Below are 55492 nucleotides of genomic sequence, written 5' to 3' on the forward strand. Positions count from 1 at the left end.
CGGCGGGGTCGGCTGGTCCGCTCAGTGGCGCTTCACCCTGCCGTGCCGACTCCTCGCTCCCTCTCGCTGACGTCACGGAACGGACCCATGCCTGCGGAAGCCAAGGCGGACTCGAAGAACGCGCGACCGGCGCCGGGGGCCAGCACGCCCGCCGCGCCTTCCACCGCCGCGCCCTCCAGGCCGCACCCCATGTCGCAGCCCGCCTCTCCCCCGCTCACCGAGCGGCAGGAGGCGCGCCGTCGCCGGATCCTGCACGCGAGCGCGCAGCTGGCCAGCCGGGGCGGCTTCGACGCCGTGCAGATGCGCGAGGTCGCGGAGTCGTCGCAGGTGGCTCTCGGCACGCTGTACCGGTACTTCCCCTCGAAGGTGCATCTGCTGGTCGCCACGATGCAGGACCAGCTGGAGCACATGCACGGCACGCTGCGCAAGAAGCCGCCGGCCGGGGACACGGCCGCGGAGCGGGTGGCGGAGACCCTGATGCGGGCGTTCCGTGCCCTCCAGCGCGAGCCGCACCTGGCCGACGCCATGGTCCGCGCGCTCACCTTCGCGGACCGCAGTGTCAGCCCCGAGGTCGACCAGGTCTCGCGGCAGACCACGGTGATCATCCTGGACGCGATGGGCCTGGACGACCCGACACCGGCCCAGCTCTCCGCCGTACGGGTCATCGAGCACACCTGGCACTCCGCCCTGATCACCTGGCTCTCCGGCCGCGCGTCCATCGCCCAGGTCAAGATAGACATCGAAACGGTCTGCCACCTGATCGACCTGACCGACCCGAGGGGCCGGTAGGTCACGGACGGCCGGAAACGAACGGGCCGAGCGCGAGAACCGGGCCGGGTGTCGCCGCACGGGGAACAGACCTCCGGCCCCGGCCCGGAGCGTCTATTCCTCCGGTGGGAACACCGGCTCGCCGCCGGTCAGCATGGTGATCATGACGGCCTCGACCGGGCAGCCCTCGGCCGCTGCGAGGATCTTCTCGTTGGCGTCGGTCTCCGGCTCGACCGGATGGGACTGCATCCCGGTGTCGAGGCGGAAGGCGTCCGGGGCGTGGTGGACGCACTGGGCCGAGCCGATGCAGACGGAGCGGTCGACCTCGACCCGCCAGCGGTCGCCCATCCTCAGGCCTCCCAGCCGGCCGGCAGATGGATCATCTTGTGCTCCAGGAACTCGCCGTATCCCTCGGGCCCGAACTCCCGCCCAAGGCCTGAGTTCTTGTAGCCGCCGAAGGGGCCCAGCATGTCGAGGCTGAAGGTGTTGACCGAGTAGGTGCCGGTACGGACCTGGCGGGCGATGTCGATGCCGTGGGCGACGTCCGCCGTCCAGACGCTGCCGCTCAGCCCGTAGTCGGAGTCGTTGGCTATCTTCACGGCCTCGGTCTCGTCGCCGTACGGGAGCAGGCAGATCACCGGGCCGAAGATCTCCTCCCGGGCGATGCGCATCGAGTTGTCGACGTCACCGAAGAGGGTCGGCTCGACGTACCAGCCGCGGTCGAGTCCGTGCGGACGCCCGCCGCCGGCCAGGATCTTGGCGCCCTCCTCCTGGCCGATGCGGATGTAGTCGAGGTTGCGCCGCCGCTGCCGCTCGGCGACCAGCGGGCCGACCTGGGTGGCCGGGTCGAGCGGATCGCCGACGACCAGCGCGTTCGCCGCCGCGGCGAAGGCGTCCGCGAACTCGTCGTAGCGCGAGCGCGGTACGAGGATGCGGGTCTGGGCGACGCAGGCCTGGCCGTTGTTCATCCAGGCCGCCGAGACGATCCCGGGGACCGAGGTGTCGAGGTCCGCGTCCGGCAGCACCACGGCCGCCGACTTGCCGCCCAACTCCAGTGTCACGCGGGTGAGATGGCGTGCGGCGACCTCCATCACCCGTTTGCCCGCCGCGACCGAGCCGGTGAAGGAGACCTTGTCGATGCCGGGGTGGCCGACCAGGTACTCACTGACCTCGCGGTCCGCCGGGAGGATCGACAGCACGCCTTCGGGCAGCCCGGCCTCCTTCGCGATCTCGCCCAACAGGTAGGCGTCCAGCGGCGATTCGGGAGACGGCTTCAGTACGACGGTGCAGCCGGTCAGCAGCGCGGGCGCGAGCTTGGCGGCCGCCACGAACTGCGGGACGTTCCACGGCACCACGGCCGCCACCACGCCCACCGGCTCACGGCGGACGAGGAGCTTGCCGAGGACTCCGTCGCGCGCCTCCTCGTACGTGTAGCCGCGCGCGACCGTGATCGCGGCGTCCCAGACCATCATCGCGCCGAGAGCCTGCGCGAGGACGCTCCAGGAGTAGGGGGAGCCGTTCTCGGAGGAGATGACGCGGGCGATCTCCTCGTGGCGTACGGCGATGGCGTCCTTGATCCGCGTCACGACCGCGATCCGCTCGTCGAGGCTCATCCGCGGCCAGGGGCCCTCGTCGAACGCCCGGCGCGCGGCGGCGACGGCCCGGTCGACGTCCGCCGCCGAGGCGTGCGGCACCCGGCCGATGACCTGCTCGGTGTGCGGCGAGATCACCTCGATGACGTCCTTGCCGAGGGGGTCGGTCAACTCCCCGCCGATGTACAGCTGTCCGTGTTCCACGAGCTCGGTCATGGCCGACTGCCTCCCAAGGACGCTCTCCGCCACCTTGTCTGACGCTTCATCAGATACGAGAACTGATACCAGTTCCGGCGAGATGAGTCCACGGCCGGGACGCGGCCCTCGCGCGGACCCGACAGCCGGCTCGGTCCGTGAACGGTCGACTTGGGCTCCCATTGGAACTCGTTCTAGTTATAGTGGCGAGAACTCGGCGAATGGGTGGAAGCGCATGACGCAGGTGACCGATCACGGCGGGGGCGTACGGTCGATCAGGGTCCCCATCCCGGACAACCCGCTCGGCCATACGCTGGTGTATCTGGTCGACACCGATGCCGGGCCCGTGCTCATCGACACGGGCTGGGACGACCCCGCCTCCTGGGACACCCTCGTCGAGGGGATCACCGGCTGCGGAACCTCCGTCGCGGAGATCCACGGCGTGGTCATCACCCACCACCACCCCGATCACCACGGTCTGTCGGGCCGGGTCCGCGAGGCGTCCGGCGCCTGGATCGCGATGCACGCCGCCGACACGGCGATCGTCCGGCGCACCCGGGAGAACCGGCCCGAGCGCTGGTTCGCCTACATGGCCGCCAAGCTGGCCGCCTCCGGCGCTCCGGAGGAGCACGTCGCCCCGCTCCGCGAGGCGCAGACGTCCGTACGCCGCCCCAGCACCCTGCCCGGCTTCTCCCCCGCGCTGCCCGACCGCGAGATCGTCCCCGGCGAGTTCCTCGCCCTGCCCGGACGCCGGCTGCGCGCCGTCTGGACCCCCGGCCACACCCCCGGGCACGTCTGCCTCCACCTGGAGGAGGCCCACCCGGCTCAACTGCCCGGCAACGGACGTCTGTTCTCCGGCGACCATCTGCTGCCGAGGATCACCCCGCACATCGGCCTCTACGAGGACCCGGGCACCCTCGGGCGCCCTCCCTACCCGAACGGGATCGAGAGCCTCGGGGAGATCGCCGATCCGCTCGGCGACTACCTCGACTCGCTGGAGCGCGTAGGCCGTCTCGACCCCGCCGAGGTGCTTCCGGCCCACCAGCACGTGTTCACCGACGCCCCGTCCCGTGTCGCGGAGTTGCTCGCGCACCACGAGGAGCGGCTCACCGGCCTGCTCACCCTGCTCTCCGTCCCGCTCACACCCTGGCAGCTCGCCGAGCGCATGGAGTGGAACCGCCCCTGGACCGACATCCCCTACGGATCACGCAACATCGCGGTCTCCGAGGCCGAGGCCCATGTACGCCGACTGGTGAAACTGGGACGGGCGGAGGCGGTGACGGGCAGCGATCCGGTGACGTACGTGGCGGTGTGACGCCCACGCGCCCGACGGGGCGCGGGTCCCTGGTCGCGGTGGTCGCCGGACGGAGGCGCCGGTCTTCCTCGCTTCCGGCGGCCGTAAAGCGGGCCCCCGGCAGCCGGTGGACGCCGGGCCGGGGTCACCGGTCCCCGGCAGCCGTAAAGCAGGTCCCCCGGTCGCCAGCCGACGCCGGGCCGAGGTCGCCGGTCCCCGGCAGCCGTAAAGCAGGTCCCCCGGTCGCCAGCCGACGCCGGGCCGAGGTCGCCGGTCCCGGCAGCCGTAAAGCAGGTCCCCCGGTCGCCAGCCGACGCCGGGCCGAGGTCGCCGGTCCCGGCAGCCGTAAAGCAGGTCCCCCGGTCGCCAGCCGACGCCGGGCCGAGGTCGCCGGTCCCGGCAGCCGTAAAGCAGGTCGCCGGTGGACGACGGGCCGGGGTCGGCGGTCCCCGGCAGGTGTAAAGCGGGTCCCCGGTCGCCGGGCGCCGGTGGCGGGTGGGCGGTCGCGCCGGGGGCTCTCGGGCGATGTACGTCAGTGGCCGTGGACCGCGTAGTCCAGCCCCTCCTCGTACGGCATCGTGCGTCCCTCCTCGTACGCCTTCTCGTAGGCCGGGTCGCCGATCTCGCCGCGGACGCGCAGTTCGTGCGAGCGGCGGGTGGCCATCAGGTCGGGCGAGTCCATCTGGGCGCGCCCGGTGAGTCCCCACACGCGCTCGCCGATGCCGAGCAGCCGCGCCGCACGGTGACCGTCGCCCGCCGCGACGACCCCTGCCGCGAGCACGTCGAGGGCCATCGCGGCGCCCACGGTGTTGTGCAGCAACCCGTGCCCGGCCAGCGCGGTACGGGCGTTGCCCACGGCCGCGCCGATGTCCCCGCGGGCCAGGTCGGTCTGGGCCACCACGCCGTCGGCGAAGGCGCCCGCCCACGACTCCCCGCACGCCACGCTCTCCGCGCGCACCTCCTCGGCCACCGCACGCGCCCGCTCGTTGTCCCCGCTCAGCAGATACGCGAGGGCCAACGCCAGCCGGACCTGGAGTTGCGCCGCCCCGAACCAGTCCCCCCGGACGGGCAGCCGAGGTGCGTCGGCCAGTACCTGGATCGCCTCGGACAGGCGTCCGCTCAGCGCGAGTTGGCCGCCCCGGATGTACTTGGCGGCCACCACCGCCACCGGGTCGCCCTGTTCCCTCGCCGCGTCGGCGCAGCGCACCGCCCAGTTGGCCGCGACCTCCAGGTCGCCCTGGAGCAGCGCGACCGCGCCCCGTGTCCACACCGCGCGGATGTGGTCGGGGCCTGGCGGCGCGCCGTTCGCCAGTGCCTGGTCGAGACAGTGCCGGGCGTCGCGCAGATGACCGCAGTGCCGCCACAGGAAGCCGATGTCGGCCGCCATGGCGAGGGCGACCCGTCCGTCGGGCTCGGTGAGCGCGCAGTCCATGGCCGCGCGGAGATTGGCGTGTTCGGTGAGGGTGCGCTCGCACCAGGCCGCCTGGCGTCCGGTGTTCCACTCGGCGCAGCCCTCGCGGGCCAGCCGCCGGTAGTGGTCGCGGTGACGCAGCCGCAGGGTGCGCTCCTCGCCCAGCGCGCGCAGCCAGTCGGCGCCGAACTCCCTTACGGTGTCGAGGAGTCGGTAGCGGACGGGGTCGGCGTGGTGGCGGCGCACGATGGACTGCTCGACGAGCCGGTCGAGCAGGCCGGGAATCCGGCCGGCGGGCAGCGGACCGCCCGCGCAGACCTCTTCGGCGGCGCTCGCGCAGAACCCGCCCGCGAACACCGAGAGCCGGGCCCACAGCAGCCGTTCCAGCGGTGCGCACAGTTCGTGGCTCCAGCCGATGGCCGTGCGCAGGGTCTGGTGGCGGGGCGGTCCTTCTCCCTCGCGCGCGGCGAGCAGGTCGAGCCGGGACGGCAGCCGCTCGCCGAGCAGGCCGCTCAACTGGTCCAGGGTGAGTTCGCCGAGCCGGACGGCGGCGAGCTCGATGGCGAGCGGGATGCCGTCGAGGCGACGGCACACGGCCTCCGCGACGGGCCGGTCGGTTCCGGCCAGGGGGAATCCGCTGTCGGCGGCGCGGTCGGCGAACAGGTCCACCGCGTCGCCGGCGACCGGCATCGGGTCGAGGCGCAGGACGCGTTCGCCCGGCAGGCCGAGCGGTTCGCGGCTGGTGAGGAGGACGCGCAGGCCCGGCAGCAGGGGCAGCAGCGTCTCGACGAAGGCCACGCAGTCCGCGAGGACGTGCTCGCAGGAGTCGAGGACCAGCAGCAGCCTTTTGCCCTGGGCCCATTCGGCGACCACGTCGGTGACCGGCCGCGTCGACCGGTCGGAGAGCCGCAGCGCCTCCACGACGGCGAGGCCCACCAGTCCGGCGGTGTGCAGCGGGGAGAGCTCCACCAGCCAGACGCCGTCCGGGTACGCGCCCTCGATCCGGCCGGCGGCCTGGAGGGCGAGCCGGGTCTTGCCGACTCCGCCGACGCCGACCAGGCTCACCAGCCGGTGGACCCCGGTACCCGGGTCCAGTTCGCGCTCCAGCCGGCCGAGTTCGTCGAGCCGTCCGATGAAACTCCGCGTCGGCGAGGGCAGATTGCCGGGCCGTCCACCGGACGCGCTGCCGGGCCGTCCACCGGTCGTGTTGTCGGGCACGCGCACCAGTCTGACCGGATCGCACACGTGCGAGGCCCCGCTCCCCCGACTCGGACAAAAGACCCACCGGGCAAGGTCACTTCCGGGCACCTTCCGACGAGATGTGATCAACTCTCCGTCGGCGTGGGCGACGAGCGCCGTTTTCGGGGATTGTCGGGTGATGCGCGAAAGGAAGCAGCGGGGCGAGCGGACGACCGCCGACGACACAGGCGACGGCCAGGTCGGAGCCGGGTTCTCCTGGCCGGCGCTCGTGCCGCCGGCCGCATGTCTGGGGGCCGTCCTGCCGCATCTGGTGGACGACCGGGTGCCGCCCCTGGTCATACTGCTGCTGATCGGACCGCTGCTGGCGTGCGTGCGGTCCGGGGTGCGCCGGACCCTGCTGGTCTGCTGCTGGTCGGCGGCGCTCGGGCTGGCGACGGGCCTCGCCGACGGTGATGTGACCGGCTTCGACTTCGGCGTCCACTTCGTCGGGCTGCTGCTCGGCTGCGCGATCACGGTGTACGCGGCCGGCCGGCGCGAGCGCCTGAGCGACGCGCTGGCGCGGGCCCGCGAGGTCGCCCGGGTCACCCAGGAGGCGATCCTGCGGCCCATCTCCCGCACGCTGGGCGGCACTCAGGTGCACACCCGCTACCACTGCTCCGGCACCGAGTCGACGGTCGGCGGCGACCTGTACGACGTCGCGGTGACCCCGTACGGGCTACGGGTCCTGGTGGGAGACGTACGCGGTCATGGCCTCGACGCCCTCCGGCTGACCGCCGAGACGATCGCCGGTTTCCGTGAACTCGCCTACACCGCGCCCGATCTGCCGGCCCTCGCCGACGGGCTCGACACCCGCCTCGGACCGGAGCTGGGCCCGGAGGACTTCGTCACCGCCCTGCTCGCCGAGTTCGCTCCCGGCGAGGTGCGGCTGGTCAACTGCGGTCACCCCGCGCCCCTGCGCTCCGGCCGGAGCGTCGAGTTCCTCGAACCAAGGGTCCCCACACCGCCGTTGGGGCTGTGCCCCGATCCCCAGCAGTACCGTGTGCGACTCCAGCCCGGTGACCGCCTGCTCCTCTACACGGACGGTCTGACCGAGGGCCGCGACCGGGACGGCATCCCGTTCCCGCTGCTCGGTGAGGCCGCCCTCGCCCTGCGCGAACCCCTCCCCGAGGACGCCCTGAACACCTTGCACGCCAGCCTGCTGCGGCACACCGGCGCGCCGCTCGCGGACGATCTCGCACTGGTGCTGTGCCAGCCGGTGGAGGCGGCGGTCCCCGCGCGCGCCCTGTGACGGCCGGTCGGATCGGGTGCGGCGCCGACGGCTCGGACCACGGTTTCGCCACGCGTGCCGTGAGCCGCGCGGGCCGCCGTTCAGCCGCTCAGCTCAGCAGCGCCCGGATCAACTCGTCCGCTTCGCCCAGGAGTTCGACCTCGTCTCGGCTCATCGTCGGGTTGGCCGCCCGGCGCCGTCCCGCCTCCATGAGTCCTTCCTCGGTCACCCGGTCCTCGTTCCCGTCGAGCAGCGCGTCCAGTGTCTCCTCGGCCACGTCCCCGATCGCCTCGCCGCCGACGGCCACCTGGGCGAGGATCACGGCGGACATGGCCCAGTCGAGGCCGGGCGGCCCCTCCTCGGTGTTGGACCAGTCGATGACCTTCGGCCCGTCCGGGGTGAGCATCACATTGTCGGGGTGCAGATCCAGGTGCAGGACACGGACGGCGGGGTCGGTGGAGAGCCGGGCGGGCACGGCGTGCAGCTTGCGCAGCAGCCGGGCCAGGGTGAGCCCCGCCTCCTGGGCGGAGAGCAGCCCCTGGCCGAAGGCTTCGAGCATGGTCGGCCCGGACAGCCGCTCCATGACCAGATCGCCGCGGGTCGCCGCCCGTACACCCGGCACCGGATAGCCGTGCGAGCGCAGGTGCTGCATCACCGCCGCCTCGGCCGTCGCGTCGCCCCAGCCCGCGCGGTCCCGCCGCAGCACCCACGCCTCGTCGATCTCGTAGACGTCCGCCGAACGCCCTGAGCCGAGCAGTCTCCCCGTTCGCATGGCCCGAACCTAGCGGATGCCGTTGTGCCCGCCCGGACTTCGCAGCGATCCGAACGAGACCCGCATGCCGTTCGCACACCCGCTCCACAGGGGGCACTCGGGGAATTCCGGGCGGCCGGTAGAGTGAGCGCGTCGTCATCACGCCCGTACGAGGAGAAGCCGGTGCAAATCCGGCGCTGACCCGCAACCGTGAGCCGCTTCGGCGGTGAGCCGGATCGCCTCGCACGGGACGTGACCGGCTCGTGCCCTCGGCAGCCCGCCGACGGCCGGCACCGTCGAGGGATACGGAGCCGGAGCCGCCCGGATGCCTGAGCGTGCCCGGTGCTGCCCGGCTCCCCGCAGGGAGAGTCATGTTCGTACGCCGCACCGCCGCGGTACTGGCCGCCACCGCCGTCATCGGGGCGGTCGTCGCACCGGCCGCTTTCGCCGCCGACTCGTCCCCCTCGCCGTCGCCCTCGGCGGCGCTCCCCTCGGGCCTGTTCGGCTCCACCGACCCGACCTACGACGGCGTCTGGCGGCAGTCGCTCGCGCTGCTCGCCCAGCACACCGCCGGCGTGACCTCTGCCGTCAAGGCCGTGGACTGGCTGACCGGTCAGCAGTGCGCCAACGGGGCCTTCGCCGCGTACCGCGCCGAGGCGACCGCCGCGTGCGACGCCAAGACACAGATCGACACCAACAGCACCGCCGCCGCCGTCCAGGCCCTCGCGGCGCTCCCCGGGAACGACGACGCCACCGGCAGGGCCGTGACCTGGCTGAAGTCCGTGCAGAACACGGACGGCGGCTGGGGTTACATGGCCGGCGGAGCCAGCGACGCCAACTCGACGTCCGTCGTGATCGGCGCGCTGCAAGCGGTCGGCAAGAAGCCCCAGAACGTCTCCAAGGACGGCAAGTCCCCCTACGACGCCCTGGTGAAGCTGTCGATGCCGTGCAAGGGCGAGGGCGGCGGCGCCTTCGCCTATCAGCCCGACAAGAAGGGCAAGCTGGCGGCGAACGCGGACGCGACCGCCGCGGGCGTGCTCGGCGGCCTGGGCGAGGGCTTCGTGGCCGAGGCCGGCGGACTGCCGTACAGCCGCACGCGGTGCGCCACCGCCGACTCCCCCGGCCCCCTGGACGCGGCGGGGAACGGCGCCAACTATCTCGCCACGGCCCTGGCGAAGGCCCCGTACCTGAAGTCCGCGCTCCCCGGCGCGGCGGACCAGCCCGACTACGGCAACACGGCGGACGCGGTCGTGGCCCTCGCGGCGGACGGCGCGACGAAGCTCGCGCGAAAGCCGCTCGCCTGGCTGGAGAAGAACTCCGCGGGCTGGGCGGCCGAGTCGGGCCCCGCCGCGTACGCGCAGCTCATCTTCGCCGCGCACGCCACCGGCACCGACCCGCGCGACTTCGGCGGCAAGGACCTGGTCGCGCTGCTGGGCGCGACGGGCCCGACGCCGGGTGCGGCGGGTGCCTCGGCCACCCCGAGCGAGACGAAGAAGGACGAGAAGAAGGACAACGGCAACGGGCTCGGCGTCTGGTGGATCGTCGGCGTCGGCCTGGTCGCGGGCATCGGCATCGGCTTCCTGATCAGCGGTCGCAACAAGAAGCAGCAGCTGTGACCGGCCGTCGGACGACCGCGCCGGCCCTGGCACTCGCGCTGACCCTCCTGCTCCTCGTCCTCGGCGGCGCGGGGCAGGCCCGGGCCGTCGGCTACCGCTACTGGTCCTTCTGGGACCTGACCGGCGGGAAGTGGACGTACGCCCCCCAGGGCCCGTCGACCGCGCGGCCGTCCGACGGCGACGTCCAGGGTTTCCGCTTCGCGGTGAGCGAGGACTCCCAGCACGCCGTACAGCCGCGCGGGGAGCGGGAGTTCGCCGCGATATGCGCCAAGACGCCGGCCCGGCAGGGCACGAAGCGGGTGGCCCTGGTCATCGACCCGGGGACGGCCGCCGACGCGCCGTCCGGCGAGCGGCCGCCGTCCCCGCGCACCGCCTGCGCCCGTGTCGCCCCCGACGCGAGCACGGCGGAGGCCCTGGCCACGGTCGCCAAGCCGCTGCGCTACGACACCAACGCCCTGCTGTGCGCGATCGCGGGCTATCCGCGAACGGGCTGCGGCGACCCGGTCGCGGCCGGCGGACCGACCGCGACCGCCCGCCCGCACGCCTCCGAACCGGCCCGCTCCGGCCCCTCGGTGGGCCTGCTGACGGGAGCGGCGGCGGTGGCCGCGCTGGGCGCGGCGGCCGTCTGGCAGGCCCGCCGGCGCAAGGGCTGAGGCGCCGATCATGACCAAGGGCGATCCCGAACGCCCCACCGCCGCGGGCCGTCGCCCCGCGGTGCGGTGGGGGTCTCCCCTGTCCGGACAGGACCGGGAACCCGGGACGGTGGGACCCCAGCGCCCGGCACCGGACGCCGGCCCGACCGGGCGGGCGCCGAGCTCCGGCGCCCTGCCCCGCACACCGGGGGCGACCCGTGCGGACGCCCTGCATCCCGGCGCCTGGTGGATCTGGGCCCTGGGGCTCGGCACCGCGGCCTCCCGCACCACGAACCCCCTCCTCCTCGCGCTCCTCATCGCGGTGGCGGGCTTCGTGGTGGCCACCCACCGCACCGACGCCCCCTGGGCCCGCTCCTACACCGCCTTCGTGAAACTGGCCGCGGGCGTCCTCGTCATCCGCCTGGCCTTCGCCGTCCTCCTCGGGTCCCCCGTCCCCGGCACCCACGTGATCGTCACGCTCCCCGAAATCCCCCTCCCGCACTGGGCACAGGGGATCCGCATCGGCGGCCGGGTCACCGCCGAGGGCCTGCTCTTCGCGCTGTACGACGGCCTGAAGCTGGCCGCGCTCCTCGTCTGCGTCGGCGCGGCGAACGCCCTGGCGAACCCGGCACGGCTGCTCAAGTCCCTGCCGGGAGCGCTGTACGAGGCGGGCGTCGCGGTGGTCGTCGCGCTCACCTTCGCCCCGCATCTGATCGCCGACGTCCAGCGACTGCGTGCCGCGCGCCGGCTCCGTGGCCGCCCCGACCGGGGGCTGCGCGGCCTGCTGCACGTCGGACTCCCCGTCCTGGAAGGCGCGTTGGAGCGTTCGGTCGCGCTGGCTGCGGCGATGGACGCCCGCGGCTACGGGCGTACGGCACAGGTCCCGCGCGCCGTACGCCGGACCACCGGAGCCCTCACCCTGGGCGGTCTGCTCGGCGTCTGCGCGGGAACCTACGGGCTGTTGACCGCCGCGGGCGACACCTACGGCCTGCCGGTCCTGCTGGCCGGGCTCGGCGCGGCGCTCGGCGGCCTGTGGCTGGGCGGCCGCCGTTCGGCGCGGACCCGGTACCGGCCGGACACCTGGGGCGTCCGGGCCTGGCTGGTCGCCGGGTCGGGCGCGGCGGTCGCGGCCCTGATGATCGTGGCCGCGTCCTACGACCCCGACGCGCTGAGCCCCGGCGTCATCCCCCTGGTGACCCCCGCCCTCCCTCTGCGGCCGACGGCGGTGGTCATGCTCGGCCTGCTCCCCGCCTTCCTGGCCCCGGCCCCCCAGCGAACCCCGGCCCCCGAGGAGTTGTCGTGATCCGCTTCGAGGATGTCTCCGTGACATACGCCGGGGCGGCCGAACCCGCCGTCCGGGGCGTGGACTTCGAGGTCCCGGAGGGCGAACTGGTGCTGCTGGTCGGCCCGTCCGGCGTCGGCAAGTCGACGGTGCTCGGTGCGGTGAGCGGACTGGTCCCGCACTTCACGGGCGGAACCCTGCGCGGCCGGGTCACCGTCGCGGGACGGGACACCCGTACGCACAAGCCGCGTGAACTCGCGGACGTGGTCGGCACGGTCGGCCAGGACCCGCTGTCGCACTTCGTGACGGACACCGTGGAGGACGAACTCGCCTACGGCATGGAGTCGTTGGGCCTGGCACCGGCGGTGATGCGCCGCCGCGTGGAGGAGACCCTCGACCTCCTCTCGCTGGCCGACCTGCGCGACCGTCCGATCGCCACCCTGTCCGGCGGCCAGCAGCAGCGGGTCGCGATCGGCTCGGTGCTCACCCCACACCCCAAGGTCCTGGTCCTCGACGAACCCACCTCGGCCCTGGACCCCGGCGCCGCCGAGGAGGTCCTCGCCGTCCTGCAGCGCCTGGTCCACGACCTGGGCACGACGGTCCTGATGGCCGAGCACCGCCTGGAACGCGTCGTCCAGTACGCCGACCGGCTCGCCCTCCTCCCCGCGCCGGGAGCGCCCCTGACGCTCGGTACCCCGTCCGAGATCATGGCCGTCTCCCCGGTCTGCCCACCGGTGGTGGAACTGGGCCGCCTGGCCGGCTGGTCGCCGCTCCCCCTGACCGTGCGCGACGCGCGACGGCGGGCGGGAACCCTGCGCGAACGGCTTTCCGCGACATCCCAGGAATCCGCCGCAGCCCCCGCCCCGGCCGGACCCCCGGTTCCGGCCGGGCCCGCCGGAACCACCGCACCCGCCATACCCGCCACACGCGCCGAAGGCATCGAACGCGTCCAAAGCCCAGGAGCCACAGAGCCCGCCGCACCGACCGTGCCGCTCCCCCCGGGACCGCCTCGCCCCGGCTCCTCCTTCACCCGCCGCCTCTTTCCCCGCGGACGCGGCCCCGCCGCCGCTTCTCCCTCTCCTGCGGGCGAGGTGGCCGTCGTCGTGTCGCTGGCCGTCCGGCGCGGGCGGGTCGCGGCACTGCGCGGGGTCGACCTCACCGCGGGGCCCGGCGAGACCATCGCGCTGATGGGCCGCAACGGCGCCGGGAAGTCGACGCTGCTCGGCGCGCTCGTCGGACTGGTCGAGCCGACCGCCGGATCGGTCCGGGTCGGCGGGGCGGTACCGCATCGCACGGCGCCGCGTGATCTCGTACGCCGGGTCGGACTCGTACCGCAGGAGCCCCGGGATCTGCTGTACGCGGACACGGTGGCCGCCGAGTGCGCGGCGGCGGACGAGGACGCCGGGGCCGCCGCCGGGACCTGCCGGGCGCTGGTGTCCGAGCTGCTGCCGGACATCGCGGACGACACGCATCCCCGTGACCTGTCGGAGGGCCAGCGGCTGGCGCTGGCGCTGGCCGTCGTCCTGACGGCCCGCCCCCCGCTGCTGCTCCTCGACGAGCCGACCCGCGGCCTCGACTACGCGGCGAAGGCCCGGCTCGTCACCGTGTTGCGCGGGCTGGCCGCCGAGGGGCACGCCATCGTGCTGGCCACCCACGACGTGGAACTCGCCGCCGAGCTCGCCCATCGTGTGGTGATCCTCGCGGACGGTGAGGTCGTCGCCGACGGACCCACGGCCGAGGTGGTCGTCGCGTCCCCGTCGTTCGCCCCGCAGGTCGCCAAGATCCTGGCCCCCGAGCCATGGCTCACCGTCGCCCAGGTCAGGAAGGCCCTCGCGTGAGCGCCGCCGACACCTCCGTCCGCCCCGACCCGCCGCAACCGCAGCTCCAGCCGCAGCGCCAGGCCAGGGCCGTCCGCCTCGGGCCGCGGTCCGTCGCCGCGCTGGTCCTGGTCAGTGCCATCGGGGCCGCCGGCTTCGGCTGGCCGCTCTTCGCGGGGCCGGGCTCGCAGATCAGCGCGCACGCCCAGGACGCTCCGTGGCTGTTCGCGGGGCTGCTCGTCCTGCTGGTCGCGGTGGTCGCGGCGACGATCTCCGAGTCGGGGCTCGGCCCGAAGGCCGTCGCCATGCTCGGCGTCCTGGCCGCGACCGGCGCCGCGCTGCGCCCGATCGGGGCCGGGACCGCGGGCATCGAGCCGATGTTCTTCCTGATGGTGCTGAGCGGGCGGGTGCTCGGGCCGGGCTTCGGGTACGTGCTCGGGTCCGTGACCATGTTCGCGTCGGCGCTGCTCACCGGCGGGGTGGGGCCCTGGATGCCCTTCCAGATGCTGGCCATGGGCTGGTTCACGATGGGCGCCGGGCTGCTGCCGGGCCCGGACCGGCTGCGCGGCCGGGGAGAGCTGCTGATGCTCGCCGGATACGGCTTCCTCGCCGCCTTCGCGTACGGCACGGTCATGAATCTGGCGGGCTGGCCCTTCATGGACGCGCTGGCCTCGAACATCGCCTTCGACCCGCACGCCGCCGTCCCCGCCAACCTCGCCCGCTTCCTCGCGTACTGCCTGGCCACCTCCCTCGGCTGGGACCTGGGCCGGGCCGTCGTCACCGTCGCCCTGACCCTGACGGTCGGCCCGACCCTCCTCAAGGCACTGCGCCGGGCCACGCGCCGGGCCGCTTTCGAGAGCCCGGTCACCTTCGCCCCCAGGTGAGCTGCGGCCCGGGTCACACCGCCCGGCGGCACTCCGTGGGCACCCCCGTACGGTCCGTCAGGTGCGGGGTGAAGCGGCCCACAGGACCCAGGTCACATACGAAGCGGCTTCGTAGTCCGGATGGCATGACATGGACGCGTCGCCATGCCCTCTGACCTGGGGATTGAGAGCCGCATCACAAGATGGACTTTCACCTCGGATGCGACCACGACTAGTAAAAGGGGTCATTGCGAACGGCCTCCGATCCTGTTTCTCTGGAGCAGTCGCCAGGCGCCACGAGCCCCCACGGGCCGCGGCGCCGACGTACGCCGCCCCTTCCACACACCGCGTGGTCACGGCGTACCAGCGACTCCATGTCCCCGAAGAAACAGGTTCTCCGTGTCCGTCTCTGTCATCCGCCGCATCGTCTCCTCCCCGAAGAAGGCCCTCGCCACTACCGCTGTGGCCGCCGCCACCGCCGGTATGGTCCTGGTCGCGGCGCCCGCCCAGGCCGCCACGCCGACCGCCGCCTCCTCCGCGAAGTCGATCGCCCACGCGATGATTCCGGACGCCTCGCAGTTCAACGCCTTCAGCAAGATCGTCGAGCACGAGAGCGGCTGGAACACCAGCGCCACGAACTCCTCGTCCGGCGCGTACGGCCTGGTCCAGGCTCTGCCCGGTTCCAAGATGGCCGCCGCCGGCTCCGACTGGAAGACCAACCCCAAGACGCAGATCAAGTGGGGTCTGGACTACATGAACTCCCGCTACGGCAGCCCGGCCGGCGCCTGGAACTTCTGGCAGGCCAACGGCTGGTACTGATCAGCCCCAGAGCCTCACAGCACACGCAAGGCGGCACCCCGATCCCCGGGGCTGCCGCCTTCGTCGTACCCGGACCCGTCCTTCCCGGGGACGGATTCGACCGCACCAGAGGCGGACTCGTCCGGACCAGGGACGGGACCGCGCCCCGGACCCCGCTCCCCGATCGACGGAGAGGCCGCGAGCGCGAGCGAACCCGTGGTGGACTGGCCTCCATGACCACGCAGACGGACGCACCGCACGACCCTGGGTCACGAGGCCTGCGGCTGACAGCCGCGCTGCTGTCGCTGACCGTGGTCAGCGGACTCATCGACGCGGTGAGCTACCTGGGCCTGGGCCACGTCTTCACGGCGAACATGACCGGCAACGTCGTGGTGCTCGGTTTCGCGGCGGCCGGGGCGCCCGGCTTCTCCGTACCGCACACACTCACCTCACTGTGCTGCTTCCTGGCGGGCGCGGTGACCGGCGGACGGATCGCCGTGCGGTTCGGCAACGGCTCACGCCGCACCTGGGCCCGCGGCACGTTCGCCGCCGAGGCCGTCCTGACGGGCGCCTGCGCGGCCGTCGCCTTCGCCGCCCCGGACGCCACCGCCACGGCGTACACGCTGATCGCCGTCACGGCCTTCGCGATGGGCGTGCGCAACGCGACGGTACGCAAGCTCGGCGTGGCCGACCTCACGACCACCGTCCTGACGATGACCCTCACGGGCCTGGCCTCCGACTCCCGCCTCGGCGGCGGCGCGGGCCACAACTCCCCGCGCCGCATCGGCTCCGTCTTCGCGATGCTGGCGGGCGCCCTGCTCGGCGCGTGGCTTGTCCTGCACCACGGCCTGGGCTTCCCGCTGCTGATCGCGGCGATCGTGCCGGCGGTCCTGGCGGCGACCGCCTCCGGCCGGGAGTGAAGCGTCCCCCGGAGGCACCGGACGCACCCCACCGGCACCCGCTTCAGCGGCGCCGACCGCGCTTCACCGGACTGCCGGTGGGCGCGATCCCGATCATCACCGCCTAAAGCCGCTGGATGATCGTCCCGGTCGCCAGCCCCCCGCCCGCGCACATCGTGATCAGCGCGAACTCCTTGTCCGCGCGCTCCAGTTCGTGCAGCGCCGTGGTGATGAGCCGGGCTCCCGTGGCCCCCACGGGATGCCCGAGCGCGATGGCGCCGCCGTTCACGTTCACCTTCTCCAGGTCCTGTTCGAAGACCTGCGCCCAGCTCAACACCACCGACGCGAAGGCCTCGTTGATCTCGACGAGGTCGATGTCCTTCAGGGACATCCCGGCCTTGCCGAGCACGGCCCGGGTGGCGTCGATCGGGCCGTCCAGGTGGAAGTGCGGATCGGAACCCACCAGCGCCTGGGCCACGATCCGGGCCCGCGGCCGCAGCTTCAGCGCCCGCGCCATCCGCTTGGAGGCCCACAGGATGGCGGACGCGCCGTCGGAGATCTGGGAGGAGTTGCCGGCGGTGTGAACGGCCGTCGGCATCACGGGCTTCAGCTTCGCCAGCGCCTCCATGGACGTGTCGCGCAGCCCCTCGTCCCGGTCGACGAGCCGCCACATGCCCTGCCCGGCCCGCTGCTCGTCCTCGGTGGTGGGCACCTGCACGGCGAACGTCTCACGCTTGAACCGTTCCTCGGACCAGGCGGTGGCGGCCCGTTCCTGTGAGATGAGCCCGAGGGAGTCGACGTTCTCGCGCGTCAGCCCACGGTGCCGCGCGATCCGTTCGGCCGCCTCGAACTGGTTCGGCAGGTCGACGTTCCACTCGTCGGGGAACGGCTTGCCCGGACCGTGCTTGGACCCCGACCCGAGCGGCACCCGCGACATCGCCTCGATGCCGCAGCTGATCCCGACGTCGATGACACCGGCCGCGATCATGTTCGCGGTCATGTGCGAGGCCTGCTGCGAGGAGCCGCACTGGCAGTCGACCGTCGTCGCCGCCGTCTCGTAGGGCAGCCCCATGGTCAGCCACGCCGTGCGCGCGGGGTTCATCGACTGCTCGCCGGCGTGGGTCACCGTGCCGCCGACGATCTGCTCGACGCAGTCGGCGGGGATGCCGGTGCGGCCGAGGAGCTCACGGTAGGTCTCGCCCAGGAGATAGGCGGGATGCAGATTGGCGAGCGCGCCGCCGCGCTTGCCGATGGGGGTCCGTACGGCTTCGACGATCACGGGTTCCGCGGCCATGGGGGCTCGTCCTCTCCTCAGGCCTGCCCGGCGGCCAGGCCCAGCTGACCCGCGCAGCGCGGGGCGTCCCGGCCCACCCACCGCGCAGAACTAGAACGCGTACCAGTTCTGCGTGCAGTTTGCTGAGCGAACCCCCCGGGCCGCAAGGGTCCTGCAGCTCCCGAAGTCGTGATCTGCACGAATCCCGCACGCAATTGGAGGGCTCACACCTCTTGCCTCTTGTAGAACCCGTTACTACCTTCACGGCGATTCCCTGTTCCTGATGGACCGTCAGACGCGTGCGCGGGGACGGCCGTCACCACCGCAGGCACCACCGTAGGCGCGAGACCTGGAGTTGCCGATGCCCTGTCCAGCGCTGCCCGACGGGTTCGATTTCACCGACCCCGATGTGCTGCACCACCGCGTGCCCCTCCCGGAGTTCGCCGAGCTGCGCCGGGCCGAGCCCGTCCACTGGATCGCGCAACAGCCGGGTGTCGCGGGCTTCGAGGACGACGGCTACTGGGCCGTCACCCGGCACACGGACGTCAAGTACGTCTCGACGCACCCCGAACTCTTCTCCTCGTTCCTCAACACCGCGGTCATCCGCTTCAACGAGCACATCCAGCGCGAGCAGATCGAGGTCCAGCGGCTCATCATGCTGAACATGGACCCGCCCGAGCACACCCGGGTCCGCCAGATCGTGCAGCGCGGCTTCACCCCGCGCGCCATCCGCTCCCTGGAGGACGCGCTGCGCGCCCGCGCCGGTTCGATCGTCGCGAACGCGCTCGCGCAGGCCGGTCCCGACGGCGCCTTCGACTTCGTCACCCAGGTCGCGTGCGAACTGCCGCTGCAGGCCATCGCCGAGCTCATCGGCGTCCCGCAGGAGGACCGCGTCAAGATCTTCGACTGGTCCAACAAGATGGTGGCGTACGACGATCCGGAGTACGCGATCACCGAGGAGATCGGCGCCGACTCGGCCACCGAACTCATCTCGTACGCGATGAACATGGCGGCGGACCGCAAGCGGTGCCCCGCCAAGGACATCGTGAGCACCCTGGTGGCCGCCGAGGACGAGGGGAACCTCGCCTCCGACGAATTCGGCTTCTTCGTCCTGCTGTTGGCGGTCGCCGGCAACGAGACGACCCGCAACGCCATCACGCACGGGATGCACGCCCTGCTCACCCATCCCGATCAGTGGGACCTCTACAAGAGGGAGCGGCCGAAGACCACCGCCGAGGAGATCGTCCGCTGGGCGACCCCCGTCGTCGCCTTCCAGCGCACCGCGACCCAGGACACCGAACTGGGCGGGCGGCGGATCAGCAAGGGCGACCGCGTCGGCATCTTCTACTCCTCCGCCAACAACGACCCCGAGGTGTTCGAGAGCCCCGAGGTCTTCGACATCACCCGTGACCCCAACCCGCACCTCGGCTTCGGCGGCGGAGGCCCGCACTTCTGCCTCGGCAAGTCCCTGGCCACCCTGGAGATCGACCTGATCTTCAACGCGATCGCCGACGCGATGCCGAACCTGCGGCTCGTCGGCGAACCGCGCCGCCTCCGCTCGGCCTGGCTGAACGGGGTCAAGGAACTCCAGGTCGGTCACGTGTAGCGGGCGCCCGCGCTCGGGCCGGCGGCCTCCCGGCACCGTCGGCCCGTCCCGAGGGAGGCAGGGGCATTCCCCCCGCCCGCCCCTGCCTCCCCCGAGAGATCACCGTCTCCCGGTCGGCGCCCGCCCGTTGTCCGGCGTTGCGAAAATCGCAACGCCGTGGCCAGGGCGTCCGTGTCCGGGACGGGTCAGCCCGGAGTACGGCCCATCGCCGGGACCGGTTCGCCCGCATCCGCCTCGACCGGTTTCGCCGGCGTCCGGGGCCGTGGGCCCTGGAGGAGATGGGTCAGACCGAAGCCCGCGGCCACCACGGCCGCGCCGCCGACCGCGTCCAGGACCCAGTGATTGCCGGTCGCCATGATCGCGGAGACCGTGAGGAGCGGGTGCAGCAGGCCCAGCGCCTTCATCCACCATCTGGGCGCCAGCGTCGCGACGACGACTCCGCACCACAGGGACCAGCCGAAGTGCAGCGAGGGCATCGCCGCGTACTGGTTGGTCATCGCGGTGAGTGCGCCGTAGTCGGGCTTGGAGAAGTCCTGCACGCCGTGCACGGTGTCGATGACGCCGAGACCCGGCATCAGGCGCGGCGGGGCGAGCGGGTAGAGCCAGAAGCCGACGAGGGCGAGCAGGGTGGCGAAGCCCAGGGCGGAGCGGGCCCAGCGGTAGTCGGCGGGGCGGCGGACGTAGAGCACGCCGAGGACGGTGAGCGGGACGCCGAAGTGGAACGACTCGTAGTAGAAGTCGAAGAAGTCCCGCAGAAAGGGGACCTTCACGACCGCGTGGTTGACCCCGCGCTCGATGTCGAGGCGCAGGAACCGCTCCACGGCGAGGATCTGGTCGCCGTGGCGCTCGGCGGTGGCCCGGCCGTCCGCGTTGGAGCCGCCGGTCACGGCGAGGCGTACGGAGGCGTAGGCGGAGTAGCCGACGCGGATCAGGAGCAGTTCGAGCAGCAGGCTCGGGCGGCCGAGGACCCGGCCGAGGGCCGGGAGCAGCGGCATCCGCTTCCACCGGACGGGGACGGGCGCCGCGTGGCGGGTGGGGACCGGGGCCCGGTAGAACTCCGAGGTGCGGGACAGGAACGGTACGAGGGTGGCGGCGGCCAGGGCGGCGATCAGCACCACGTTGTCGCGCAGCGGGTCGAGCGCCGGCATGTTCGGCAGCATCATGCCGGCGGGCAGGGTCATGACCAGGACGACGGCGACCGGCCAGACACAGCGGTCCGAGGCCCTCCGGCCGACCCGGCCGACGAGCGCGAGCAGTACCCACAGGAGCTGGTGCTGCCAGGTGGTGGGCGAGACGGCGACGGCGACGCAGCCGGTCATCGCCACGGCGAGCAGGAGCTGGCCGTCGTGTGCGGAGCGCACCGCGCGACGGAGTCCGACGGCGGCGACGGCCGCGCCGAGCACCAGGAAGAGGGCGATCTCCGGCGGCCCGGTGAGGCCGAGCCGCAGCAGCGCGCCGTGCAGGGACTGGTTGGCGAGGTCGTCGGCGTCCTTGCCGAGGCCGACGCCCGCCAGGTGGTGCACCCAGTAGGTGTTCGAGTCGCGCGGCATCGCGGCCCAGGCGAGCGCGGTGAGGGCGGCGAAGGTGGTCGCGGTGGAGGCGGCGGCGCGGCGGCGCCCGGTGAACCAGAGCAGCGGTGTGAAGAGCAGCAGGGTCGGCTGGAGGGCCGCCGCGAGCCCGATGAGGACCCCGCAGGCGCGCTCCCCGCGAACGGCGAAGCAGCCGAGCAGGACGAGCAGCACCGGGATGATGCTGGTCTGGCCGAGGTACAGGGCGTTGCGTACGGGGAGCGACAGCATCAGCAGGCTGATGGCGACGGGCGCGGCGAGCAGCGACGTACGCCTGCTCACGGGATGCGGCAGGGCGCGCGCGGCGACCAGCCCGAGCGCGACGACGAGCAGCAGGGTGCCGAAGGTCCAGCCCCAGCCGAGGGCCTGTTCGGCCGCCCGGGTGAGGGGTTTGAGGACGAGTCCGCCGAACGGGGTACCGGTGAAGCGGGTCGAGTCGTACAGCGAGCCCTTCACGTGCAGTACGCCGTTGGGGCCGACCCAGGTCTCCAGATCCGTCAGCCGGTCCGCCTTGGGCGTACCGAGAACGACGGCGACCTGTCGCACGGCCAGTATCGCGGCGATGGCCCAGAGCCCGACGCGCAGCGCGCGCAGCCGTGCCCGCGCCGTCTCCGCCGCCCCCGCGAAGGCATTGCCCCCTGGTCCGCCGCGCTCCGCGTTCGCCACGCCCTGTCGGCCCTCCCGCCCCATTGGTTGCTTTGCGTACCGGGTGTCCCGTGCATCCCCTATGTCAGTCCATATCAGGACCCTATGAGGCGCGACCGCCCCCGTCGAGGGACACAGGAAACCCCCGCTTCACCTGACGTCCGTCTCCCTTTTGTCCGAATGACGATAGTCGGGGAAGGGCCCGGTTCCCCTCCGGCCTCGCGACATAGATCACAAATGCCCCTCCGGAAGGACAGCCCCGGCCGCCTCGTCACGCCTGCGTACGCGGCCTTTACGTGCGCTGTGTCGCGGGTCGCCCACCCCACGTGACGTGGGCGAACGGTCCTAAGGTCGCCTCTTCGGTCCGCCCGGGGCGAGCCGCCGGTCCGCCTCCGGGCGAACCGCCGGTGCCTCCCCGGGCAGGCCGTCGGTCCGCCCCGAGCGGGCCACCGGTCCGCCCCCGGGCGGACCCGCCCCTGTCCCCGGCGAAAGGAAGGCCCTTGCCCACCGCGACCCCGACAACCCCCGCGACCCCGACAACCCCCGCGTCATCCGTCCCGGCCCCCGCACGACCGGCCTCCCCCGAGGTCACCGTCATCGACCCCGCGCTGGTCAGGCGCGCCGTGAAGGCGGCAGCGCTCGGCAACGCGATGGAATGGTTCGACTTCGGTGTCTACAGCTACATCGCGGTGACCCTGGGCAAGGTCTTCTTCCCCTCCGGCAACCCGACCGCCCAGTTGCTGTCGACGTTCGGCGCCTTCGCCGCGGCCTTTCTCGTCCGCCCGCTCGGCGGCATGGTCTTCGGCCCGCTCGGCGACCGGATCGGCCGTCAGAAGGTCCTCGCGATCACCATGATCATGATGGCGGCGGGCACGTTCGCGATCGGCCTGATCCCGTCGTACGCCACCATCGGCGTCGGCGCCCCGATCCTGCTGCTCGCGGCCCGTCTGGTGCAGGGCTTCTCCACGGGCGGCGAGTACGCGGGCGCCTCGACCTTCATCGCCGAGTACGCGCCCGACAAGCGGCGCGGCTTCTTCGGGAGCTGGCTGGAGTTCGGGACGCTGGCCGGATACATCGGCGGCGCGGGTCTGGTGACCCTCATGACCGCCCTGCTGTCCACCGACGACCTGCTGTCCTGGGGCTGGCGCGTCCCGTTCCTGATCGCGGGCCCGATGGGCATCGTCGGCCTCTACCTGCGGATGCGTCTGGAGGAGACCCCGGCCTTCGCCGCGGAGCTGGAGAAGGCGGAGGCCGACCGCCCCAAGGTGCCGCTGCGCGAGATGATCACCGGTCAGTGGCGCACGCTGCTGCTGTGCATGGGGCTCGTGCTGGTCTTCAACGTCACCGACTACATGCTGCTGTCCTACATGCCGAGCTATCTGACCAGCGAACTCAAGTACGACGAGACGCACGGGCTGCTCGTGGTCCTCGGCGTGATGGCGCTGATGATGGTCGTACAGCCCTTCGCGGGCGCCCTGACGGACCGGATCGGCCGCCGCCCGGTGATCGCCGCGGGCTGCGTGGGCTTCCTCGCCCTGTCCGTCCCCGCGCTGCTGCTGATCCGCCAGGGCAGCCTGCTCGCCGTCGCGCTCGGCATGGGCTCCCTCGGCCTGCTGCTGGTCTGCTTCACCGCCGCGATGCCGGCCGCGCTTCCGGCCCTCTTCCCGACCCTGGTCCGCTACGGCTCGCTCTCCATCGGCTTCAACATCTCCGTATCGCTCTTCGGCGGCACGACCCCGCTGGTGGTCACGGCCCTCATCGGAGCGACCGGGAACATGATGATGCCCGCGTACTACATGATGGCCGCGGCCGTGATCGGCGGTGTGGCCGTCTGGTTCATGACGGAATCGGCGGGCCGCCCGCTGCCGGGCTCCGCCCCCGCCGTGGAACCCCGCCCCGCCACCGCCACCCCCGCGTCGCCACCCGAGCACGGCTGAGGACACACCACCCTCGGCACCGGCGCCAGGCTGACGCCGCACGCCCCCGGCGCCCTCACCGGGCGCCGGGGGCCCGCGGGGCCGGAATCCCGCTGGCACGTGCGGGCGTCGACGGCTAGGTTCGTCTCCGGAAGTCCTTAGCGTATCTAAGTAGGCATATGAAAGGCCCGGTGTATGAGCGAGTCGCAGCTCTGGAACGACGTCGACGACCACTTCACGACCCTCCTCGCCCCCGACGACGAGATCCTGACCGCCGCGCTGCGCGACAGCGACGCGGCCGGACTGCCGCGCATCAATGTCGCGCCGAACCAGGGCAAGCTGCTCCAGCTGCTCGCCGAGATCCAGGGCGCCCGCCGCATCCTGGAGATCGGCACACTCGGCGGCTACAGCACGATCTGGCTGGGCCGCGCCCTGCCCGCCGACGGACGGCTGATCACCCTCGAGTACGACCCCCGGCACGCCGAGGTCGCGCGCGCCAACCTCGCACGGGCCGGCCTCGACAAGATCGCCGAGGTACGGGTGGGCCCCGCGCTGGAGTCCCTGCCGAAGCTGGCGGACGAGAACCCGGAGCCGTTCGACTTCGTCTTCATCGACGCGGACAAGGTGAACAACCCCCACTACATCGAGTGGGCGGCCCGGCTCACCCGGCCCGGCAGCGTGATCGTCCTCGACAACGTCGTCCGCGGCGGAGCGGTCGCCGACGGGACGAGCACCGACCCGAGCGTGCGGGGCACCCGGGCCGCGCTCGAACTGATCGCCTCCCACCCGAAGTTGGACGGCACGGCGGTGCAGACCGTGGGCAGCAAGGGGTACGACGGGTTCGCGCTGGCACGCGTACGCGCCTGATCGGTCACCCGGTTCGGCCCCCGCGCCGCCGCACGTGTCCTCGACCCGGCGGTCAGGCCTCGTGGTAGAAGCCCACGTTCACGGTGTGGGGGCCGGTGCGGTCCTGGATGACGAGTTCGCCGGAGCCGCCCGCCGGGAGTCTGGCCGTCCCGCCGTACGGAAGCGGCTGGGACGGCAGCCCCGTCAGGATCAGCCGGACCTCGGAGGACGGTTCCGCGTGGGAACCCTGGAGCCAGGTGACCTGCCAGACGCCGTCCGGGCCGCACAGGAACTCCAGGTGCACCCTGGACACGAACAGCCAGTCGTCGGGGGTCGCGAGACGGCACACGGCCCGGTCCCTGCCCACCCGCAGCATGGCCCCGGGGTCGCTCGGCGCGTCGGCCATCTGCATCCCGGCCGTCGCACCGGCGTCCGCTCCGGACACCGAGGCCATGGTGAGTTCGAGCACGCGCGCTCCTTCGTGAGGTGCTGGTCCAATGGTGCTGGCGCGGAACGTTGTTGCCCCGTCGCCGCCGCATGATAATTCGACCTTTCCCGTCGCCGTGTGACCTCCGGCACAATGGACTCATGACCGAACGCAAGCCACCCGGTGTCAGCTTCGAGTCCTGGGTCGACAAACAGATCCGCGAGGCGGAGGCCCGCGGCGAGTTCAGGGAGCTCCCGGGCGCGGGCAAGCCGCTGCCGGAAGTCACCGACACCCCGTACGACGAACTCTGGTGGATCAAGCGGAAGATGGCCCGCGAGGGGCTGTCGGTCCTGCCGCCCACGCTGGCTCTGCGCAAGGAGGCGGAGGACGCTCTCGTGGCCGCCGCCGCGGCTCCTTCGGAGCGGGTGGTGCGACGGATCGTCGAGGACATCAACGTCAAGATCCGCGAGGTCATGTTCAAGCCGCCGCCGGGCCCTCCGCTCGGGCTCAAGCCGTACGACGTGGAGAAGATCGTGCGGGAGTGGCACGCGGCCCGCGAGGACCCGGCCTCGGCCGGCGGGCAGGCCGAGGGGCCGGCCGGGGGCCGGCGAGGCACCGGAACCGCGTGAGGCCGCGCAGGACCGCGGGGATCCCGGGCCACGTCCGGCGAGAACCCGCGGCACGACGACCCGCGCGGCCGCACACGGACCCGACGGCCCGCACGAAGGGTGTTGAGGCCGCGCGAGCGCCGTCAGGCCGCGCCCACGGCGTGAGGCCGCGTCCCGGGGCATGGTCCGGGACGCGGCCTCACCTCACCGGGGAGACGTCGAAGCCGGCTCAGAGCCGCAGGAGCCGTTCGGTCATCTCGCGGTAGTCCCGCAGGGCGAGCCGGAGCCGCTCGGTGTCGGAACCCGCCGCCTTGCCCTCGTCGCCGGACTGCCAGGACGTACGCAGCGCGCGCCGCCGCCGGGTCACGGCCTCCGTGAACCGGCCCGCGAGCTCTTCCAGCACATGATCGGCCTCCTCGACGGAGGCCTGCGGCCCGTCGACGAACCCGCCGACCGCGTGCCGCATCCGCAGCGAGAACTTGTCGTACTCGTCCAACGGCAGCATCCGCTCGTCCCGCCCGGCACGATCCTCCGTGGCCGTAGCCGGAGCCGTAGCCGTAGCCGCAGCAGGAGCCGTGCGGTCCTTGGTGTCCGTCGAGCCCGCCGTCGAGCGGCCCTTGGGGAGGGCTTCCCCGGTGTCACGGGGCACCGGGCGCGGTCCGGGACGGTCGGACGTGCCGGGGGTGGCGGGTGCGGCGCCGATGGCCGTACGGCCCGTGCGGTCGCCGTGCGGGGCCTCCCGCTCGTCGGCGTCGACGCCCGTCGTCTCGCGGGGCGCTGTGCCGGTCCCGGTCGGCCGGACCGCCGTGCCGTCGCCGTTCCCGGCCGGGTCGCCCGGAGCGGGCTCGGCGGACGCGGGATCCACTCGGCCCTTCAGCGCCTCGCGGCGCGACACTTCCTCGGCCTCCCCGCGGTTCTCGTCCGCCCGGTCGTCCGGGGAACGCTCGGCGGGTACGGAGGTCACGCGGCCTTTCACGGCAGCCGCGTCGCGGGACGGGGTCCGCTCGGAGTCCTGGTCTGACTTCATGACGCTCACCTTCCTCAACTCCCCTTCGCCTGACGCCTGGTGAAGGACCAGGGCAGGGGGGAGCGAGTGTCGGGGGTGGAGGTATCGGTGCTCTCGGTGCTCTCGGGGCTGTCGCTGCTCTCGGCCCGCTCGGTGCGCTCGGCGCTCTCCGGCGTCCGCGCGGGCTCGACGCTCCGGGCGTCCTTGGTCATGCTGAACCGCCTGGCGCGCTCCGGGTGGTCGGCCGGGGGCTCGCTCACGTCGTCGGTGTCGCGTACCCGGCCGGGGGAGGTGTCCTGGCGGGTCGGGGTCAGCAGGTCGTCGAAGAGGTCGCGGGCCTCCAGCATGGCCTCGCGCATCTGCTCGGTGTCGACGCCGCCGTTCTGGCCGCCGCCCACGCGGGCCAGCGCGGCACGGTGCACGCGGCGGTAGCCGTGGACGTGGTGTCCGTGGTGGACGGAGAGCGCGGAGACCTGCTCCTCGTAACGGTCCCCGTCGGGGAACCCGCGCGCCCCGGCCAGCTCGCCGAGGAGCCGGTCGGCCTCGGCCACCGCCTCCTGGGGCGAATCCACGAAGTGTTCCTGGGCGGCCGTCCAGCCGGCGGCGTACCGTTCCCGGGCCGCGGGTTCGAGCGGCCGCTCGCGCAGGGCGCCGTGCCGCTTCACGCGCTCGGTGAGGTCGCGTTCGGCGGCCTGGGTGTCGCCGTCGTGCCGGGCGACGGTCCGGTCGTACTCCGGTCCGAAGCGCCGCCGCAGGGTGCGCCCGCCCGGCGGCCTTCGGGCGAGGAGGGTCAGGGCGGCCGCGACAACGGCAACGGCCGCCACGATCACGATCAGAGCGATGATCACGCCTGTGGACATGGGTGCCTTCCGGGGTTCTCGACCCAACGGGCCGGTTCCTGGACCGGGTTGCCCGGAACCCGCCCCTCAAACGACCCCGTCGCGGCCCGAACGGCCCTACCCCCGAGGGCCGGTCACCCGCCGGCCATCCACCCGGCACCCTCCGGGGATCCGCCCGCCCCGCACCCAGGAGATCCGTCAACGCCCGCTCCTCGTCGGGCTGTTCGGTCCGACGCCGTTATCCGGTTGCGGGCCGGGGACGGCTCCTGGCGACAATGGCCGGCATGACCCGATCGCCTTCCGGCACGCCCGCTTCCTGGAGCGTGGCCCCCGAACCGTTCGACTCCCCTGCCGCCGTCGCGCTCTGGCGGGCCTACTACACGGAGGTCAGCGACCGGTGGTACCTGCTGCACGAAGGGCGTACGACGGATCCCGACGAGCTGGAGCGGGAGGTCGCCGCGACGACGGGCGGCGAGTTCGCGCCACCGACCGGCGTACTGCTCCTCGCGCGCCACGACGGTGAGCCCGTCGGCACCGCGGGGGTGCGCATGCTCGACGCCACGACGGGCGAGCTGAGCCGCGTCTTCGTCCGCGAGGACCTGCGCGGCAAGGGAGGCGCGCCCCTCCTGCTGGCGGCGGCCGAGGCGGCGGCCCGCGGCCTGGGTGCCCGGCGGCTGGTCCTCGACACCCGCGGCGACCTCGTCGAGGCGCGGGCGCTGTACGTCCGGCACGGCTACGAGGAGACCGCGGCGCACAACGACGACGTCTACGCCGAGCACTGGTTCCGCAAGGATCTGCGAACGGCCTGACCGGCTGACGCTCAGCCCATTTCTCCCTCCGGCCGGCCGAGCAGCGTGCGCTCGTGGGGCCGCTCCGCGTCGGAGCCGCACATCTCTTCGTTCAGCTCCTCGACCAGCTGGGTGAGGTCCGTCGGGCGGTCCGGTGTCCACCAGTCGCCGAGGAGGTCGGAGAAGGACTCCTCCCGGGCCCTCCACAGATTTCCGGCGGCCTCGCGGCCCTCGTCGGTCAGGACCAGGTCCAGGCCCTCGCGGTGGACGAGCCGGCGTTCCTCCAGCTGGCGGGCGGCGGCCAGGACGATGTGCAGGGGCACGTCATGGTGCTCGGCCAGGAGCGCGGGCTCCGCCCACCCGTACTTCTTGATCCGCAGCAGCAGCCAGCTCGCCGCGGGCAGCAGGTCGTAGCCCGCCCGGTCGGTGATCTTCTCGTAGATCTCGCGGCGGCCCTCCCGGGTGCCGAGCACGGACAGCGCGCGGCACACCTCGTCGTACGAGGACCGCTCGACCGGGTTGCTGGCGAGGGTCTCCGTGACGTCGGGGGCCGTGACCGAGCCGCGCAGTTTGTCCTCGCGCAGGAACCAGGCCAGCACGAACCCGAGCAGGGCGACCGGGGCCGCGTACAGGAAGACATCGGTGATCGACGTCGCGAAAGCGTGCAGGACGGACGGCTGGAGATCGGCCGGCAACTGGCCGATCCCCTTCGGATCGGCCTTCAGGGAGTCCGTGGTGATGCCGGGGGGCAGTCGCTGCCCGCCCAGGGCCTTCGTCAGGTTGTCGCCCAGGCGGCTCGCGAACACCGTGCCGAAGATCGCGACGCCGAACGAGGCGCCGATGGACCGGAAGAAGGTCGCGCCGGAGGTGGCGACGCCCAGATCCTCGTACGACACCGCGTTCTGCACGATCAGGACCAGGACCTGCATGACCAGCCCGAGGCCCAGACCGAAGACGAAGAAGTAGGCGCTCATCTCCGCCGTGCTGCTGTTCTCGTCGAGCTGGTGCAGCAGGAGCAGACCGACGGCGGTGATCCCGGTGCCCGCGATCGGGAACACCTTCCAGCGGCCGGTACGGCTGACGATCTGCCCGGAGGCCGTGGACGACAGCAGCAGCCCGAACACCATCGGCAGCATGTGCACACCGGACATCGTGGGCGACACGCCCTGCACGACCTGGAGGAACGTCGGCAGATAGGTCATCGCGCCGAACATCGCGAAGCCGACGATGAAGCTGATGATCGCGGACAGCGTGAACGTGTGGACGCGGAAGAGCTTGAGCGGCAGAACGGGTTCGGGCGCGCGCCGCTCCACCACGACGAACACCACGGCGAGGACCACGCCGAGGATCACGAGACCGATGATCTGCGGCGAGCCCCAGTCCCAGGTGGTCCCGCCCAGCGACGCCACCAGGACCAGACAGGTGGCGACCGCGGCGATCAGGAACGTACCGAAATAGTCGATGACGTGCCGGGCCGACTTCTTCGGGATGTGCAGGACCGCCGCGATCACCGCGAGCGCGACGACGCCCACGGGGAGGTTGATGTAGAAGACCCAGCGCCAGCTCAGATGTTCCGTGAACAACCCGCCGAGCAGCGGCCCGAGCACACTCGTCGCGCCGAACACCGCACCGAACAGCCCCTGGTACTTGCCCCGTTCACGCGGCGGGACGAGGTCGCCGACGATCGCCATCGACAGCACCATCAGCCCGCCGCCGCCGAGTCCCTGCAACGCCCGGAAGCCGATCAGCTCGCCCATGTTCTGCGACGCGCCGCACAGCGCCGACCCGATCAGGAAGATCACGATCGCCGTCTGGAACAGCTTCTTGCGGCCGTACTGGTCGCCGAGCTTGCCCCACAGCGGGGTCGCCGCCGTCGAGGCGAGCAGATACGCCGTGACCACCCAGGACAGATGCTCAAGACCGCCGAGGTCGCTGACGATGGTCGGCAGCGCGGTGGACACGATCGTCTGGTCCAGCGCGGCGAGCAGCATGCCGAGCAGCAGCGCGCCGATGGACACGAAGACGCTGCCGTGCACGGTGTCCCGGGCGTCGGTCGCGGCGGCGGTGCGACGGCGCATCGCCGACTCACTCACCTCGACCGAGTCGTGCAGTCCGGGCGGCCCGCCCGGGCCGCCGCCGGCCGGCTCGTCCGCCCCGTCCGGCCCCTGGCCGGACGGCGTGTCCGAACCCTGCGCGTCCCCGGTCATGCGGCCTCCCTGAGCACCGAGGGTCCCGGTCACCCTCCATCCTGATCGGTGTGTCCGGTTATGGCCTGTCGAGCGAACCGGAATCCGCTATTCCGGGGGGCTGCTTGAAGGTTGTATGAAGGTCGTCCGGATAATCACTGGAGTTTTCAGGGGGGAGGGACCCACTCGTGACTGAACCGACCGGCCATGTCTGCCCCGAGTGCGCCGCACACCGGGCGCAGGACGGCACCCCGTCCTGCGCCTGCACCCGCAGGGCGTCCGACGCCCTGCGGGACGAGCGCACGGCGGAGGCCGCGGCGGCAGAGGACTTCAACCCGCTGCGCATACGGCCCTACGTAGAACTGGGTACGGAGCATTCCGGGCATTCCGGAGGAGGCCGCGGGCCGAACGCGGGCACCGGCGATCCGGACCCCGCCGGACCGGGATCGGTCGGACAGGGACCCGGACCCCGCCATGCCGCCCCGTGGGCCGGAGAGCCTTCGGAGACCGCCGGAGCGGCCTCCTGGGGGCCGGCGAACCCCTCCGGGCCGGTGAGCGGCCAGGGAGCGCCTCCGAACGGCAGCGCGCCGACCGGCGGCTTCGGACCGGCCGGGGAAACCGGCAGCTTCGGACCTCCCAGCGAAACCGGCAGCTTCGGACCCGTAGGGGAAGCCGGCGCCGTGCCGCTGAACGGCGGCGACCCGCGGACCCACGGCTTCCAGCCGGTCGGTGGCGTCGAGCCGATGGGCTCCGCGTACGGCGTTCCGCCGGTCGGCGGAGTGCCGATGCCGCCCGCGAACGGAGCGGACGCCGCCTCCGCCACCATGCAACTGGCCGCGATTCCGGGGGACGGGACCATGCGGCCGGCGCCGGTCCCGACCGACGCGACGATGCAACTGGCCGCGGTCCCGGCGGACGCGGCCGCGCGCTCGGCGGCCATGCCGGCCGACGCGACGATGCAGCTCAAGGCGCTTGCCTCGGACGCGCGCGCCACCGACGTCCGCCTCTTCCACGAGCGCTCCCAGGAGCCCGGATCAACGGCCTCGGACACCGATCGGCCCGGACGCCGCCGACGGACCGGGGTCATCGCCCTCGCCGGAGCCGTGGTGACGGTGGTGGCCGCGGCGGGTTTCGCCGGCGGACTGCTCTCGTACGACCCTCCCTCGCGGGACGGGGCCCTGCCGAAGGACGTCAGGGCCGGCGCGCCGGAGGTGCTGTCCGACAAGTCCTCCACGTCTCCGTCGGCGAGCGCGTCCTCCTCGGCCTCGGCACCCTCGGCCTCGGCCTCGGCCTCCTCGCCGAGCGCGAGCCCGTCGCCGTCGGCGTCCGAGTCGGACGCGTCGGCGACACCGTCCGGGTCGGCCTCGCCGACTCCCACCTCCGCACCGCCCAGCGCGACCGCAACGGCGACGGGATCGACGGCCTCCACGGGCGGCGGCGGATCGGGCGGACTGGCCGCGCCGACCCTGCGGCGCGGCGACAGCGGGCCCGAGGTGACCGAGCTCCAGCTGCGGCTGAGCCAGCTGAGGTTGTACATGCGGCAGGCCAATGGCCAGTTCGACCGTCACCTCGAGGACGCCGTGCGCTGGTACCAGTGGGCGCGGGGCATCACGGCGGACGAGTCGGGGGTGTACGGCCCGGCGACGCGGGCGAGCCTGGAGGCGGAGACGACGCAGCCGTAGCCGGGACCGTCAGGCCGACCAGGGGCCTGCCGGGTCGTGGGTAGGGGCGGGATTCGGCCCCTGCGGCGCTTGAGGAGCGGGGTCCGGGGTGGAGGGGGACCCCGCTCGGCTCCGGCCCGTCGACCGTTGGGAAGCTCCCCGCCGCTCAGCCGATGTGAAGGCGAACCGTCCCGTCCCCGACAGTCTCGACCCGCACCTCGGTCAGGTCGCGTACGAGCGCGTCCGGCCCGTGGAATCCCGCCCGGGGACCGACACCGACGACCCGCATTCCGGCGGCCCGCCCCGCCGCGATCCCCGCTCCGGAGTCCTCGAAGACGACACAGTCCTCGGGCGCGATCCCCAGCTCGGCCGCGCCCTTCAGGAAGCCCTCGGGATCGGGCTTGCTGGCGCCGACGGACTCGGCGGTGACCCGCACGTCGGGAAGTCCGAGCCCGGCGGCGGCCATCCGCCCGGTGGACAGGGCCACGTCCGCCGAGGTGACGAGCGCGTGCGGCACTCCGGCGAGGGAGGCGAGGAACTCCGGCGCTCCCGCAATCGCGACGACGCCGTCCATGTCGGCGGTCTCCTCGGCCAGCATCAGCGTGTTGTCCGCGTGGTTGTGCTCCATGGGCCGGTCCGGCAGCAGCAACGCCATCGAGGCGTAGCCCTGCCTGCCGTGGACGACTTTCATGACCTCGTCGCCGTCCAGCCCGTGCCGGTAGGCCCAGCCACGCCAGCAACGCTCGACGACGACGTCCGAGTTGACGAGGGTGCCGTCCATGTCGAGCAGGAGGGCGCGGGCGGTCAGAACGATGGTGGCCGTCGTCATCGGCATGCTCCAAACACAGACAGAGGGGGGTCAACACACCCCCGGGAAACAAGGCGGCCCCGCCCGCCGGTCAGGGAGTGCGGACGGGAACCACTTTGTTCCTACAAGATACAAAACAAGCCCCCTCGGCGCCACCGCCCCTGACCTGCCCTTTGGTCACGCACACACCGAACGCAACCCCCAGGACGTCATCGAGTCACCATCGGGACACCCACCGGACACCGACAGCCCGCGCCGGCATCCGCCACCGAGGGCACGCGGCCGGACGGAACTCAGCCCGCCACAGCCTCGTAGAGGCTCCAGGTGCCCAGACCCAGCATCAGCATCGCCGCCACCTTCGTGATCAGCGACAACGGCACCCGCTTCATCAGCGCCTTGCCGCCGACGATCCCGAGCCCCGCGACGGCCCACAGCCCGAGCACCGCGCCGAGACCGACGGACAGCGGGTCGTCGTACCGCGCGGCGAGGTTCGCGGTCATGATCTGGGTGAGGTCGCCGAACTCGGCGACCAGGATGAGCATGAAGCCCGCCCCGGAGACCTTCCAGAAGGTCTGGTTCTCCGGCTTGCGGATCTCCTCCTCGTCCTCGTCCTTCTTCATCAGCAGCACCGCGGCACCGCCGAGGAACAGCAGACCGGTGACCGCGTGCACGATCTGCTGCGGCAGCAGCGTCAGCACGCTGCCCGCCGCGACGGCGAGTGCCACATGGACGGCGAACGCGGCGGCGACACCGGCGAAGACGTACGAGGCGCGGTAGCGCGTGCCGAGAACGAGGCCGGCGAGGGCGGTCTTGTCCGGCAGTTCGGCAAGGAAGACGACACCGAAGACGAGCGCCATCACGCTGAAGCTGATCAAAATTCCTCAATCGGTCGGGCTGCCCCGCCGAGAGTGCTGCGACTGCGCGTGCTGTGACTGCGCGACACCTCGGCACGGCAGCACACAGCGACACCCGCGCCGGGAGGCGCGGGCAGAAGCACCCACACCGGAGGAACCCGGCACGGGCAAGTGCACTGCTTGCCGAAGGTCTCGCTGGCCGGCCTCGTGAACGAGGTCTGCCTCCGGGCGCCGGCTCAGACGAGCTGAGCAGTATGTCGACGGTCCCGGCGAAGAGCTACTCCCCTTCTGCGCCGTTCATACTACGCGACTCCCGGAGGGGCCCACAGGGCCGAAAGTCCCGGGGCCCAAAATCCCCGCCGAACCGAAAGTTCCGCGATGAACCTTGTCATGTCATGTACGCGTCACTAGTTTCTAACCGCGCACTTACCTCCCGGCAACACCACGCCGCGAGCATTCGTTCGCTCGCACTCCAACGCCCCCACACCCCAAGGGAGTTCGCATGCCAAAGGTCTACGCGCGTCGACGGTTGAGCATACTCGCAGCCATCACGGGCCTCATAGCCATGGCCAGTGTTTTCAACGGCCCGACCGCCTCCGCCGCCCTCCCCACCCCGGTCAGCGCGGCCACCGCCCGCACCTACCTCGCGTCCCTCACCGTCGCGACGGAGAACCGCACCGGCTACGCCCGTGACCTGTTCCCCACCTGGATCACCATCAGCGGCACCTGCAACACCCGTGAGTACATCCTCAAGCGCGACGGCTCGAACGTCGTCACCGACTCCGCCTGCGCGGCCACCAGCGGCAGCTGGTACTCCGTCTACGACGGCGCCACCTGGACCGCCGCCTCCGACGTCGACATCGACCACCTCGTACCGCTCGCCGAGGCCTGGGACTCCGGCGCCAGCGCCTGGACCACGGCCCAGCGCCAGGCCTTCGCCAATGACGTGACGCGCCCGCAGCTCCTCGCCGTCACGGACAACGTGAACCAGTCCAAGGGCGACAAGGACCCGGCCGAGTGGATGCCCTCGCTCACGTCGTACGCCTGCACCTACGTCCGCGCCTGGGTCCAGGTGAAGTACTACTACAACCTCAAGGTCGACTCCGCGGAGAAGGCCAAGCTGAGCTCGGTCCTGAGCGGCTGCTGACCCGCACCCGCCTCACAGACCGGCGACCGCAGGTCGCCCGGGTTCCGGACGCCGTCCCCCCACGGTCTTCCCCACGGTTTCCGGAACCTCCCCACCGTCCTCCGTCGTTCCGTACCGTACGGGGCGACGGAGGAGGGGGATCATCATGGCCGAACTGCGCCTGGGACCGCTGCTGAGGTACGTCGACGGCTCGTCCGCGACCTTCTGGGTCGAGGCGAGCCGTCCGTGCACCGCCGAGGTGCGCTGCGCGGACGGCGCCCGCGGAAAGGCCCGCACCTTCCAGATCGCGGGCCACCACTACGCGCTGGTGCCGGTCAGCGGACTGACTCCGGGCACGGTCACCGCGTACGAGATCCTGCTGGACGGGACGACGGTCTGGCCGCTGCCCGACTCGCCCTTTCCCCCTTCGGTCGTCCGCGCCCCCGAGGACGACGACGCCACCGTCCGCGTCACCTTCGGCTCGTGTCGCTGGGCAGCGCCTCCCGCGGACGAGAAGGACCCCGTCGGGCCCGATGCCCTGGACACCCTCGCCGCCCGGATCGCCGCCGCCCCGGACGGCGAACGCCCCGACGTGCTCCTGCTGTTGGGCGATCAGGTGTACGCGGACGAGGTCTCGAAGGCGACCCGCGCGTGGATCGCCGCGCGACGGGGCCTGGCCGATCCCCCGGGCCACCAGGTCGCGGACTACGAGGAGTACACCCGCCTCTACCACGAATCCTGGCTCGACCCCGAGATCCGCTGGCTGCTGTCCACCGTACCGACCTGCATGATCTTCGACGACCACGACGTCATCGACGACTGGAACACCAGCGCGGCCTGGCTCGCGGAGGTCCGGGCGACCCCGTGGTGGCGCGAGCGGGTGCTGAGCGGTCTCATGTCGTACTGGGTCCACCAGCACCTCGGCAACCTCTCCCCGGGCGAGCTCGCCGCCGACCCGCTGTACGCCGCCGTACGCGAGACCCCCGACGGCACGGACGTGCTGCGCGCCTTCGCCGCCCACGCCGACGCCGACCCTGCCTCGGTCCGCTGGAGCTACCGTCGCGACTTCGGCCGGACCCGTGTCCTGATGCTCGACAGCCGCGGGGCCCGCGTCCTCGACGAGGAGCACCGCGCGATGCTCGATCCCGGCGAGGCGGCCTGGCTGCGGGAGCAGGCGCTTCAGACGCCGGAATCCCGGGACCATCTCCTGATCGGCACATCGCTGCCCTGGCTGCTGCCCCCGCTGATCCATCAGGCGGAGACCTGGGACGCCGCGCTGTGCCGGGGCGCGCGGGGCGCCCGCTGGGCGCGGTTCGGCGAGCGGTTGCGGCGCGCGGCCGATCTGGAGCACTGGGCGGCCTTCCCGGAGTCGTTCGCGGAACTGGCGGAGCTGATCGCCGAGGCCGGCTCGGGCGAGCACGCGCCGGCGACGGTGTGCGTGCTGTCGGGAGACGTGCACCACGCCTACGTCGCCGATCCGGTCTGGGCCGACCCGGCCCGGCAGCCCTCCGCCCGGGTTCTCCAGCTCACCTGCTCACCCGTCCACAACTCCATACCGCTCTCCATACGGCTCGGCTTCCGCTTCGGCTGGAGCCGCCCGGCCCGACTGCTGGGCAACCTCCTCGCCCGGCACGGCCGTTGCGGACGCCAACCGGTCGACTGGCGCAAGTCGGGAGGCCCTTGGTTCGGCAATCAGCTCATGACCCTGACCTTGCAAGGCCGTTCGTCCTCCCTGCGCCTCGAACAGGCGCGGGAGGCGCGGGGCGGCGGCCCCGACGGCACGGCGCGGGGCGCCCGGCTGACGACGGTGGAGGAGTCCGTGATCACCGCGCGATAGGGCCATTTCCCACGGGTGCCGAGCCCGCCACCCTCGGCCGTCACGAGCCACCCTGCACCCAGCACCCCGCGCCCCGCACCCCGCACCCGGCACCCGGCACCGATTACTGGTCGCCGATCACCGGCACCGATCGCCCCGCACCGATCGTCCCGCGCCGAACACCCGTCGCGGGGTTCAGCCATGGCCGAATGTTGAACTTGCAAGCACAGATTAGGTGCACCTAACCTTGGTGACTCACTCGGTTCCGTCCCACGGTCCGGCCCGCCCGGACCGAACCAGACCGAAGGAGTTCCCCCACATGACCGGACGCCTCAACAGCGCCCAGCCGTACGCCATTTCCCTCTTCCGCATCGTCGTCGGACTGCTCTTCGCCGCACACGGCGCCGCCTCGCTCTTCGGCGTGCTCGGCGGCGCGATGGGCAGTAACGGCGGCACCATCGACGCGGGCACCTGGCCCGGCTGGTACGCGGCCGTCATCCAGCTCGTCGCCGGGGTGCTCGTGCTCCTCGGCCTCGGCACCCGCGCCGCCGCGTTCATCGCCTCGGGCTCGATGGCGTACGCCTACTTCGACGTCCACCAGTCGGCGGCCCTCTGGCCGATCCAGAACGGCGGCGAACTCTCCGCGCTGTTCTGCTGGACCATGCTGCTGCTCGTCTTCACCGGCTCCGGCGCGCTCGGCCTGGACCGGCTGCTCGCCGCCCGCATGTCACCGGTCGGCGAGGACGAACGGACGGCGGAGCCCGTCACCGCCTGACCCCCGCGGCCGAGCGCCCGCCCCCGCGGCACGGGGGCGGGCGCCCGCCGTATCCCGTATCCGCAGCGGGCATCGGCGCCGTACGGGATACCGGAGCGTGCGGGCCCGTGAACGTGATGTGACCGACACATGCGACCCCCGAGGATCTTCTGTCACATCCGCGGCGTACGCTGTATGGCTGTCACAGGCCGCCGTGCCACGCCCCGCTCGTCGCGGCACGGTCGGCCTCACGGGGGAGTCGGGGGAGAGTTCGGTGCTGGAGAGTGTGGGGGCGCTGACAGGCAGCCCGTGGATCTACGCGGTGGTCGCCGTGTCCATCGTTCTCGATGTGTTCCTGCCGGTGCTGCCGAGCGGAGTCCTGGTCATCACGGCGGCGACGGCCGCGGCGGGCTCCGCCACGGCCACCGGCGCCGTTCCGCACACCGTGCCCGACATCCTGGTGCTCACCCTGTGCGCCGCCACCGCCTCGGTCTTCGGTGACCTGATGGCGTACCGCCTCGCCTGGCGCGGTGGCGACCGCCTGGATCGCGCCATTGCCCGGTCCCGCCGCCTGACCAGCGCGCAGGAACGTCTCGGCGAGGTTCTGGCGCGCGGCGGCGGGGCCCGCGGTGTGCTCGTCGTCGTCGCCCGTTTCGCGCCGGCCGGCCGCTCGGTCGTCTCGCTCGGCGCGGGCGCCGCGCACCGCCGGGTCCGCGAGTTCCTGCCCTGGTCCGTCCTCGCCGGACTGGCCTGGGCCGGGTACAGCGTGGCCCTCGGCTACTTCGGCGGCCAGTGGCTGGGCGCCACCTGGCTCGCGACGGGCGTGTCGTTCGGGGCCCTGTTCGTCGCGGGAGCGGGAGCGGCCTACCTCGTACGCCGGCCCGGGACAAGGGCGGGGACCACCACGGCCTGAACCACGGCCACCGACCGCGGGTTCGGCCCCCGGTGACCGGCCTGCGGTTACCACGGGCCGAACGGCCACCGGCTGCGGGCCTACGGGCCACGGACCGTGGGTCACGGGCTGCGGGCGACCGGCCTCGGGCCACCGGCTGCGAGCCACGAGCTTGCGGGCTTGCGGGCTTGCGGGCCACGGACCGTGGGCCACGGGCTGCGGGCGACCGGCCTCGGGCCACCGGCTGCGAGCCACGAGCTTGCGGGCTTGCGGGCTTGCGGGCTTGCGGGCTTGCGGGCTTGCGGGCTTGCGGGCCACGGACCGTGGGTCACGGGCTGCGCACCACGAGACTGCAGGTCACCGGCTGCGGGCGACCGGCCTCGGGCTGCGAGCCACGGACTACCGGTCAGAGGTCACTGGGCACTGCGGGGGCGGACCACGGGTACGGACCGCGGACCACGGGGTTGCGGGCAGGGCCCGTAGCCTGCGGCGGCCGTGCGGGGCAACGGGCCGCGGACCGCGGGCGGTCCTGGGCCCGCGGCCCTCCGTGCGGGGCGCGCGGGTGCTATCCGGCGTGCTGGTGCGCCGCCCCGCGTACCTCCAGGTCGTCCAGCAACTCGGCCGTGGCCGCCGCGACCGCCGCGACGGCGCGGTCGAAGACCTCACGGTTGTGGGCGGCCGGGGCGCGGAACCCGGAGACCTTGCGGACGTACTGCAGAGCGGCGGCGCGGATCTCCTCCTCGGTCGCTTCCTCGGGGATCGCGGGCGGACGAAGTGTCTTGATGCTGCGGCACATGACTCCAGTCTCGCGCGTCCGGCGCCATGATGGTCAGCGCTCGCGAAAGCGGGCAGTCACGGCCGGGAATAGCGCCACCGGTTCCCCGGATTGAGCAGAGCATGACCTCAATGGAGATCACCTACGTCGGCGGTCCCACCGCCGTCATCGCGATCGGCGGCCTGCGGCTGCTCACCGATCCGACCTTCGACGCTCCCGGCGAGTACCCGGTCGGCGCGCGGAAACTGGTGAAGACCACCGGGCCCGCGCTGCCGGCCGAGAAGCTCGGCCCGGTCGACGCCGTCCTGCTCTCCCACGACCAGCACCCGGACAACCTGGACGCGTCCGGGCGCGGATATCTCCAGGGCGCCCCGGTGACCCTGTCGACGGCATCGGCGTACGAGCGGATCGGCGCGCCCGTACGGGCCGTACGCCCCTGGGAGTCCGTCGAACTGACGCGTCCGGACGGCGGAGTGCTGCGTGTGACGGCCGTTCCGGCGCAGCACGGACCCGACGGCTCGCTGCCTCTCGTGGGCGAGGTGACCGGTTTCGTCCTGTCCGGGGAGGAGCTGCCCAAGGTGTACGTGAGCGGTGACAACGCGTCCCTGGACGTCGTACGGGAGATCGCGGGCCGGGAGGGGCCCTTCGATGTGGCCGTGCTGTTCGCGGGCGCCGCGCGCACCCCGCTGGTGCCGGACGCTCCACTGACCCTGACCAGCGAGGACGCTGCGCGGGCGGCGGAGATCCTCGGCGCCTCCCAGGTCGTACCGCTGCACTTCGAGCACTGGGGCCACTTCACCCAGGACGGTTCGACCCTGACGAAGGCCTTCGCGGACGCGGGTCTCGTGGACCGGCTGCGGCTGCTGGAGCCCGGGGCTTCGGTACGGGTGCCGTAGCGGCGCCGACGGTCCCGTTCGCCGCAACACCCCAGTGAATCCTTGGAGATGGGCAAGCTTCTCCGAGGATTGACTCGGATGACCGCCGCTTGTGATCATCGCCGGGGCCCGTTCGGGGTCCTGCGGAGAGGAGCGAGGGCATATGGCGAACGACGGGCTGACGGTGGCGGTGCTGGGTCCGGGCGGGGTCGGCGGGCTGCTCGCGGCGCTCCTGTCCCGCGCGGGCCACCGGGTGATCTGCCTCGCCGGGGACGAGACCGCGCGGACGCTGGCCGCGGACGGTATCGAGGTGCGCAGTGACCGCTTCGGCGACTTCACGGCGCGGGTGTCGGCGGACACCGAACTGCGCGAGCCGGCCGACGTGTGCCTGATCGCGGTCAAGGCGACCGCCCTGGACGCGGCCCTGGAGCGGCTCCCGGCGAAGGTTTTGGGCGAGGAGGCCCTGGTCGTCCCGCTCCTGAACGGTGTCGAGCACCCGGCGACGCTGCGTGAGCGCTACCGCCCCGAGCAGGTGGCCCCCGCGGTGATCCGCGTGGAGTCGACGCGGATCGCGCCGGGAGTGATCGAGCACGGCAGCCCGTTCGCCGAGGTCGACCTGACCGCCGAGACGGCACCCCGAGCACGGGTCGAGACGCTCGTCGGGGCCCTGGAGTGGGCCGGGGTACGCGTCCGGGTCCAGGACGGCGAGGCGGCGACACTGTGGGCGAAGATGTCGTTCCTCGCGCCGTTCGCGCTGCTGACCACGCGGTACGGGGTGCCGGTGGGCGACGTACGCACGCTGCACCGCGAGGAGTTGACCGCGCTGGTCGAGGAGACGACGGCGGTCGCCCGGGCGTGCGGTGCCCCGGTCGATCCGGCGGCCGCCCTCGCCCGCTACGACGCCTTCCCGGCGGCCACGAAATCCTCCATGCAGCGCGACGCCGAGACCGGACGCGCACTCGAACTCGACGCGATCGGCGGCGCGTTGCTGCGGGCGGCGGCGCGGACCGGGGTGCCGGTACCGGTGGCGAGCCGACTGGTGCGCGACCTGACGCCGACCACCGAAGCGGGCAACTGACGGCGGAGCGGCACCCGTTGGCGCCCGCTGCTGACCGCCTGCTTGCTGGCCGCCCGCTGCTAGCCGTCCGCTGCTAGCCGCCCGCGCAGTGCCGGGTCACCGTGTCGGCGAAGGCGTGCGCCACCGGCGACAGGGCGTCCCACTGACGTACCGCCCAGCCGACCGTGAGCGGCGGCAGGGCCGGTACGGGCAGGAAGCGGAGACCGGGGCGGCCGGAGCCGCGCAGGCCGGGCAGGTCGGGGACCACGGCGTGACCGAGGCCGAGTTCGACGAGCAGGATCGCGGTGTCCCAGTCGGCGACGCTGGTGTCGGGGGCGCCTGCCGGTATCCCCAACTCCCGGTAGGCGGAGTCCAGATGGGTGCGGGAGGTGGAGTTCTCGGGCAACCCGACGACCCGGAGTCCGGCCAGCTCCTGCGCCTCGATCCGGTCCCGCCCGGCGAGTTCGTCGTCGGCGTGTACGGCGAGCACCCAGGGGAGTTCGGCGACGGGCCGCTGCTGGACCCCGCGCACGGGCGGGCCGAGGGTGATCCAGGCGAGGTCGAGGCCGTGGTCGGCGAGGGCTTCGAAGCAGCCGCGGCTGGAGTTCTCGGTCCGGAACTCCAGACTCACCTCGGGGTACCGGCGCCGGAATTCGACCACCGCCTCGGCCATGAAGTGCCGCACGGTGGTCCCGCCGGTGGCGATCCGTACCGTCCCGCCGCCCCCGCGCGCCAGCTCGTCGAGCCGGCGCAGCGCGAGGTCGAGGCCCGCGATCCCGTCGGCGGCGGCCCGTTCGAGGAGCCGCCCGGCACGGGTGGGCACCACACCCCGGGCCTGTCGCTCGACGAGCCCGACCCCGACCTCCCGTTCGAGCCGGCGCACATGCTGGCTCACCGCCGACTGCGTACAGCCCAGCTCCCGGGCCACGGCACTCAGGCTCCCGGCCCGGCAGACGGCGACGAACACACGAAGATCATCCAGGGTCACGGACCCCAAGGTAGCCGCGGCCCCGGGAAGTTGACCGCTCAGTCCCGGGTCTTGTCGAGTCAGTCCCGGGTCTTGCCGAGCAGCTCGACGATCTCCTCGGTCGTCCCGCTCTCGCCGAGGCGGGGGAAGATCCGCTCGACGCTGTTGCGGTGCGTCTCGGGGTCGAGGTCGGACATGGCGTCGGTGGCGAGGGTGACGTGGTAGCCGTGTTCGTGGGCGGCGCGGGCGGAGGACTCCACACCGATGCTGGTGGCGATGCCGGCCAGCACGATCTGGGTGATCCCGCGGCGGCGGAGCTGCAGGTCGAGGTCGGTGCCGTGGAAGGCGCCCCAGTTCCGCTTGGTCACGGTGATGTCCCCGGGGTGCCCGGCCAGTTCCTCGACGATGACGTCCCAGCCCTCCGGGAAGGCGCGGCCGCGGCTCGGGCCGTCGATGCGGCCGGGTACGGCGTCCGCGCCGTCGGCGGCGGCGGTGACCCGGACGAGGACGACCGGGAGGTCGTGGCCGCGGAAGGCGTCCGCGAGCCGGACGGATCGCCGCACGACGTCGGCGGCGGCGTGCGGGGCGAGGCCCGGGTTGCCGACGATTCCGTGCTGGAGGTCGATGAGGACGAGCGCGGTGCGGGGGTCGAGCGTCGTGACTGCCATGGTCAGGCCTTTCGGGGGATGAGATCGCGCAGGGATCGGTCGATGAGGGTCACCGCCAGGAGCAGCACTGCTCCGGCGAGCATGAGGGAGAGGGCGCCGAGAAGTCCGGCGATGCCCACCATGGCCGTACCGACGAGGTAGAGGCGTCGAGGGCCGTACAGGTCGAGGAGCCGTCCGATGACGGGCTGTCCCACCGCGGTGGCGAGATAGAGCCCGGAGACCAGCCACGCGGTCGCTGCGGGCGAGGCTCCGAGCGCTCTGCCGATCGGCACCAACGCCACCGCGACCATCGAGGAGTTGACCGGGTTCAGCACGGAACCGAGGACCATCGGAGCGATGAGCCGACGGTCGAAGCGGTCGGGCGGGCGGTGGTGCGCGGGGGCGAGGCGGTGCTGGAGCCAGTCCCGGAGGGCGGGCATCACGGCCGGGTGAGCCGTTCCAGCAGAGCCATGGCCTCGATGACCGTCTGCCGCTCGTCCTCCGTGCACCGGTCCTGGAAGGCTCGGGCGAGCCACTCGGAACGGGCCTGCCGGGTGCCTTCGACGCGTTCGCGCCCGGCGTCCGTGAGGGTGACGAGCTGTCGCCGGCCGTCCCCGGGGTCGGGGTTGCGCTGGATGAGTCCGTACTGGTCGAGGGCCGCGAGCGTGGCGGCCATCGACTGCGGGCGCACGCCCTCGGTCGCCGCCAGCGCACTGGCCGTGGCGGCCCCGCTCTTGCTCACCAGGGTGAGCGCGGAGATCTGGGAGGGCGTGAGGTCCTGCTTCTCCGAGACCTCGCGGATCCGCCGCCTGAGCAGGCTGAACGCGACCCGCAGATCCTGCGCGGCGCGCGCCGCGGAATCCGAGACACCCGCGTCGCTCCGCCGATCGCCGTTCTGATCCATACCGGCACCGTAAAACGCTCAGCCCAACCTGTCCAGTTGAGACTGTTCAGTTTCACCTGGCCAGCTTCCCCGGCACAGAGAGTCGCGACCGGCCGCCCAGCCGCCGACCCGACCCGGCCGACCCGGGGTTCCACCCCAGGGACGAAAGGGAGAGATGGAGCGTTCCCCCAGGTCACCCTCCCTTTCGGAACACCCGTTCGGAACACCCGTTCGCGTGAAGTCCCGGAAGGAACTCGCATCACAAAATCGAACAGACGTATCATTGCCGTGTGGCTGCGACCTATGACTTTCCGAGTGACCTCCTCGCCGGTCAGGAGGAGCTGCATCAGGTCCGGGCCGAGCTACTGGCCCTGCTGAAACGACTCCCCTGGTCGGTGGAGCCGCTGGACGGCTTCAGTGACACCGGCGGCTGGCGCAAGGTGGAGCGCCCCGCTTCCCCCGGCTGGACCGCCGACGAACAGGCCGAGGTCGAGAAACTCCGCCAACGCGAGTTCGAGCTCACCGTGTTCGTCTCCGGCCACCGCTTCTGGTCGGAGATCGCCTCTCCGGACAAGGTCGAGGCCCGGATGCGACTGAAGCACACGCGCGACACCTCGTTATAGGGGTGCGCGTCGGTCCGGAGCCCAGGCCTCAACCGGAACACGACCGCTCTACGAAGGCACGCCGACGAGCCAGACGCCTCCGCCACCATGGTGAGAGCAGCACCCCGGCGGTGCGCGGAATAGCTGTAAGTACCGTCGCCGCACTGGGCGGTGGCACCGGCGGGCGCCTGCTGCGAGCCGCCCGAGAACGAAGAGGAACCGGAGCCGTCCCCCGAGGAGTCTGAGCCGCCGCTCGATGAACTGACTCCGCCACTGGCGGAGTTGTCGCTGTTGTCGTCCCCGGCACCGGTGGCGGCCGAGGAGTTGCCGTCGACCCCCGTACCGGCGACGGTCGACGAACCGTCGTCGCCGTATTCGTCCCCCGCACCGGCGACCGTGGAGTCATCGCCTTGATCGGAGTCATCACCGACTCCGGACCCTGCGGGATCGTCACAGGTCTCACCCTCGCTGGATTTGACGGTGTCGAACGTGAGCGTGTCGTCGGCGCTGATCGTTTCGCCGGCCGCGGGCGTCTGTGCGCAGACCGTCCAGTTGCGGTCCCAGAGCTGCTGGCGGCCCTGACCCGTGGCGTCCGTAGAGTCGAGGCCGGAAATGCCGTCTGCCTGCGCCGCGTCCTGGGCCGCCTGGAGCCCCATGCCGACGAAGTCCCCGACTTCGACCGGATCCGCCGCATCGCCGTACACGGACGGCGAGGATGCCGAGGTCGACGAGGACGCCGAACTGGACGATGAATCACTGTCGTCGTTGATCAGGGCACTGCATCCACCGACCACGAGAAGCGCGGCCAGCATGAAGCCGCAGCCGACCCGGGCATTCTTCTTGTCCGCCGCCGCCGGCTGAGGTCTTTCGTTCCGCACTGTGTACTGGTCCCCCTTGCCAATACCGCTGCGCGCTCCCCTGCGCGCACTGCCCTGTTCCCGGTGGTGAACCGGTGTCCGCCGAGAGCGGGGAACAGGAGCTGTCAGGGCGACGACTCTAGCCTCGCGCCGTCGCATATGTGACGATTCATCGAAAGAACCGGTACGGAGAGTAGCCACGCCAGGACGTTGAGGTGCGAGTACTGCCGCGGGCTGCGGGCACCAGGCATCCTGAGTCGCGGACACGACGCCGCAGCCCAAGAAACTCCGACTGCCGAACCACGTTCGCCTCGTCAACGGACGCGACCACGAGATCGCCGACTACGCGGGCGGCCGGTCAGACATGGGAGGTGCAACGGTCTCCGTGTGACCTGCCCTCACCTTGCAGCAGACCCTCCTGGTCAACGTGGACGGGCGGATCTCTGAGCCCGGGTGATGATGGCTTGGGCGTCGGCCCCGTACACCGCGGACTCCCGCAGCGTGCGCCAGATACGCAGATAGGTGGCCACGTTGTCGGCATCGTCGAGCCACAGTTCGGCGTGCCAGTCCTCGGCGATGACGAGTCGTTCGTCCAGGACCCAGAAGCCGTTGGCCGTGGGGATCTTGATCGAGGCCGAGAGTGGGATGACGCCGAGCTGCACGGTATCCATCCCGATGGTTCCGGCGAGCCGATCGAGCTGGCTCGTGAGGACCGAGGGCGAACAGATCAGCGCGTGCAGGGCCGGTTCCCACACCAGGGCGTGCAGCGCGTGCCCCGTCTCGTGGAGCCACTCCTGGCGCCGTATGCGGGCGCGGACCGCTTCCTCGGTGTCGCGTGTGGTCCCGTAGAGGTCGGCGTAACGGAGTCGCTCCGGGCGGCCCTCGACACCGCTGGGATTGTGCTTCCGTCCCTCGCGGTGGACCCGGCGAGCCCGACGCTCGCCCTCTCCGAACTCGGGCGTATCCATGCAGACGTGGCCATGCGACTGGCCGGTGCACTTCACCGAGGAGCGGCAGCATGACGACGAGCACGACCGAGATCCCGCCGGAGGTCCTCGCGGCCCTCGCCCTACCTGCCCTAGACGGCCTCGCCGAGGACAAGGCGGCGGGACGAACGTGCGTGTGGGGCGGCGAACGCCTGACGACCGAGACCGCCGTAGAACTCGGCGAACAACTGGCGCCCGCCGACTCAGAGAACGTGATTGGGCAGCGCTGGTTTCCACGGTCCTGCCACCGACACCTCGCCGAGCGCGCGCACGCGGGGATGTTCACGCACTGCTGGGACTGTGACAGGTGCGACGACCCCGATGGGTGCGAGGTAGGGCGTGGCCTGTACCGCGTGCTGCGCGAGCACCGCCGATGAACGACCGGCCGGAGAAGGACTCCGGGAAGGCAGAGGCGAGATCGCTGGCTGCCGGACGTGCAGCCGGGTACTGCTGGGTGAAAAACCCGCACGGCAGAGGCCGTTGTACCTGGCCTCCGTCACCAGAGCACACCCATCACCGGGACACCTACGCCGGGAAATCCTGGACGAGCTGAACTCCCGGTCCCGGCGCGGCGGCGCCGGGCACGGGTTGGTGGTGGCCGTCCTTGCTCCCCCGCGGGGGCGGCCGCTCAAGGCACGAGATCGGCGAGCGGCACGTCGAGGGCGTACGCGATGCGGATGAGGTTGTCGATGAACGCGGCTTGGTGGCCCTGCTCGATGCGATTGATGGCCTGTCGGTCAAGACCCGGAAACTGCCTAGCTGTCGCGGTGACCTTGGCCGGCCGGGTGATGCCGCTCTATGCTCCGAGTGATGGAGACCATTCCAGCGGGCAGGGTCATGGCGTGGATCAGGCCGGACCACGGTTGGGGTATCCGGGACTGCACCGCGACAGCCAGGGCCGCGAGAGCCACAAGCCAGATGATCAGCAATGGACGCCGAACGATGTAACGCAGGATGCCCGTGAAGGTGGTTGGCCGCTGTCCACGGTCGGCACTCGTTGCGTCCATGCCAGGACTGTACCGCCGTGGCCTGCTGCTCAGGATGGGGCAGCCGAAAGCGCGGTCGGTGGAGTCTCAATGGCCGAGTCAAGCCGACGGGGCGCCGTCGATCGGCTGAGGGCGATGCTCACGTTGGACCCAGGCTTCGAGGTCTGGCCTCATCCTCATCAGGTCGATCACAGGGGCTTGTCAACGTCGGCCAACGGTCCCTGCGCCTCGGTCGATCGTCCACTGAGGTCCGGCACCGGCCGCTGTTGTTCGTGCTTGTCGGTGTCAGCCGCTGGTGTCAGCGACTGATGGAGTCTTGACAACCTCTAAAGTCCCAGTCCGCCCATAACGGACAACTCCTGCCTGGTGAACTCTCCCGTCAGCATCGGCATCGCCTTGCCGATGGCAGCCTTTGTCTCCGGCAGCTCTAGCGAAGCATCGTGATGCTCCTTGCTCTGCCAGACCTCGGTCACCCAGATCGTCACGTCATCGTCGTCGGACACGCTCACAACGTAGAGGTGGCATCCCGACTCGCGGAGACCGTCCACACCACTCAGCAAAATGGAGACGACTTCGTCGCGGGAACCGTGCTGGGTTTTCATCGAGGCGATGTAGCCGTAAGTCATCGTGACTCCCTCTCCCAGGGATGGGCCAGTGCTTGCCTGGACCAGGACCCTGCCATCGGCGGTCTGCAGACACAAGGACGGGAGGTCACGGCCGAACACCCACAGACGCTCCGCGCCCCAGCCCACGACCCTCCCCAGCTCCCATCCCGTCCGCCCGGTGGCTCCTCGCTGGTTGCGCGGGCCTGGTCCAAGCTGCTGCCGCGCCCCGGTCCTCCTGGCCGCGTTCGCCGCGCTCCGCTTCGGTGAGCTGGCCGCGCTCCAGCGCCGGGACGTCGACCTGGAGGCCCGTACCGTCTCCGTCCGTCGCTCGTACGCCGAGACCCGGACGGATGGCCTCACCGTCAAGGCTCCCAAGAGTGCGGCGGGTGTCCGCACCGTGGCGTTCCCGGCCTCGCCCGTGCCCGAGCTGGCGCACCACCTGGCCGAGCACGCGGAGGCCGGCCGCACCGGGCTCGTCTTCGTCGGGGCCCGCGGTGGTGTCCTGCGCCGGAACAATTTCCGGCGGATCTGGCTCCGCACGCTCGCCTCGACCGGGCTCGGTGACGTCCACTTCCACGATCTCCGGCACACCGGTAACACGCTCGCCGCGACCGGCGGCGCCACCACCCGTGAGCTGATGCAGCGGATGGGCCACTCGTCGGTGCGGGCCGCGCTGGTCTATCAGCACCTCGTCAACGGACGCCACCACCAGATCGCCGACTACGTGGACGGTCAGATCAGGAAGGCGCGGCGCCCTCCGCGCGGTCCATCTGGCACGTGAGTGGCACGGCGGCCCCGAGCAGCCGAAAAGGATCAAGGCCCAGGCATCCGGATTCACACCGGCTGACCTGGGCCTTGTTCGTGTCCTGAGACTGGTGGGCGCGGACGGTTTCGAACCGCCGACATCCGCCTTGTGAATTCGCTTGCTGCGCGGTGCGGCGTGCCGGAACGGGGCTCGTTGGTCGCTCGCCGATCCGACTGCGGCCGCTTCGGTGCGCCAGCGTTCGCCGCCGTTGATGTCAGCTGGTGATGTCAGCCCGACGAGCTATGTGCTGACAGCCAACTCCCTTGCCCGCTTCCGAGCTTGGGATCTCACTTCGGTGAGACGGCCGTGGAATGGGTTGTGGCGGTTCTGGTCGAGGTTCAGCGGCAGATCGAGTTGAGAGATGAGCTCCGACTCCGTGGTCCATGGTTCGTCGTGCTCGATCCAGCACACGCGGGCGTTCTCCGCCATCCACTGTGTCCGAAGGTCGGCGGAGCGGGTGGGTGGCGGTGCCTCCAGGGCTGCACGGCGGTGTTCAGCCTGTGCAGCCCAGGACACTTCCGGGCGGAGCGCAGTTGTCCGGGGTGTTGTTACGAACCACGGACCGGTCGAGGCTCAAGGAGCCGCCGGCTTTGTAGATGCCGCCGCCACTGCCGGGGCCGCCCGTCGCGGTATTGCGTTGCACCGTGGAGAGGGTCACCGTCAGCGTTCCTTGGTTCCAGATGCCGCCGCCGAAGGGGGCAGTGTTGCTGTACACCGTGGAGCCGGAGACCGTCATCTCGCCCAGGTAGTTGAGGATGCCGCCGCCGTCACTCACTCTCGCGGTGTTGTGGTGCACCGACGAGCGGATCAGCGTGACCGTTTGGCCGGCGAGGTAATTGAAGATGCCTCCGCCATTGTCTCCGGAATTGCCGAACACACTGGAGTCACGCACCGTGAGGAACCCGTTGTTGTTGATTCCGCCGCCGGCGCCGATTGAGTAGTTGTCCCTCACCGTGGAGCTGACCACCGTCAGCGTGCCCAGGTTGTGGATGCCTCCACCCGCGCCTGAGGGCGCCGTGTTGTCTCTCACCGTGGAGTGGCTCACCGTCAACGTGCCCTCGTTGTCGACGCCGCCGCCGGAGGACGCAGCGCTGCCATGGGTGAGGATCACGTGGTCCAGGAGAACCCGGGCTCCGCTGCCGACCGTGACGGTGGAGCCTGCCTGGTTACCGTCGAGCACCGCCCCACCGACGCCCCTCAGGGTCAGGTCCTTGTCGATGGTGAAGGGGCCGGTACAGGTCCCTCTCACCAGCAGGGTGTCGCCGGGCGAAGCGGCGGTAATGGCGGGCTGCAGGGCGCTGGGGTTGGCGCTGCAGCTCACCGTGGTCACCTGGGCAGCCGCGGCCGGTACCACTCCGGCCAGGCCGGCTGCCCCTGCCGCTACCGCGACTGTCGCCTGTGGCAGCCAGCGGCGCCGTAGGAACCTGCTTACTTCGATGAGCATCTGGCTTCTCCTCGCCTTTCCGTACGCATATGCGGGAAAGAGGTACGCCCTAACGTCGTTCTCTCAGCGCGGCGCGAGCACCTCGTGATCGAACATGTGGTGCCCCGGCCGGACAGCGCAGCGTCGGGGGCGATCGGCTTGTCCCTCGAATAGTCCGACAAACCTGCCTGATCGGACTACGCGGACTGTTCGGGCTTGAGGAACCTAAGTAAGGCATGAGGGAGTCACAGCGTGGACTGGAAGGCGATCGCAGCCGTTGCTGTCGGAGTGATCGGGCTGATAGGCGTCATGGCGCAGCGCCGCTACAACAGGGCACAGGGGCGGGACCGAGCGAAGGCCGATCTGGACCGGTTGGCGCTATTGCCAGAAGACAGCTCGGTGCGTGAAGAGCTGCGCAATCACATTGACGAGACCATCCGCCATATCATTAGTGTCGAAGATTCGGAGAGACGTGATGGTTTTGGGATCACCCTTGCGTCCGTCTTCCTGATAGTCAGCGCAGGCTTTGCGTACTACTTCATCGAGCACAGTGGGTGGTGGCTTGCTCTGGCGGGCGCCTTCTTCCTCGTCTTCGGGTTGGTCGGACTTGCCAGTGAGGTGCCGCGCAGGCAGAGGGACAGCCAGGGGAGGCGGGTGTGAGCGGCTTTCATTGGCGTCAGCCACACTCTGCCCCGCTGTCATCCCGTCTGCCGTCGACCCACACGGAGTGATAGCGGGGCAGGGTTCTGGGGCCCAGGTGGAGCGCCCTGCTGGACGAACGACCTGGGCCCCAGAACCCGTTATGGGGTGTCGAGGCAGTCGGTGCACTCGTGGGTGCGCAAGTACGAGCAGTCAGGTCTTGCGGGGCTGGCGGACCGGTCGCACCGGCCGGCTTCATGCCCGCACCGGATCGCCGGGGAGGTGGAGGCGGTGGTCTGTGAACTGCGGCGTCGGCACCCCGGCTGGGGTCCGCGCAGGCCGGTGCACGAACTGGAACGCAGGGGCATCGCACCGACGCCGTCTCGGGCGACGGTCTATCGGGTTCTGATCCGCAATGGTCTGATCGAGCCGGGGGTCCGTCGTCGGCGCCGGTCGGATTACCGCAGGTGGGAGCGGTCGACGGCGATGGAGCTGTGGCAGATGGACATCGTCGGCGGCCTGCTGCTGGCGGATGGCAGCGAGTGCAAGATGGTCACCGGGATCGACGACCACTCGCGGTTCATGGTGATCGCGAAGGTGGTGCAGCGGGCCACGGCCCGGGCGGTCTGTTCGGCCTTCGGGGAAGCGCTGGTGCGGTTCGGAGTGCCCGAGGAGGTGCTGACCGACAACGGCAAGCAGTTCACTGCCCGCTTCAGTCCCGGCAAGCCCGGAGAGGCGATGTTCGACCGGATCTGCCGGGAGAACGGCATCACCCACCGGCTCACGCGACCGCAGTCCCCGACCACCACCGGGAAGATCGAACGCTTCCACCAGACCCTGCGGCGTGAACTCCTCGACCAGCATCACCCGACGCCAACCCGTCAACCATCAACTGAGACTCGACAATTCGGCGTTCAACCATGCTGGTCGCCCCCACCGATTTCTCAGCCGCCTTGCTGCTGGCTCATCCACTCCGCGATGGCTTGCTCAAGTTCGGCGAGCTGTTCGGTCGGGCTGAATTGCAGGAGTTCGGTGCCGGCATCGACGTAGGGCCGGTGACCAGGCGGGGTGTAGAACGCATCACCGGTCTCGTACACCTCCTCGTGGTCGTCGAAGACGAAGCGCACGTGTCCGGCAAAGACGTAGCCCCAGTGAGGGCAGGGGCACTGACTCCCGGGCAGGGCTTTGAGCGGGCCATCGAGGTCGGTGTCCGCGGCGAAAGATACGAACTCGACCGTGTAACCGTCCATGTCCTCGCGCCGGTCGGTCACCGGACCGAACTCCTGTACCCGGGATGCGGTGATTTTGGAGATCTTGGGCATAGTTGAGACGAGACCATAGATCGCGCGCCCCGACCCGCTGGAAGGCCCTTCAGGGTGAACCGAGCTTAGAGCAGCGCGAGATCAGTCTCCCCAGCGCCGGGGCGGCGGGCAGGGAGACCAGGGCGAGCGCGGCGAAGGCATAGGCGCACCACATGGTGCCCACGGCGTGGGTGATGGGACGGCCAGGCGGTCGTTGAGTGCCGACGCGTGGCCTTGATGGCGGCCGTCAAGTTCCGCGGTGCCGGTGCCGGTGCGGGGTACTGAGTTTGGGCGATGCCGGTCAGCCGCCCATGATCAGACGGTCTCGGTTAGGTGGGCCTGCCGATCCTCCCAAGGAGCCAAGGCCCCGATCAAACCCGCACGCCACAGGCACGCCACAGACATGCCACCCGGTAGACGTACGCGGTCAGAGCACTAGCTCCAGGACTCCTCCGGGCGGCTCCCAGGCACCGTTGTCTGCCCGGCGGACAGCGAGGATCCTGCCGTCCCCGCGAACGGCGACCCCCGCGACTGACACCGAATGCTTGGGGTTCTCCCCCGCCACCGCTATGCCGCCTGCTTGCCCGGCGCCTGGCCGTGCTCGAGGTAGACCGGAGCGCTCTCGGCGCGGGCCTCGACCGCTGCCAAGATTCTTCGGGCCAATCGCGGGATCGTGCGATCTGCGATCTCATCCAGGGGGACGAACCTGACGGCCTTCAGCTCCTCCGCCTGGAGATGGATCCGGGTCGCCGGGAACGCGGGCCTTCGGGTCATCCGGCTGCACGATGCCCGGCACGGCTGCGCGACCCTGCTCACCGCGGCCGGCGTGGCGCCCCGCGTCGTGATGGAGATCCTGGGGCACAGCCAGATCGCCGTGACGATGAACGTGTACGCGCACGTCGTCCAGGACACCCAGCGCGAGGCAGTCAGTCACATGGATCGACTGCTCACGCGGCGCCTACAGCGCGAGTAGCGACGGCACTGATGTCAGATCGGGATGTCAAAGACCCCCAGCCATGATCGGCTGGGGGTCTTTTTCCTGGTGGGCGCGGACGGTTTCGAACCGCCGACATCCGCCTTGTAAGGGCGGCGCTCTACCGCTGAGCTACGCGCCCAGGACGAGTCGACAGCCTACATTGCCCGGGGGGATGTCCGGCAAACCCGTATCCGTTAAGCGGGTGGCCGGGCGGACGACGGGGCGTGGGCCGGCGGGCGGCCCGGGGGTTATCCCCACCCCGCATTCGGGAGCGGCCCGGATCGTCCCGGGCTTCGTGGGTGCCTACCGTCGGAGAGGCTTCGCGGACCGGCTCCGGTCGAGGTGGCGAAGTGACCAAGTGACGAAGTGACCAAGTGGCTGGGTGACTGAGTGGCGAGGCCTTGATGGCTCGCAGACTTCGAAGTTCCGCAGACCGTCTCAGGGGGAGATCGATCATGGCCCGCACGCGCACCCGCAGTACTACCCGAATCCGGACGTACGGCGTCACACGCGCCCCGCGTACCGCCCGTACCGCCGCCCTCGGCGGTGTCATGCTCGCGCTCGCCTTCGGCGTCACCGCCTGTGGGGCGGCCGCCGGGGACGACAAGCACCCCGATCAGCGGTCCTTCGGGCTGCACGGGCGGACCCTGACCGTCGACTCGGACGACTCCGCGCTCGATCTGGTGGTGTCGGATTCCGCGAAGGCCGGCGAGGTCCAGGTCACCCGATGGTTCCAGGGCCATGTCACGCTCGGCGGCGACCCCAGGGTCACCTGGGCGATGGAGGACGGCGACCGGCTGGTGCTGCGGATGAAGTGCTCGGGTGTCGTCGCCGACTGCGCGGCCCGGCACCGGATCGTCGTGCCGCGCGGGGTGGCCGTCAAGGTGGAGGACGGGGACGGAGGGGTGAGCGCGCGGGGCTTCCAGGAAGCGCTGAGCATTCGTACGGCGGACGGTTCGGTGCGGGTCAGCGACTCCTCGGGAGCCCTCGATCTGCGCAGCGGCGACGGTTCGATCCGGGCGGTCGGCGTGGCCGCCCGGAGCGTACGCGCCCGTACGGAGGACGGCTCCGTACAGCTCGAACTCGGCGCCGTACCGGACCTGGTGGACTCCAGCAGCGACGACGGTTCCGTCTCGATCGTGCTGCCCCGGGCCACCTACCGGGTGACGGCCGGAAGCGGTGACGGCTCGGTCCACGTGGACGTGCCCCGCGACGACTCCAGCCCCCACCGTGTCTCCGCGCACACCGGCGACGGAAAGATCACGGTACGAACAGCGAACTGACCGGCCCGTGTGTTCGTCTTCAACCGGTGGGAGAATGACAGCCGGGCAAGGCGGATGACACCACGGGAGAGGGATGTGACGGCGACACCTTCGCAGCCGTATTCGCCGTTCGCGGGACCCGCGCGGCCTGCACACCCACTCGCCGCCCGGCGGGGCCCATCGCCGGAGCGACGGCAGCGACGGGAGCGACCGGTACCCCCGGTGCGTTCTCCTCGCTCTCCTCGTTCGTCCCGTCCGTCCGTCGCCCGTGACGTGCTCACGCTCGTCGCCCTGCCCCTGCTGGCCGCGCTCGCGCTGCCCGCGGCCTTCGCGGGCGGCGGCACCCGGCGCTGGTTCGGCGGGCGGTCCGAGAGCCAGCGGGCCGAGGCGCAGGCCGCCAAGGACGCCGCCGCGGCGGCGTTCTACGAACTCGACACCGCCCAGCGCGACCTGCGGATCTCGATCGAGACCATCACGGCCGTGGACGACTCCCCGGCCGCCCGGCGCGTGGTCTCCGACTTCGAGGCCCTGGGCCGGCGGATCGACGAGGCCAGCCAGAAGTACATCACCGCCGTCGACGCCCATGATCTGGACCGGGACGAGCTGGAGGCGTCGGTCGCGGCGCGGGCGCGCGGCGAACTCGTCGCCGCGAAGGACGAACTGGTCCGGGTGAAGGCCGATCTGGACCGGTTCGAGCAGAGTCTCGGACCGCTGCTGGGCAAGGCCGAGACCCAGCTCGCCCGGCTGGCCCCGGCCGTCGAGCGCGCCCGGCAGGCTCTGCTGGCCGCCTCGAACGCCCTCGATTCCGTACGGCGGTCAGGGTTGAAGGCCGACGATCTCGCCGCCCGGCTCGCCGCGCTCGGGCCCGAGCTGACCAAGCTCAACCGGGGCGCCGGGCAGCACGGCGTGCCGGAGACGCTGGAGCGTGCCGAGCGGGTTTCGCGGGAGGCCGCGGCGGTGCGCTCGGAGGCGGAGGGGCTGCCGGAGCGGGCCGCCGAGATCGACCACCGGCTCGTTTCGCTGCGGACCCGCGCGCAGGCGCTGACGACCCGCTCGGGGCAGGTGGAACCGGTGCTGAGCGAGTTGCGGCGGCGGTTCTCGGCGGCGTGCTGGCAGGACCTCCAGCATGTGCCGGAGCAGGCCGCGGAGAACGTACGGCAGGCCGAGTCGAAGCTGAAGGAGGCGCGGGCCGCGCGCGAGGCACAGCGCTGGCCGGACGCGGCCTCGCTGCTGGCGACGGTGCGCGCGCTGCTGAACAGCACGGACGAGGCCGTGTCGGCTGCCGGTGACCGGCTGCGGCGGCTGAACGCCGTGCAGAAGGATCCCCAGCAGGAGATCGACCGCACCCGGTTCGCGATCCGGGACGCGCAGCGGCTGGCCATGGCGGGCCGCTCGACCCCCGACCCCCGCGAGGCGCGTCCGCTCGACGACTCCGTGACCCGGCTCGACCGGGCTGTCGCCACGCTGGAGGGCCGGCATCCCGACTACTGGCACTTCCTGACCGAGACGGAGGCCGTGCGCCGGACGGTCGCGGGCGTGGTCGCGCAGATCCGCGAGCAGCGCGGCGGCGTCTGAAGAACTTCCTGAGGAACGCCTTGAGGAAGCTCCTGAGGAACGCGAGGAGCTTCCTGAGGGACGTGTGAGGAGCCTCCTGAGGAACGTTCCCAGGACGGCACTGGGCAAGCGTCCGCGGAAGGCTCCGATCGGACATGGATCGGACATGGATCGGGCGCCGGAACCTGGGCCCTTCGGACGGGCGCTCGTTCCGGTTAACCTGTGCGCATGCCTCGCTACGAGTACCGCTGCCGGACCTGCGGCGACACCTTTGAACTGAGCCGTCCC

Annotated in this window: 51 protein-coding genes, 1 tRNA gene, 6 pseudogenes and 1 riboswitch (1 of these 59 only partly in view); of the genes and pseudogenes, 32 read left to right on the plus strand and 26 right to left on the minus strand. The window is 71.7% G+C overall.

The features are described from left to right. Positions 1–87 precede the first annotated feature (87 nt). On the plus strand, positions 88–789 hold the full coding sequence (locus ACIQRL_RS03120; RefSeq protein ID WP_401326259.1) for a TetR family transcriptional regulator: 702 nt from the start codon (positions 88–90) through the stop codon (positions 787–789). Between the two features lie 93 nt (positions 790–882). Here the strand turns inward: ACIQRL_RS03120 and ACIQRL_RS03125 are convergent, their stop codons facing one another. After that, positions 883–1116 (minus strand): ferredoxin, encoded by a 234-nt coding sequence (locus ACIQRL_RS03125; protein ID WP_401326262.1) that lies wholly within the window; start codon positions 1114–1116, stop codon positions 883–885. A 2-nt stretch (positions 1117–1118) separates the two neighbouring features. Then, positions 1119–2576: an aldehyde dehydrogenase gene (locus tag ACIQRL_RS03130; RefSeq protein ID WP_401326265.1), complete on the minus strand. Its 1458-nt coding sequence runs from the start codon at positions 2574–2576 to the stop codon at positions 1119–1121. Positions 2577–2790: 214 nt separating this feature from the next. Between ACIQRL_RS03130 and ACIQRL_RS03135 the strand changes: the two genes are divergently transcribed. After that, positions 2791–3870: an MBL fold metallo-hydrolase gene (locus ACIQRL_RS03135; protein WP_401326267.1), complete on the plus strand. Its 1080-nt coding sequence runs from the start codon at positions 2791–2793 to the stop codon at positions 3868–3870. Between the two features lie 511 nt (positions 3871–4381). On the opposite strand, the gene ACIQRL_RS03140 is transcribed toward ACIQRL_RS03135, so the two are convergent. After that, the gene (locus tag ACIQRL_RS03140) at positions 4382–6478 is read right to left on the minus strand and encodes an ATP-binding protein (RefSeq protein ID WP_401326270.1); all 2097 of its coding nucleotides are present in this window, start codon (positions 6476–6478) and stop codon (positions 4382–4384) included. Between the two features lie 160 nt (positions 6479–6638). Between ACIQRL_RS03140 and ACIQRL_RS03145 the strand changes: the two genes are divergently transcribed. Then, positions 6639–7748, plus strand: a complete 1110-nt coding sequence (locus ACIQRL_RS03145; RefSeq protein ID WP_401326273.1) for a PP2C family protein-serine/threonine phosphatase — start codon at positions 6639–6641, stop codon at positions 7746–7748. 88 nt (positions 7749–7836) lie between these two features. On the opposite strand, the gene ACIQRL_RS03150 is transcribed toward ACIQRL_RS03145, so the two are convergent. Next, positions 7837–8499 (minus strand): phosphotransferase, encoded by a 663-nt coding sequence (locus tag ACIQRL_RS03150; RefSeq protein ID WP_401326276.1) that lies wholly within the window; start codon positions 8497–8499, stop codon positions 7837–7839. 153 nt (positions 8500–8652) lie between these two features. After that, a riboswitch (cobalamin riboswitch) is annotated at positions 8653–8716 on the plus strand. Between the two features lie 133 nt (positions 8717–8849). Between ACIQRL_RS03150 and ACIQRL_RS03155 the strand changes: the two genes are divergently transcribed. The 7 genes from ACIQRL_RS03155 to ACIQRL_RS03185 all read left to right on the plus strand — a co-directional run bounded on the left by ACIQRL_RS03155 (position 8850) and on the right by ACIQRL_RS03185 (position 16406). Next, the gene (locus ACIQRL_RS03155; RefSeq protein ID WP_401326279.1) at positions 8850–10094 is read left to right on the plus strand and encodes a prenyltransferase/squalene oxidase repeat-containing protein; all 1245 of its coding nucleotides are present in this window, start codon (positions 8850–8852) and stop codon (positions 10092–10094) included. After that, a complete protein-coding gene (locus ACIQRL_RS03160; protein ID WP_401326282.1) occupies positions 10091–10747 on the plus strand; it encodes an SCO2322 family protein in 657 nt (218 codons plus the stop codon). The genes ACIQRL_RS03155 and ACIQRL_RS03160 overlap by 4 nt, the downstream gene beginning before the upstream one ends. 208 nt (positions 10748–10955) lie before the next feature. Further along, the gene (locus ACIQRL_RS03165; RefSeq protein WP_401328051.1) at positions 10956–12029 is read left to right on the plus strand and encodes a CbiQ family ECF transporter T component; all 1074 of its coding nucleotides are present in this window, start codon (positions 10956–10958) and stop codon (positions 12027–12029) included. Then, positions 12026–13846 (plus strand): ABC transporter ATP-binding protein, encoded by a 1821-nt coding sequence (locus ACIQRL_RS03170; protein WP_401326284.1) that lies wholly within the window; start codon positions 12026–12028, stop codon positions 13844–13846. Before ACIQRL_RS03165 ends, ACIQRL_RS03170 begins: the two co-directional genes overlap by 4 nt. Beyond that, a complete protein-coding gene (locus ACIQRL_RS03175; protein ID WP_401326287.1) occupies positions 13843–14709 on the plus strand; it encodes an ECF transporter S component in 867 nt (288 codons plus the stop codon). The genes ACIQRL_RS03170 and ACIQRL_RS03175 overlap by 4 nt, the downstream gene beginning before the upstream one ends. 378 nt (positions 14710–15087) lie before the next feature. Then, a complete protein-coding gene (locus ACIQRL_RS03180; RefSeq protein ID WP_401326290.1) occupies positions 15088–15507 on the plus strand; it encodes a transglycosylase SLT domain-containing protein in 420 nt (139 codons plus the stop codon). Positions 15508–15719: 212 nt separating this feature from the next. Further along, positions 15720–16406 carry a YoaK family protein gene (locus ACIQRL_RS03185; protein WP_401326292.1) on the plus strand — a complete coding sequence of 229 codons (687 nt, stop codon included), beginning with the start codon at positions 15720–15722 and terminating at the stop codon, positions 16404–16406. 103 nt (positions 16407–16509) lie between these two features. On the opposite strand, the gene ACIQRL_RS03190 is transcribed toward ACIQRL_RS03185, so the two are convergent. Beyond that, entirely contained in the window at positions 16510–17679 is a 1170-nt protein-coding gene (locus tag ACIQRL_RS03190; protein ID WP_401326295.1) for a steroid 3-ketoacyl-CoA thiolase, read from the minus strand. Positions 17680–18019: 340 nt separating this feature from the next. Here ACIQRL_RS03190 and ACIQRL_RS03195 point away from each other — a divergent pair, with 340 nt between their 5' ends. Continuing rightward, complete coding sequence (locus ACIQRL_RS03195; protein WP_401326298.1) at positions 18020–19264, plus strand: cytochrome P450; 1245 nt, start codon at positions 18020–18022, stop codon at positions 19262–19264. Positions 19265–19449: 185 nt separating this feature from the next. Here ACIQRL_RS03195 and ACIQRL_RS03200 read toward each other — a convergent pair whose 3' ends face one another. Next, positions 19450–21498: a bifunctional glycosyltransferase 87/phosphatase PAP2 family protein gene (locus ACIQRL_RS03200; protein ID WP_401326301.1), complete on the minus strand. Its 2049-nt coding sequence runs from the start codon at positions 21496–21498 to the stop codon at positions 19450–19452. 479 nt (positions 21499–21977) lie between these two features. Here ACIQRL_RS03200 and proP point away from each other — a divergent pair, with 479 nt between their 5' ends. Next, entirely contained in the window at positions 21978–23414 is a 1437-nt protein-coding gene (gene proP, locus ACIQRL_RS03205) for a glycine betaine/L-proline transporter ProP (RefSeq protein ID WP_401326302.1), read from the plus strand. A gap of 174 nt (positions 23415–23588) precedes the next feature. Further along, positions 23589–24260, plus strand: a complete 672-nt coding sequence (locus ACIQRL_RS03210) for an O-methyltransferase (protein WP_401326305.1) — start codon at positions 23589–23591, stop codon at positions 24258–24260. Positions 24261–24312: 52 nt separating this feature from the next. On the opposite strand, the gene ACIQRL_RS03215 is transcribed toward ACIQRL_RS03210, so the two are convergent. After that, positions 24313–24708: a hypothetical protein gene (locus ACIQRL_RS03215; protein ID WP_401326308.1), complete on the minus strand. Its 396-nt coding sequence runs from the start codon at positions 24706–24708 to the stop codon at positions 24313–24315. 119 nt (positions 24709–24827) lie between these two features. Between ACIQRL_RS03215 and ACIQRL_RS03220 the strand changes: the two genes are divergently transcribed. Further along, a complete protein-coding gene (locus ACIQRL_RS03220; protein ID WP_401326311.1) occupies positions 24828–25295 on the plus strand; it encodes a DUF1992 domain-containing protein in 468 nt (155 codons plus the stop codon). Between the two features lie 208 nt (positions 25296–25503). Here the strand turns inward: ACIQRL_RS03220 and ACIQRL_RS03225 are convergent, their stop codons facing one another. Together ACIQRL_RS03225 and ACIQRL_RS03230 are read right to left on the minus strand one after the other, a co-directional pair. Further along, complete coding sequence (locus ACIQRL_RS03225; protein WP_401326314.1) at positions 25504–26301, minus strand: hypothetical protein; 798 nt, start codon at positions 26299–26301, stop codon at positions 25504–25506. Positions 26302–26315: 14 nt separating this feature from the next. Then, positions 26316–27140 (minus strand): hypothetical protein, encoded by an 825-nt coding sequence (locus tag ACIQRL_RS03230; RefSeq protein ID WP_401326316.1) that lies wholly within the window; start codon positions 27138–27140, stop codon positions 26316–26318. Between the two features lie 254 nt (positions 27141–27394). Here ACIQRL_RS03230 and ACIQRL_RS03235 point away from each other — a divergent pair, with 254 nt between their 5' ends. Next, positions 27395–27928, plus strand: a complete 534-nt coding sequence (locus ACIQRL_RS03235; RefSeq protein WP_401326319.1) for a GNAT family N-acetyltransferase — start codon at positions 27395–27397, stop codon at positions 27926–27928. Positions 27929–27939: 11 nt separating this feature from the next. On the opposite strand, the gene ACIQRL_RS03240 is transcribed toward ACIQRL_RS03235, so the two are convergent. After that, positions 27940–30114: a DHA2 family efflux MFS transporter permease subunit gene (locus ACIQRL_RS03240; protein WP_401326322.1), complete on the minus strand. Its 2175-nt coding sequence runs from the start codon at positions 30112–30114 to the stop codon at positions 27940–27942. Between the two features lie 167 nt (positions 30115–30281). Here ACIQRL_RS03240 and ACIQRL_RS03245 point away from each other — a divergent pair, with 167 nt between their 5' ends. Continuing rightward, entirely contained in the window at positions 30282–31775 is a 1494-nt protein-coding gene (locus ACIQRL_RS03245; protein ID WP_401326325.1) for a peptidoglycan-binding protein, read from the plus strand. 145 nt (positions 31776–31920) lie between these two features. Here ACIQRL_RS03245 and ACIQRL_RS03250 read toward each other — a convergent pair whose 3' ends face one another. Then, positions 31921–32583: an HAD-IA family hydrolase gene (locus ACIQRL_RS03250; RefSeq protein WP_401326328.1), complete on the minus strand. Its 663-nt coding sequence runs from the start codon at positions 32581–32583 to the stop codon at positions 31921–31923. Positions 32584–32855: 272 nt separating this feature from the next. After that, positions 32856–33437 (minus strand): TMEM165/GDT1 family protein, encoded by a 582-nt coding sequence (locus tag ACIQRL_RS03255; RefSeq protein ID WP_401326330.1) that lies wholly within the window; start codon positions 33435–33437, stop codon positions 32856–32858. A gap of 481 nt (positions 33438–33918) precedes the next feature. Here ACIQRL_RS03255 and ACIQRL_RS03260 point away from each other — a divergent pair, with 481 nt between their 5' ends. From ACIQRL_RS03260 to ACIQRL_RS03275, 4 genes are all read left to right on the plus strand, one after another. Beyond that, positions 33919–34563, plus strand: a complete 645-nt coding sequence (locus ACIQRL_RS03260) for an HNH endonuclease family protein (RefSeq protein ID WP_401326332.1) — start codon at positions 33919–33921, stop codon at positions 34561–34563. A 145-nt stretch (positions 34564–34708) separates the two neighbouring features. After that, a complete protein-coding gene (locus ACIQRL_RS03265; protein ID WP_401326334.1) occupies positions 34709–36379 on the plus strand; it encodes an alkaline phosphatase D family protein in 1671 nt (556 codons plus the stop codon). Positions 36380–36677: 298 nt separating this feature from the next. Continuing rightward, a complete protein-coding gene (locus ACIQRL_RS03270) occupies positions 36678–37133 on the plus strand; it encodes a DoxX family protein (RefSeq protein WP_401326336.1) in 456 nt (151 codons plus the stop codon). Between the two features lie 253 nt (positions 37134–37386). After that, positions 37387–38025, plus strand: coding sequence for a DedA family protein (locus tag ACIQRL_RS03275; protein WP_401326339.1), 639 nt, complete (start codon positions 37387–37389; stop codon positions 38023–38025). Between the two features lie 544 nt (positions 38026–38569). Here ACIQRL_RS03275 and ACIQRL_RS03280 read toward each other — a convergent pair. Further along, positions 38570–38800: a DUF2277 domain-containing protein gene (locus ACIQRL_RS03280; RefSeq protein ID WP_401326342.1), complete on the minus strand. Its 231-nt coding sequence runs from the start codon at positions 38798–38800 to the stop codon at positions 38570–38572. Between the two features lie 101 nt (positions 38801–38901). Between ACIQRL_RS03280 and ACIQRL_RS03285 the strand changes: the two genes are divergently transcribed. Then, entirely contained in the window at positions 38902–39675 is a 774-nt protein-coding gene (locus ACIQRL_RS03285) for an MBL fold metallo-hydrolase (RefSeq protein WP_401326344.1), read from the plus strand. 142 nt (positions 39676–39817) lie between these two features. Then, positions 39818–40732 carry a ketopantoate reductase family protein gene (locus ACIQRL_RS03290; protein WP_401326346.1) on the plus strand — a complete coding sequence of 305 codons (915 nt, stop codon included), beginning with the start codon at positions 39818–39820 and terminating at the stop codon, positions 40730–40732. Between the two features lie 73 nt (positions 40733–40805). Here the strand turns inward: ACIQRL_RS03290 and ACIQRL_RS03295 are convergent, their stop codons facing one another. From ACIQRL_RS03295 to ACIQRL_RS03310, 4 genes and pseudogenes are all read right to left on the minus strand, one after another. Beyond that, entirely contained in the window at positions 40806–41699 is an 894-nt protein-coding gene (locus tag ACIQRL_RS03295) for a LysR family transcriptional regulator (protein WP_401326349.1), read from the minus strand. A 59-nt stretch (positions 41700–41758) separates the two neighbouring features. Next, the gene (locus tag ACIQRL_RS03300; RefSeq protein WP_401326352.1) at positions 41759–42346 is read right to left on the minus strand and encodes a hydrolase; all 588 of its coding nucleotides are present in this window, start codon (positions 42344–42346) and stop codon (positions 41759–41761) included. Positions 42347–42402: 56 nt separating this feature from the next. Further along, positions 42403–42765: pseudogene (locus ACIQRL_RS03305) on the minus strand (MFS transporter); the annotation flags it as partial. Further along, entirely contained in the window at positions 42765–43229 is a 465-nt protein-coding gene (locus ACIQRL_RS03310) for a MarR family winged helix-turn-helix transcriptional regulator (protein WP_401326355.1), read from the minus strand. The gene ACIQRL_RS03310 and the pseudogene ACIQRL_RS03305, both read right to left, overlap by 1 nt. Before the next feature lie 269 nt (positions 43230–43498). Here ACIQRL_RS03310 and ACIQRL_RS03315 point away from each other — a divergent pair, with 269 nt between their 5' ends. Further along, complete coding sequence (locus ACIQRL_RS03315) at positions 43499–43831, plus strand: hypothetical protein (protein WP_401326358.1); 333 nt, start codon at positions 43499–43501, stop codon at positions 43829–43831. A 518-nt stretch (positions 43832–44349) separates the two neighbouring features. Here the strand turns inward: ACIQRL_RS03315 and ACIQRL_RS03320 are convergent. Further along, positions 44350–44466: pseudogene (locus ACIQRL_RS03320) on the minus strand (hypothetical protein); the annotation flags it as partial. Here ACIQRL_RS03320 and ACIQRL_RS03325 point away from each other — a divergent pair. Beyond that, complete coding sequence (locus ACIQRL_RS03325; protein ID WP_401328169.1) at positions 44465–44671, plus strand: hypothetical protein; 207 nt, start codon at positions 44465–44467, stop codon at positions 44669–44671. The pseudogene ACIQRL_RS03320 and the gene ACIQRL_RS03325 overlap by 2 nt on opposite strands. Positions 44672–45089: 418 nt before the next feature. Here the strand turns inward: ACIQRL_RS03325 and ACIQRL_RS03330 are convergent. Further along, a pseudogene (locus ACIQRL_RS03330) lies at positions 45090–45530 on the minus strand (Scr1 family TA system antitoxin-like transcriptional regulator); the annotation flags it as partial. A 155-nt stretch (positions 45531–45685) separates the two neighbouring features. Here ACIQRL_RS03330 and ACIQRL_RS03335 point away from each other — a divergent pair. Beyond that, positions 45686–46030 carry a hypothetical protein gene (locus ACIQRL_RS03335; protein ID WP_401326361.1) on the plus strand — a complete coding sequence of 115 codons (345 nt, stop codon included), beginning with the start codon at positions 45686–45688 and terminating at the stop codon, positions 46028–46030. Positions 46031–46281: 251 nt separating this feature from the next. On the opposite strand, the gene ACIQRL_RS03340 is transcribed toward ACIQRL_RS03335, so the two are convergent. Then, positions 46282–46443 (minus strand): helix-turn-helix domain-containing protein, encoded by a 162-nt coding sequence (locus ACIQRL_RS03340; protein WP_401328054.1) that lies wholly within the window; start codon positions 46441–46443, stop codon positions 46282–46284. A gap of 522 nt (positions 46444–46965) precedes the next feature. After that, complete coding sequence (locus ACIQRL_RS03345; RefSeq protein ID WP_401326363.1) at positions 46966–47265, minus strand: putative quinol monooxygenase; 300 nt, start codon at positions 47263–47265, stop codon at positions 46966–46968. Between the two features lie 157 nt (positions 47266–47422). Here ACIQRL_RS03345 and ACIQRL_RS03350 point away from each other — a divergent pair, with 157 nt between their 5' ends. Then, positions 47423–48025 carry a tyrosine-type recombinase/integrase gene (locus tag ACIQRL_RS03350; RefSeq protein WP_401326365.1) on the plus strand — a complete coding sequence of 201 codons (603 nt, stop codon included), beginning with the start codon at positions 47423–47425 and terminating at the stop codon, positions 48023–48025. Positions 48026–48289: 264 nt separating this feature from the next. Here ACIQRL_RS03350 and ACIQRL_RS03355 read toward each other — a convergent pair whose 3' ends face one another. Together ACIQRL_RS03355 and ACIQRL_RS03360 are read right to left on the minus strand one after the other, a co-directional pair. Beyond that, positions 48290–48478, minus strand: coding sequence for a GIY-YIG nuclease family protein (locus tag ACIQRL_RS03355; protein ID WP_401326368.1), 189 nt, complete (start codon positions 48476–48478; stop codon positions 48290–48292). A gap of 64 nt (positions 48479–48542) precedes the next feature. Continuing rightward, on the minus strand, positions 48543–49493 hold the full coding sequence (locus tag ACIQRL_RS03360; protein WP_401326370.1) for a hypothetical protein: 951 nt from the start codon (positions 49491–49493) through the stop codon (positions 48543–48545). A gap of 231 nt (positions 49494–49724) precedes the next feature. Here ACIQRL_RS03360 and ACIQRL_RS03365 point away from each other — a divergent pair, with 231 nt between their 5' ends. After that, positions 49725–50132, plus strand: coding sequence for a hypothetical protein (locus ACIQRL_RS03365; protein ID WP_401326371.1), 408 nt, complete (start codon positions 49725–49727; stop codon positions 50130–50132). Positions 50133–50270: 138 nt separating this feature from the next. Then, positions 50271–50981, plus strand: a pseudogene (locus tag ACIQRL_RS03370) (IS481 family transposase); the annotation flags it as partial. A 74-nt stretch (positions 50982–51055) separates the two neighbouring features. On the opposite strand, the gene ACIQRL_RS03375 reads toward ACIQRL_RS03370, so the two are convergent. Both ACIQRL_RS03375 and ACIQRL_RS03380 read right to left on the minus strand, forming a co-directional pair. Continuing rightward, positions 51056–51433: a cupin domain-containing protein gene (locus tag ACIQRL_RS03375; protein WP_103548649.1), complete on the minus strand. Its 378-nt coding sequence runs from the start codon at positions 51431–51433 to the stop codon at positions 51056–51058. Between the two features lie 415 nt (positions 51434–51848). Beyond that, a pseudogene (locus tag ACIQRL_RS03380) lies at positions 51849–51950 on the minus strand (NUDIX hydrolase); the annotation flags it as partial. A gap of 204 nt (positions 51951–52154) precedes the next feature. On the opposite strand from ACIQRL_RS03380, the pseudogene ACIQRL_RS03385 reads away from it, so the two are divergent. Continuing rightward, positions 52155–52385, plus strand: a pseudogene (locus ACIQRL_RS03385) (tyrosine-type recombinase/integrase); the annotation flags it as partial. A 67-nt stretch (positions 52386–52452) separates the two neighbouring features. On the opposite strand, the gene ACIQRL_RS03390 reads toward ACIQRL_RS03385, so the two are convergent. Continuing rightward, positions 52453–52527: transfer RNA gene (locus ACIQRL_RS03390), tRNA-Val, on the minus strand. A gap of 412 nt (positions 52528–52939) precedes the next feature. On the opposite strand from ACIQRL_RS03390, the gene ACIQRL_RS03395 reads away from it, so the two are divergent. The 3 genes from ACIQRL_RS03395 to ACIQRL_RS03405 all read left to right on the plus strand — a co-directional run. Further along, positions 52940–53671 (plus strand): DUF4097 family beta strand repeat-containing protein, encoded by a 732-nt coding sequence (locus ACIQRL_RS03395; protein ID WP_401328057.1) that lies wholly within the window; start codon positions 52940–52942, stop codon positions 53669–53671. Between the two features lie 75 nt (positions 53672–53746). Next, the gene (locus ACIQRL_RS03400; protein WP_401326374.1) at positions 53747–55225 is read left to right on the plus strand and encodes a hypothetical protein; all 1479 of its coding nucleotides are present in this window, start codon (positions 53747–53749) and stop codon (positions 55223–55225) included. Between the two features lie 207 nt (positions 55226–55432). Continuing rightward, positions 55433–55492, plus strand: the 5' portion of a protein-coding gene (locus ACIQRL_RS03405; protein WP_401326376.1) for a zinc ribbon domain-containing protein. It continues 168 nt past the right edge of the window; only the first 60 of its 228 coding nucleotides appear in the window; it begins with the start codon at positions 55433–55435; its stop codon lies off the right edge, out of view.

It is taken from the genome of Streptomyces sp. NPDC091209 (genome assembly GCF_044757755.1).
Taxonomy (GTDB): Bacteria; Actinomycetota; Actinomycetes; order Streptomycetales; family Streptomycetaceae; genus Streptomyces.

Bases quoted from the DNA above. Each gene is read 5' to 3' on its own strand.
- ACIQRL_RS03210 (WP_401326305.1), top strand. From the start codon at position 23,589: ATGAGCGAGTCGCAGCTCTGGAACGACGTCGACGACCACTTCACGACC.
- ACIQRL_RS03250 (WP_401326328.1), bottom strand. From the start codon at position 32,583: ATGACGACGGCCACCATCGTTCTGACCGCCCGCGCCCTCCTGCTCGAC.
- ACIQRL_RS03395 (WP_401328057.1), top strand. From the start codon at position 52,940: ATGCTCGCGCTCGCCTTCGGCGTCACCGCCTGTGGGGCGGCCGCCGGG.
- ACIQRL_RS03190 (WP_401326295.1), bottom strand. From the start codon at position 17,679: ATGGCCGCGGAACCCGTGATCGTCGAAGCCGTACGGACCCCCATCGGC.
- ACIQRL_RS03345 (WP_401326363.1), bottom strand. From the start codon at position 47,265: ATGACTTACGGCTACATCGCCTCGATGAAAACCCAGCACGGTTCCCGC.
- ACIQRL_RS03120 (WP_401326259.1), top strand. From the start codon at position 88: ATGCCTGCGGAAGCCAAGGCGGACTCGAAGAACGCGCGACCGGCGCCG.
- ACIQRL_RS03225 (WP_401326314.1), bottom strand. From the start codon at position 26,301: ATGAAGTCAGACCAGGACTCCGAGCGGACCCCGTCCCGCGACGCGGCT.
- ACIQRL_RS03310 (WP_401326355.1), bottom strand. From the start codon at position 43,229: ATGGATCAGAACGGCGATCGGCGGAGCGACGCGGGTGTCTCGGATTCC.
- ACIQRL_RS03260 (WP_401326332.1), top strand. From the start codon at position 33,919: ATGCCAAAGGTCTACGCGCGTCGACGGTTGAGCATACTCGCAGCCATC.
- ACIQRL_RS03135 (WP_401326267.1), top strand. From the start codon at position 2,791: ATGACGCAGGTGACCGATCACGGCGGGGGCGTACGGTCGATCAGGGTC.
- ACIQRL_RS03150 (WP_401326276.1), bottom strand. From the start codon at position 8,499: ATGCGAACGGGGAGACTGCTCGGCTCAGGGCGTTCGGCGGACGTCTAC.
- ACIQRL_RS03145 (WP_401326273.1), top strand. From the start codon at position 6,639: ATGCGCGAAAGGAAGCAGCGGGGCGAGCGGACGACCGCCGACGACACA.
- ACIQRL_RS03195 (WP_401326298.1), top strand. From the start codon at position 18,020: ATGCCCTGTCCAGCGCTGCCCGACGGGTTCGATTTCACCGACCCCGAT.
- ACIQRL_RS03300 (WP_401326352.1), bottom strand. From the start codon at position 42,346: ATGGCAGTCACGACGCTCGACCCCCGCACCGCGCTCGTCCTCATCGAC.
- ACIQRL_RS03230 (WP_401326316.1), bottom strand. From the start codon at position 27,140: ATGTCCACAGGCGTGATCATCGCTCTGATCGTGATCGTGGCGGCCGTT.
- ACIQRL_RS03235 (WP_401326319.1), top strand. From the start codon at position 27,395: ATGGCCGGCATGACCCGATCGCCTTCCGGCACGCCCGCTTCCTGGAGC.
- ACIQRL_RS03360 (WP_401326370.1), bottom strand. From the start codon at position 49,493: ATGCTCATCGAAGTAAGCAGGTTCCTACGGCGCCGCTGGCTGCCACAG.
- ACIQRL_RS03280 (WP_401326342.1), bottom strand. From the start codon at position 38,800: ATGTGCCGCAGCATCAAGACACTTCGTCCGCCCGCGATCCCCGAGGAA.
- ACIQRL_RS03270 (WP_401326336.1), top strand. From the start codon at position 36,678: ATGACCGGACGCCTCAACAGCGCCCAGCCGTACGCCATTTCCCTCTTC.
- ACIQRL_RS03155 (WP_401326279.1), top strand. From the start codon at position 8,850: ATGTTCGTACGCCGCACCGCCGCGGTACTGGCCGCCACCGCCGTCATC.
- ACIQRL_RS03185 (WP_401326292.1), top strand. From the start codon at position 15,720: ATGACCACGCAGACGGACGCACCGCACGACCCTGGGTCACGAGGCCTG.
- ACIQRL_RS03325 (WP_401328169.1), top strand. From the start codon at position 44,465: ATGCCGACGAAGTCCCCGACTTCGACCGGATCCGCCGCATCGCCGTAC.
- ACIQRL_RS03240 (WP_401326322.1), bottom strand. From the start codon at position 30,114: ATGACCGGGGACGCGCAGGGTTCGGACACGCCGTCCGGCCAGGGGCCG.
- ACIQRL_RS03375 (WP_103548649.1), bottom strand. From the start codon at position 51,433: ATGCCCAAGATCTCCAAAATCACCGCATCCCGGGTACAGGAGTTCGGT.
- ACIQRL_RS03285 (WP_401326344.1), top strand. From the start codon at position 38,902: ATGACCTCAATGGAGATCACCTACGTCGGCGGTCCCACCGCCGTCATC.
- ACIQRL_RS03355 (WP_401326368.1), bottom strand. From the start codon at position 48,478: ATGGCGGAGAACGCCCGCGTGTGCTGGATCGAGCACGACGAACCATGG.
- ACIQRL_RS03335 (WP_401326361.1), top strand. From the start codon at position 45,686: ATGACGACGAGCACGACCGAGATCCCGCCGGAGGTCCTCGCGGCCCTC.
- ACIQRL_RS03130 (WP_401326265.1), bottom strand. From the start codon at position 2,576: ATGACCGAGCTCGTGGAACACGGACAGCTGTACATCGGCGGGGAGTTG.
- ACIQRL_RS03220 (WP_401326311.1), top strand. From the start codon at position 24,828: ATGACCGAACGCAAGCCACCCGGTGTCAGCTTCGAGTCCTGGGTCGAC.
- ACIQRL_RS03125 (WP_401326262.1), bottom strand. From the start codon at position 1,116: ATGGGCGACCGCTGGCGGGTCGAGGTCGACCGCTCCGTCTGCATCGGC.
- ACIQRL_RS03290 (WP_401326346.1), top strand. From the start codon at position 39,818: ATGGCGAACGACGGGCTGACGGTGGCGGTGCTGGGTCCGGGCGGGGTC.
- ACIQRL_RS03265 (WP_401326334.1), top strand. From the start codon at position 34,709: ATGGCCGAACTGCGCCTGGGACCGCTGCTGAGGTACGTCGACGGCTCG.